The 57,139-nt window shown below is 70.1% G+C and carries 53 protein-coding genes (2 of these 53 only partly in view); 25 read left to right on the top strand and 28 right to left on the bottom strand.

All coding sequences use genetic code 11. The annotated features are described in order from the left end of the window. The 4 genes from ACIA8G_RS09055 to ACIA8G_RS09040 all read right to left on the bottom strand — a co-directional run. Positions 1-42 carry the 5' portion of an ABC transporter ATP-binding protein gene (locus ACIA8G_RS09055; RefSeq protein ID WP_396417808.1) on the bottom strand. The gene continues 702 nt to the left of window position 1, outside the view, so 42 of the gene's 744 nt are visible here — the first part of the coding sequence; it begins with the start codon at positions 40-42; the stop codon falls past the left edge of the window. A gap of 18 nt (positions 43-60) precedes the next feature. Next, entirely contained in the window at positions 61-489 is a 429-nt protein-coding gene (locus ACIA8G_RS09050; protein WP_396417807.1) for a hypothetical protein, read from the bottom strand. A gap of 155 nt (positions 490-644) precedes the next feature. Then, the gene (locus ACIA8G_RS09045; RefSeq protein ID WP_396417806.1) at positions 645-1,304 is read right to left on the bottom strand and encodes a response regulator; all 660 of its coding nucleotides are present in this window, start codon (positions 1,302-1,304) and stop codon (positions 645-647) included. Further along, positions 1,301-2,452, bottom strand: coding sequence for a sensor histidine kinase (locus ACIA8G_RS09040; protein ID WP_396417805.1), 1,152 nt, complete (start codon positions 2,450-2,452; stop codon positions 1,301-1,303). The genes ACIA8G_RS09045 and ACIA8G_RS09040 overlap by 4 nt, the downstream gene beginning before the upstream one ends. A gap of 225 nt (positions 2,453-2,677) precedes the next feature. Between ACIA8G_RS09040 and ACIA8G_RS09035 the strand changes: the two genes are divergently transcribed. Further along, positions 2,678-3,814, top strand: a complete 1,137-nt coding sequence (locus tag ACIA8G_RS09035; protein WP_396417804.1) for a sensor histidine kinase — start codon at positions 2,678-2,680, stop codon at positions 3,812-3,814. Further along, complete coding sequence (locus ACIA8G_RS09030) at positions 3,811-4,470, top strand: response regulator (protein ID WP_396417803.1); 660 nt, start codon at positions 3,811-3,813, stop codon at positions 4,468-4,470. Before ACIA8G_RS09035 ends, ACIA8G_RS09030 begins: the two co-directional genes overlap by 4 nt. Here ACIA8G_RS09030 and mpaB read toward each other — a convergent pair. Then, entirely contained in the window at positions 4,428-5,444 is a 1,017-nt protein-coding gene (gene mpaB / locus ACIA8G_RS09025; protein ID WP_396417802.1) for a daptide biosynthesis RiPP recognition protein, read from the bottom strand. The two genes, ACIA8G_RS09030 and mpaB, sit on opposite strands and share 43 nt — an antisense overlap. A 250-nt stretch (positions 5,445-5,694) precedes the next feature. Here mpaB and ACIA8G_RS09020 point away from each other — a divergent pair, with 250 nt between their 5' ends. From ACIA8G_RS09020 to ACIA8G_RS08955, 14 genes are all read left to right on the top strand, one after another. Further along, complete coding sequence (locus ACIA8G_RS09020; RefSeq protein ID WP_396417801.1) at positions 5,695-5,859, top strand: hypothetical protein; 165 nt, start codon at positions 5,695-5,697, stop codon at positions 5,857-5,859. A gap of 4 nt (positions 5,860-5,863) precedes the next feature. Then, positions 5,864-6,085 (top strand): hypothetical protein, encoded by a 222-nt coding sequence (locus tag ACIA8G_RS09015; protein WP_396417800.1) that lies wholly within the window; start codon positions 5,864-5,866, stop codon positions 6,083-6,085. A 92-nt stretch (positions 6,086-6,177) separates the two neighbouring features. Continuing rightward, entirely contained in the window at positions 6,178-6,378 is a 201-nt protein-coding gene (locus tag ACIA8G_RS09010) for a hypothetical protein (protein ID WP_396417799.1), read from the top strand. An 18-nt stretch (positions 6,379-6,396) separates the two neighbouring features. Beyond that, positions 6,397-7,452 carry a class V lanthionine synthetase subunit LxmK gene (lxmK, locus tag ACIA8G_RS09005; protein ID WP_396417798.1) on the top strand — a complete coding sequence of 352 codons (1,056 nt, stop codon included), beginning with the start codon at positions 6,397-6,399 and terminating at the stop codon, positions 7,450-7,452. Further along, complete coding sequence (locus ACIA8G_RS09000; protein WP_396417797.1) at positions 7,446-8,390, top strand: T3SS effector HopA1 family protein; 945 nt, start codon at positions 7,446-7,448, stop codon at positions 8,388-8,390. Before lxmK ends, ACIA8G_RS09000 begins: the two co-directional genes overlap by 7 nt. Further along, on the top strand, positions 8,387-9,334 hold the full coding sequence (locus ACIA8G_RS08995; protein WP_396417796.1) for an LLM class flavin-dependent oxidoreductase: 948 nt from the start codon (positions 8,387-8,389) through the stop codon (positions 9,332-9,334). Before ACIA8G_RS09000 ends, ACIA8G_RS08995 begins: the two co-directional genes overlap by 4 nt. Beyond that, positions 9,331-10,086: a daptide-type RiPP biosynthesis methyltransferase gene (gene mpaM, locus ACIA8G_RS08990; RefSeq protein ID WP_396417795.1), complete on the top strand. Its 756-nt coding sequence runs from the start codon at positions 9,331-9,333 to the stop codon at positions 10,084-10,086. The genes ACIA8G_RS08995 and mpaM overlap by 4 nt, the downstream gene beginning before the upstream one ends. Then, the gene (gene mpaD / locus ACIA8G_RS08985) at positions 10,079-11,293 is read left to right on the top strand and encodes a daptide-type RiPP biosynthesis aminotransferase (RefSeq protein WP_396417794.1); all 1,215 of its coding nucleotides are present in this window, start codon (positions 10,079-10,081) and stop codon (positions 11,291-11,293) included. Before mpaM ends, mpaD begins: the two co-directional genes overlap by 8 nt. Continuing rightward, positions 11,290-12,378, top strand: coding sequence for a daptide-type RiPP biosynthesis dehydogenase (gene mpaC, locus ACIA8G_RS08980; RefSeq protein ID WP_396417793.1), 1,089 nt, complete (start codon positions 11,290-11,292; stop codon positions 12,376-12,378). The genes mpaD and mpaC overlap by 4 nt, the downstream gene beginning before the upstream one ends. Beyond that, positions 12,366-13,559, top strand: a complete 1,194-nt coding sequence (locus ACIA8G_RS08975) for a YcaO-like family protein (protein WP_396417792.1) — start codon at positions 12,366-12,368, stop codon at positions 13,557-13,559. Before mpaC ends, ACIA8G_RS08975 begins: the two co-directional genes overlap by 13 nt. Before the next feature lie 7 nt (positions 13,560-13,566). Then, positions 13,567-15,150 (top strand): daptide biosynthesis intramembrane metalloprotease, encoded by a 1,584-nt coding sequence (mpaP, locus tag ACIA8G_RS08970; RefSeq protein ID WP_396417791.1) that lies wholly within the window; start codon positions 13,567-13,569, stop codon positions 15,148-15,150. A gap of 9 nt (positions 15,151-15,159) precedes the next feature. After that, positions 15,160-15,876 carry an ABC transporter ATP-binding protein gene (locus ACIA8G_RS08965; RefSeq protein WP_396417790.1) on the top strand — a complete coding sequence of 239 codons (717 nt, stop codon included), beginning with the start codon at positions 15,160-15,162 and terminating at the stop codon, positions 15,874-15,876. After that, positions 15,869-16,564 carry a hypothetical protein gene (locus tag ACIA8G_RS08960; RefSeq protein ID WP_396417789.1) on the top strand — a complete coding sequence of 232 codons (696 nt, stop codon included), beginning with the start codon at positions 15,869-15,871 and terminating at the stop codon, positions 16,562-16,564. The genes ACIA8G_RS08965 and ACIA8G_RS08960 overlap by 8 nt, the downstream gene beginning before the upstream one ends. Further along, positions 16,561-17,172, top strand: a complete 612-nt coding sequence (locus tag ACIA8G_RS08955) for a hypothetical protein (protein ID WP_396417788.1) — start codon at positions 16,561-16,563, stop codon at positions 17,170-17,172. Before ACIA8G_RS08960 ends, ACIA8G_RS08955 begins: the two co-directional genes overlap by 4 nt. Positions 17,173-17,174: 2 nt before the next feature. Here ACIA8G_RS08955 and ACIA8G_RS08950 read toward each other — a convergent pair whose 3' ends face one another. From ACIA8G_RS08950 to ACIA8G_RS08940, 3 genes are read right to left on the bottom strand one after another with little or no spacing between them, the layout of a single operon-like run. Beyond that, complete coding sequence (locus tag ACIA8G_RS08950) at positions 17,175-17,831, bottom strand: response regulator (protein ID WP_396417787.1); 657 nt, start codon at positions 17,829-17,831, stop codon at positions 17,175-17,177. Then, the gene (locus ACIA8G_RS08945) at positions 17,828-18,937 is read right to left on the bottom strand and encodes a sensor histidine kinase (RefSeq protein WP_396417786.1); all 1,110 of its coding nucleotides are present in this window, start codon (positions 18,935-18,937) and stop codon (positions 17,828-17,830) included. Before ACIA8G_RS08945 ends, ACIA8G_RS08950 begins: the two co-directional genes overlap by 4 nt. A 58-nt stretch (positions 18,938-18,995) precedes the next feature. Further along, a complete protein-coding gene (locus tag ACIA8G_RS08940; protein WP_396417785.1) occupies positions 18,996-19,130 on the bottom strand; it encodes a hypothetical protein in 135 nt (44 codons plus the stop codon). Here ACIA8G_RS08940 and ACIA8G_RS08935 point away from each other — a divergent pair. Continuing rightward, positions 19,129-19,461 carry a DUF6223 family protein gene (locus ACIA8G_RS08935; protein ID WP_396417784.1) on the top strand — a complete coding sequence of 111 codons (333 nt, stop codon included), beginning with the start codon at positions 19,129-19,131 and terminating at the stop codon, positions 19,459-19,461. The genes ACIA8G_RS08940 and ACIA8G_RS08935 overlap by 2 nt on opposite strands. Here the strand turns inward: ACIA8G_RS08935 and ACIA8G_RS08930 are convergent. From ACIA8G_RS08930 to ACIA8G_RS08910, 5 genes are all read right to left on the bottom strand, one after another. Then, complete coding sequence (locus tag ACIA8G_RS08930; protein ID WP_396417783.1) at positions 19,441-19,812, bottom strand: VOC family protein; 372 nt, start codon at positions 19,810-19,812, stop codon at positions 19,441-19,443. The genes ACIA8G_RS08935 and ACIA8G_RS08930 overlap by 21 nt on opposite strands. 62 nt (positions 19,813-19,874) lie before the next feature. After that, positions 19,875-20,621 (bottom strand): ArsR family transcriptional regulator, encoded by a 747-nt coding sequence (locus ACIA8G_RS08925; RefSeq protein ID WP_396417782.1) that lies wholly within the window; start codon positions 20,619-20,621, stop codon positions 19,875-19,877. A gap of 37 nt (positions 20,622-20,658) precedes the next feature. Further along, positions 20,659-21,447, bottom strand: a complete 789-nt coding sequence (locus tag ACIA8G_RS08920; protein WP_396417781.1) for an aminotransferase class IV — start codon at positions 21,445-21,447, stop codon at positions 20,659-20,661. Positions 21,448-21,472: 25 nt separating this feature from the next. After that, positions 21,473-24,460: an ATP-binding protein gene (locus ACIA8G_RS08915; RefSeq protein WP_396417780.1), complete on the bottom strand. Its 2,988-nt coding sequence runs from the start codon at positions 24,458-24,460 to the stop codon at positions 21,473-21,475. 223 nt (positions 24,461-24,683) lie between these two features. Beyond that, a complete protein-coding gene (locus ACIA8G_RS08910; protein ID WP_396417779.1) occupies positions 24,684-30,722 on the bottom strand; it encodes an RHS repeat-associated core domain-containing protein in 6,039 nt (2,012 codons plus the stop codon). Between the two features lie 246 nt (positions 30,723-30,968). Between ACIA8G_RS08910 and ACIA8G_RS08905 the strand changes: the two genes are divergently transcribed. Then, positions 30,969-31,394 carry a GNAT family N-acetyltransferase gene (locus ACIA8G_RS08905; RefSeq protein ID WP_396417778.1) on the top strand — a complete coding sequence of 142 codons (426 nt, stop codon included), beginning with the start codon at positions 30,969-30,971 and terminating at the stop codon, positions 31,392-31,394. Here ACIA8G_RS08905 and ACIA8G_RS08900 read toward each other — a convergent pair. Further along, positions 31,386-32,642, bottom strand: a complete 1,257-nt coding sequence (locus ACIA8G_RS08900; RefSeq protein ID WP_396417777.1) for a cation:proton antiporter — start codon at positions 32,640-32,642, stop codon at positions 31,386-31,388. The genes ACIA8G_RS08905 and ACIA8G_RS08900 overlap by 9 nt on opposite strands. A 140-nt stretch (positions 32,643-32,782) precedes the next feature. On the opposite strand from ACIA8G_RS08900, the gene ACIA8G_RS08895 reads away from it, so the two are divergent. Then, entirely contained in the window at positions 32,783-33,280 is a 498-nt protein-coding gene (locus ACIA8G_RS08895; protein ID WP_396417776.1) for a SigE family RNA polymerase sigma factor, read from the top strand. After that, on the top strand, positions 33,277-34,254 hold the full coding sequence (locus ACIA8G_RS08890; protein WP_396417775.1) for a hypothetical protein: 978 nt from the start codon (positions 33,277-33,279) through the stop codon (positions 34,252-34,254). Before ACIA8G_RS08895 ends, ACIA8G_RS08890 begins: the two co-directional genes overlap by 4 nt. On the opposite strand, the gene ACIA8G_RS08885 is transcribed toward ACIA8G_RS08890, so the two are convergent. Both ACIA8G_RS08885 and ACIA8G_RS08880 read right to left on the bottom strand, forming a co-directional pair. After that, positions 34,255-34,626 carry a hypothetical protein gene (locus ACIA8G_RS08885; RefSeq protein WP_396417774.1) on the bottom strand — a complete coding sequence of 124 codons (372 nt, stop codon included), beginning with the start codon at positions 34,624-34,626 and terminating at the stop codon, positions 34,255-34,257. After that, positions 34,623-35,732 (bottom strand): hypothetical protein, encoded by a 1,110-nt coding sequence (locus tag ACIA8G_RS08880; protein WP_396417773.1) that lies wholly within the window; start codon positions 35,730-35,732, stop codon positions 34,623-34,625. The genes ACIA8G_RS08885 and ACIA8G_RS08880 overlap by 4 nt, the downstream gene beginning before the upstream one ends. A 115-nt stretch (positions 35,733-35,847) precedes the next feature. Between ACIA8G_RS08880 and ACIA8G_RS08875 the strand changes: the two genes are divergently transcribed. Beyond that, positions 35,848-36,564, top strand: coding sequence for a spermidine synthase (locus tag ACIA8G_RS08875; RefSeq protein WP_396417772.1), 717 nt, complete (start codon positions 35,848-35,850; stop codon positions 36,562-36,564). Positions 36,565-36,656: 92 nt separating this feature from the next. After that, positions 36,657-37,457, top strand: a complete 801-nt coding sequence (locus ACIA8G_RS08870; RefSeq protein WP_396417771.1) for a hypothetical protein — start codon at positions 36,657-36,659, stop codon at positions 37,455-37,457. Between the two features lie 60 nt (positions 37,458-37,517). Here the strand turns inward: ACIA8G_RS08870 and ACIA8G_RS08865 are convergent, their stop codons facing one another. The 8 genes from ACIA8G_RS08865 to kdpF form a co-directional block, all read right to left on the bottom strand. After that, positions 37,518-39,044, bottom strand: coding sequence for an amidohydrolase family protein (locus ACIA8G_RS08865; RefSeq protein WP_396417770.1), 1,527 nt, complete (start codon positions 39,042-39,044; stop codon positions 37,518-37,520). Positions 39,045-39,118: 74 nt separating this feature from the next. Continuing rightward, positions 39,119-40,033, bottom strand: coding sequence for a glycoside hydrolase family 16 protein (locus ACIA8G_RS08860; RefSeq protein ID WP_396417769.1), 915 nt, complete (start codon positions 40,031-40,033; stop codon positions 39,119-39,121). Between the two features lie 145 nt (positions 40,034-40,178). Continuing rightward, positions 40,179-40,856, bottom strand: a complete 678-nt coding sequence (locus tag ACIA8G_RS08855; RefSeq protein ID WP_396417768.1) for a response regulator — start codon at positions 40,854-40,856, stop codon at positions 40,179-40,181. Further along, entirely contained in the window at positions 40,853-43,375 is a 2,523-nt protein-coding gene (locus ACIA8G_RS08850; protein WP_396417767.1) for a DUF4118 domain-containing protein, read from the bottom strand. The genes ACIA8G_RS08855 and ACIA8G_RS08850 overlap by 4 nt, the downstream gene beginning before the upstream one ends. Continuing rightward, complete coding sequence (locus ACIA8G_RS08845) at positions 43,353-43,880, bottom strand: potassium-transporting ATPase subunit C (RefSeq protein ID WP_396417766.1); 528 nt, start codon at positions 43,878-43,880, stop codon at positions 43,353-43,355. The genes ACIA8G_RS08850 and ACIA8G_RS08845 overlap by 23 nt, the downstream gene beginning before the upstream one ends. Before the next feature lie 2 nt (positions 43,881-43,882). Continuing rightward, positions 43,883-45,850 carry a potassium-transporting ATPase subunit KdpB gene (kdpB, locus tag ACIA8G_RS08840; protein WP_396418673.1) on the bottom strand — a complete coding sequence of 656 codons (1,968 nt, stop codon included), beginning with the start codon at positions 45,848-45,850 and terminating at the stop codon, positions 43,883-43,885. A 20-nt stretch (positions 45,851-45,870) separates the two neighbouring features. After that, complete coding sequence (kdpA, locus tag ACIA8G_RS08835; RefSeq protein WP_396417765.1) at positions 45,871-47,493, bottom strand: potassium-transporting ATPase subunit KdpA; 1,623 nt, start codon at positions 47,491-47,493, stop codon at positions 45,871-45,873. Further along, entirely contained in the window at positions 47,493-47,594 is a 102-nt protein-coding gene (gene kdpF / locus ACIA8G_RS08830; RefSeq protein WP_396417764.1) for a K(+)-transporting ATPase subunit F, read from the bottom strand. Before kdpF ends, kdpA begins: the two co-directional genes overlap by 1 nt. Positions 47,595-47,881: 287 nt before the next feature. On the opposite strand from kdpF, the gene ACIA8G_RS08825 reads away from it, so the two are divergent. Beyond that, complete coding sequence (locus ACIA8G_RS08825) at positions 47,882-48,466, top strand: GNAT family N-acetyltransferase (RefSeq protein ID WP_396417763.1); 585 nt, start codon at positions 47,882-47,884, stop codon at positions 48,464-48,466. Here ACIA8G_RS08825 and ACIA8G_RS08820 read toward each other — a convergent pair. Next, entirely contained in the window at positions 48,463-50,427 is a 1,965-nt protein-coding gene (locus ACIA8G_RS08820; RefSeq protein ID WP_396417762.1) for a putative bifunctional diguanylate cyclase/phosphodiesterase, read from the bottom strand. The genes ACIA8G_RS08825 and ACIA8G_RS08820 overlap by 4 nt on opposite strands. A 146-nt stretch (positions 50,428-50,573) precedes the next feature. On the opposite strand from ACIA8G_RS08820, the gene ACIA8G_RS08815 reads away from it, so the two are divergent. Both ACIA8G_RS08815 and ACIA8G_RS08810 read left to right on the top strand, forming a co-directional pair. Continuing rightward, positions 50,574-51,629 (top strand): sugar ABC transporter substrate-binding protein, encoded by a 1,056-nt coding sequence (locus tag ACIA8G_RS08815; RefSeq protein ID WP_396417761.1) that lies wholly within the window; start codon positions 50,574-50,576, stop codon positions 51,627-51,629. A 30-nt stretch (positions 51,630-51,659) separates the two neighbouring features. Next, a complete protein-coding gene (locus ACIA8G_RS08810) occupies positions 51,660-53,039 on the top strand; it encodes an amidohydrolase family protein (protein WP_396417760.1) in 1,380 nt (459 codons plus the stop codon). A 21-nt stretch (positions 53,040-53,060) separates the two neighbouring features. Here the strand turns inward: ACIA8G_RS08810 and ACIA8G_RS08805 are convergent, their stop codons facing one another. From ACIA8G_RS08805 to ACIA8G_RS08795, 3 genes are all read right to left on the bottom strand, one after another. Next, entirely contained in the window at positions 53,061-54,053 is a 993-nt protein-coding gene (locus tag ACIA8G_RS08805; RefSeq protein ID WP_396417759.1) for an alpha/beta fold hydrolase, read from the bottom strand. A gap of 294 nt (positions 54,054-54,347) precedes the next feature. After that, entirely contained in the window at positions 54,348-57,020 is a 2,673-nt protein-coding gene (locus ACIA8G_RS08800) for a LuxR C-terminal-related transcriptional regulator (RefSeq protein WP_396417758.1), read from the bottom strand. A 42-nt stretch (positions 57,021-57,062) separates the two neighbouring features. Further along, positions 57,063-57,139: the end of a DUF5829 family protein gene (locus ACIA8G_RS08795; RefSeq protein ID WP_396417757.1), read on the bottom strand. Its footprint extends 808 nt past the window's final position; the window shows 77 of its 885 coding nt (coding positions 809-885); the start codon falls outside the window, past its right edge; its stop codon occupies positions 57,063-57,065.

Raw genomic sequence — 57,139 nt, 5'->3', positions numbered from 1 at the left:
ATCGTGCGCCTCGACGGCGAAATCCGATCGCGAGAAACTCATGTCCTCGTTCCTCACGGCTCAGAAGTCGTAGGCGGGAATGTTCAGCACGCGATGGCCGCGGCAATGCCCGTTCGCGTTCTTCACCACCTCGTCGTACTGCTCCCTGGTGGGCGCTGGGGACTGCTTGGTGACCGTGTTGACCCGCCAGGCGATGTACCTGCCGACCTCGGTGCTGATGCCGCTGCTCTTCGGGTCCTCGAACTGCGTGTACCGGACGTTGCGGATCTCCACCTCGAGCGCCTTGGCCTTGTCCGGCTCGGCCGGCACCTGGACGACCTTGTCGAGCAGCTGCTGGGCGAGGTCGCAGTCGGCCTTCGACGCCTGCGTCGGGCCCCGCCAGATCTGCCAGGCGTAGGTCACGCCAAAGCCGACAGCACCGACCACCACGATCGCGGCGAACGTGAAGGCGATCAGTCGCACGGTTTTCTTCTGCTGTGGCGTGCTCATCGAGAATTGTCCTCCGGGAATGCGTTGAATTGCGATGGCCAGAATCCTGCCAACGCAATGCCACCGGCACATCGGACCCGAGTCGAAGATTCACACCGCCCTCGACCGGTACCTGGGTACTAGACGGCGGCCGGCGCCCCGGTCATCCGGCCGAGTCAGCCCGACGGGCGCACGAGCCCCGTCTCGTAGGCGAACACCACGGCGTGCACCCGGTCGCGGAGCCCGAGTTTCATCAGCACCTTGCCGAAGTGGCTCTTCACCGTCGACTCGGAGACGAACAGCCGCCCGGCGACCTCCTGGTTGGACAATCCCTCCGCGACGAGCTCCAGCACCTCTCGCTCGCGCTCGGTGAGCCCCGCGAGCCGCTCGTCCACCCTCTTCTCGGCCGAGAGCCGCCCGGCGAACCGGTCCAGCAGTTTCCGGGTGACCCGCGGCGCGACGACGGACTCGCCGGCGGCCACGATGCGGATCGCCTCGAGCAGCTGCTGGGGCGGGGAGTTCTTGAGCAGGAACGCACTCGCGCCGGCCTGCAGCGCGGCGAACGCGTCCTCGTCGGTGTCGAACGTCGTCAGTGCGAGCACCCGCGGTGGGTCCACTTTGGACTGCAGGGTGCGGGTGGCCTCGATGCCGTCCATCACCGGCATCCTGATGTCCATCACCACGACGTCGGCCTCGACCTGGTCGAGCACGGTGAGCGCCTGCCGGCCGTTGCCGGCCTCGCCGACCACCTCCATGTCGTCCTGCGCGGACACCATCATGATGAACCCGGCGCGCACCAGCTCCTGGTCGTCGACCAGGACGATCCGGATCGTCATGCGGAGTTCGCCTTCCTCGGTAGCACGGCATGCACTCGCCAGCCCGATCCCGCTCGTGGTCCCGCGGCGAATCGCCCATTGTGCAGCAACACCCGCTCGCGCATGCCCACCAACCCGTTGCCGCCGCTGGTGCCACCCACAGGTGTCCGTCCGGCGCCGTCATCGGCCACCGAGACCTCGACGGTGTCGTCCAGCAGATCCACCGCGATCTCGACCGACGCGCCAGGACCGGCGTGCCGCAGCACGTTCGTGAGCCCTTCCTGGACCAGCCGGACCACGGTCAGCTCCTCCGCCGCGTCGATCCCGGCGGAGTCGCCGGTCACCCGCAGCTCGACCGCCACATCGGCGACTCGCGCCCGTTCGGCGAGCACTTCGAGCTGGTCCAGGCCGACCCGGCGGGTAGGTGGTGGTTCGTCGGAACCGCCGCGCAGCACGGCGACGATCCGGTGCATGTCCTCCAGCGCGTCTCTGCCGACATCGGCGACCGTGCGCAACGCCTTGCGAGCACCGGCGGGATCCTTGTCCACCACGTAGGTCGCCCCATCGGCCTGCACGATCATCACGGCGAGGCTGTGCGCCACGATGTCGTGCAACTCGCGCGCGATGGCGGCCCGTTCAGCGGCGGCGGCGAGCGCGACGAGGTGGTCGCGCTCCCGTTCGGCGGTGGCCGCCCGGTCCGCGTAGGCCGCCGCCGCGTCCTTGCGCAGCCTCAGCACCACGCTCACCAGCCAGACGACCACGCACAACGCGACGACAGCGCCGAACAGCACGGCGTCCCGGATCGTGTCCCCGACGACCAGCAAGGCGAACAGGAGGCCGACCGCGACCACACCACCCGCCACGTAGGCGGACCGCATCGACTTGCCGTGTGTGACGACGGCGGCCATCGCGACGAGCACCGCGACGTCGTGCACGGACAGATCGCGCACCAGCAGCAGCTGCACCACAGACAGCGCGGACACCACGCCCATGACCAGTACCGGTCTGCGGCGCCGCTCGATGAGCACCACCGCCATGACGAGCCCGATGACCATGGCCTTCGGTTCGGACGTCGGAGCCTGGAGCGCCAGCGACGCGACGACCGCCGCGACCGCCACGTCCAGCAACGTCCACCACCACTGGGTGGGGAACAGCGGGCCATCATCCATGCCGCCCGACACTAGCGGCGTGGCTCAGAACGTGGGCTGGGGAAGTCGGGGCATCGTTCTGAGCCACGCCACTACACAGCGATTCACGTCCGCGCGGTAATCGGGCGCTTGGCCCGAACCCGCCGCTCACGGCCACAAAACGGGCGTGCCCGCGTGTGTCCGCTGTGGTGAGTGCCTCAGCGGATCCCGAGCGGCGGCGGTGCGTAACAGGAATAATCACTGGTCGTGACCGTCAAACGCCCGCTCGTCGTCGACTCGCTGATCGTGGTCGCGCTCCTAGCGGTACACCTGCTGCTGGTGCGCGAGTTCGGCGACAAGGCAACCGGGTGGCTGCCTAATTGGGCCGCGGCCGTGGTCGGGGTCGTGGGCATCTCGACGTTGCTGGTGCGCCGCCGGTGGACCCGCACGGTGTTCCTGGTCGTGCTCGTGGCGTCGTTGACGCTCGTGCTCGGCGGCTATCCCAGCGGCGGTGCCGGGCTGGGTCTGCAGGTCGCGCTGTACACGGTCGCGGTGAACTCGTCGCTGGTCAGCACGGTGGTGGCAGCGGCGCTGACGCTGGTGGCGGCCGTGACGAGCTACGTGTCGAACGCCGACTTCCACCCCGTGGTGGCGGTGCTGGACGTGGTGCTGCTCGGCGGGTCGATCGGGCTGGGCATGGTGACGCGGCGCAGCAGGCAGCGGTCGGCGCAGCTGCGCGAGGTGGTGAGTCAGCTCGAACAGGCGCGCGAGCAGCTCAAGGAGGAAGCGGCGCTGCTGGAACGCACCCGCATCGCCCGCGAGCTGCACGACATCGTGACGCACAGCCTCGGCGTGATCGCGGTGCAGGCCGGTGTCGCCAGAGCCATGCCGGACGATCAGCAGCAGGCGCGCGAGGCGTTGCAGGTGATCGAGGCGACGAGCAAGGACGCGTTGTCGGAGATGCGGCACCTGCTCGGCGCGTTGCGCGTGCCGGAGGCGCTGGACGCCGAGCTGCGGCCGCAGCCGACGCTGGGCCAGCTCGAAGATCTGTTCCAGACGATGCGCGATGTCGGGCTCTCGCTCACCGTGCAGACCGAGGGTGAGCCCTATCCGCTCACGGCCGGGCGCGAGCTGACCGTGTACCGGATCATCCAGGAAGCGCTCACGAACGTGCTGAAGCACGCCGCCCACGCCGAAGTGCAGGTGCGCCTGCGTTATCTCGACGACCACATGAGCGTCGAGGTGCTCAACGACCACGTGCTCCCCCACGCCGACGGGCACGGGCACGGTCTGGTCGGCATGCGGGAGCGGGCAGTCGTGTGTGGAGGGACGCTCGACGCGGGACCGTTGCCGGGCGGCAGGTTCCGGATGGTCGCGACGCTGCCCAGGGAGCTGGCGGCATGAGCATCGCGGTGGTGGTCGCGGACGACCAGGCACTCGTGCGGGCCGGTTTCGCCGCCTTCCTGCGGGCCCAGCCGGACATCGAGGTGGTCGCGGAGGCCGCGGACGGCATCTCCGCCGTCGCCGCCGCGACCGAACACCGGCCGGACGTCGTGCTGATGGACATCCGGATGCCCGAGGCCGACGGCATCGAGGCGACCAGGCAGATCACTGAGGCGTTCGGCGGTGAGGTGGCGGTGCTGATCCTCACCACGTTCGACCTCGACGAGTACGTCTACGCGGCACTGCGCGCGGGGGCGTCCGGCTTCCTGCTCAAGGACACCAGCCCGGAGGACCTCGTCGCGGCCGTGCGCGTGATCGCGAGCGGTGAGGCGCTGCTCGCGCCGACGGTGACCAAGCGGCTCATCCGCGAGTTCACCGGCGCGCCCGTCAGCACCGCGCACCTCGAGGAGCTGACCAAGCGCGAGAACGAGATCATGGTGCTGGTCGCGCGCGGCATGTCGAACAACCAGATCGCGGAGAAGCTGTACCTCTCCCCGACCACGGTGAAGACGCACGTGAACCGGCTGATGGCCAAGCTCGCCCTGACCTCCCGCGCCCAGGTCGTCGCGGCCGCCTACGAAGCCGGGCTCGTGATCCCCACGCGCAGCACCGACTGAAGGCTGTCGATCACCTGGCCGGCCGCGTCCCGCGCGACGTCGGCGGCGAGTCCCAAGTGGACGGTCGCCAGCTCCACGGCGTGGTCGGTGTCGTCGGCAACGAGCAGCAGCTCGATGAGCCTGGCCGCGTCCGCCCCGACCTGGAACACGCGGTCCTGCGTGGTGTCGCAGAGCAGCTGTTCGCCGTTGCCGTGCACGAGGATCGGCGCGTCCACGTGCTCGACGAGGTCCGCGGGCAGTCCTTCGACGAACCTGCCGCCGAACCCGGACACCTTCAGGCCCGTTCGCCCCTCGGCACGCAGACCGCGCAGCACGGCGAGCACGCGCAGGTAGCGGGACAACCACGGGCGAGCCGTTCGTGCCTGGTCGATCGCGTCCGCGCTCACCACGGCGTTCAGGCACACGTCACCGATGGTGCTCAGCACGGCCGCCCTCAGGGCGATCGAGTCCACGTCGGACTCGATCGAGCCGAGCACCTCACCGCCCGGCGCGGTCCGCACGTCCCCCGACGCGTCCACGTGCAGCCGGCGCGCGCCCGTGCACGGATGCGTTGAGCCCAAAGCGCACTGGTCGGCGAGGAACACGCCGGGCGTGGTGAGCTGCTCGACGAACACGCCCTTGTCCCGAGCCAGGTCGGCGTCCTGGAGGAACGCCTCGTAGTCCTGCTGGCCGCCCACGCGCACGATCGTCGGACCGGCCACCGCGAGGAACGGCGTCGCCAGGTAGTCCTGGGTGTGCACGAACAGGTCGTCCCCCACCAGGAACTCGTCCCCCGGCTCGACCAGCCCGCCCTCGTACCCCACGGCGGCCTCGGATCCGCCGGGGCTGAACACGAGCGCGTCCCACCCCAGCGCTCTGTCCTCGTGGCCGGCGGACTCCACCAGCACCACCCTGCCCGTGCCCGTGGCGTTGCCGCTGACCAGCTGCACCACCGCGGTGAACGCCTCACGTGCGCGCGAACGATCGTCCGTCACTTGAATCCCCCAGAACACACGAACTTCACATACAACGGGTTTCGACGCTACCTGCCGGGTCCCCCCGGCGGCGTCCATCCAGCGCAGTAATGCGGAAGTACAACCAGCGCAGTATTGCCGCGCCGCGTGACCGGATGTCAGAGTTGCCTCGCTTGGGGGAAAGCGTGATTCGGCGAGCCATGTCCGGCGGCGCCCGTCACCACAAGTCGCCCTCATTTTCGGCGCACACCTTCGGGGGGAGGTGAATTACATGAACGACACGACTCTGGACCTTTCGGTCACCGAGCTCGAGGACATGGTCGGCATGAGCGGCTGCTCGCAGGCCGGCATGGACCCGCGCGCCTGTGACGCGTCTCTCGGCGGTGCCGTCAGCCTCGCGGTGGCCTTCTCGGCGATCGCGATCGCCGTCACCTGATCCGGTGAACCTGCCCGCTGACCTGCTGCTGTGCCAAGGGGGTGAACACATGCAGGACATCAAGGCGCTCGACCTCGCCGTCACCGAGATGGCGCTGAAGGGCCCCGACCTGAGCTTCGTGGAGCTCGAGGTCGCGGCGACGCCGGACGTCGGCGACTTCCTCGCCAGCGTCGGTGCCGGCGCGGGCGTCAGCGCGCTCGTCATCGGCGCGATCACGATCACGTAGATCGGCCGGCCGGGTGCCTGTGGGCGGCGACACGCCAATCATCGTGGCAAACCAATCCAGGCACCCGGCAGTTCTGCTCTATCATCTCCACCATGACGAACAACAATTCCGAGACGAACAACGGCGCACTCGTGGCGTTTCTGGTCGTCGCAATCGGTTTGATTCCGGTGTCCGCCGTCGTGTCGGCGGAATGGCTGCGAATCACGCTCCTCGTGGTGGCGATTCTGGGTATTTTCACTGTCTCGTTCTTCCTGCTCCGCAACATCAAGCGTCGCCAGGCGAACGGAGACTGACTCCGTTAGGACCTCCACATGCCGGGTGTGACCGAGTCCAGCCGGATAGACGCCGTTCTGGACGATCTGGGCCTCGGCAGGCTCGACTGGGCCACCGCCACGCCGATGAGCGGCCGGAACGACAACTGGCTGGGCGACACCACCGGCGGCAGGCGGGTCTTCGTCAAACGTCTCGTCGGCACCGCCGACGAGACGGCGCACGGCTTGCGGCGCACCGAGGCGTTCTACCGCACCGAACGCCCTGGGGCGCTGCGCACCACCACCCTGATCGGGCAGGACGAGCACGCGGGCGTCCAGGTGTTCGACTGCCTGCCGCAGGCGCGCACCGGCCAGCAGGTGGTGGCGGACAAGGACTTCGGTCACGCACTGGCCGCTGAGGCGGGCGCGGCGCTCGGCGCGTTGCACTCGGTCGGGCCCGGTCGGCTGGCCGAACTGGAGCCGTCGCTACCCGCGCTGCCGCAGCACAACCCGGTGCACGGGCTCACCGAGGAGCTGTTCTACGACTCGAGCCTCGGCCAGCTCGAAGCGTGGCGCATGGTGCAGCAGGACACCGTGATCGCCGACGTGCTGGGGAAGATCGGCGACAGCACCGTCAAGGTGCCGATCCACGGCGACCTGAGGCTCGACCAGTTCCTGGTCTCGCGGGACCGCCTGTACCTCACCGACTGGGAGATGTTCCAGCTCGCCGACCCCGCGCGCGACGTCGGCGGCTTCGTCGGCGAGTGGCTCTACCACGCCGTCGTCGACCTGCTCCAGGAACGCACGCGCACCGCCGGCCGGCTTCTCCCGCCACCGACCGTGGTGCTGGCTCCCGATCGGCCGCCGTGGCGGGAGGCGCGTCCCGCGATCGCCTCGTTCTGGCAGGCGTATGCAGCGGCCCGGCCGCAGCACTCCGCCGAAGTCGCGGCGCGCACACCCCTGTACGTGGCCTGGCACCTGGTCGAGCGGATGCTCATCGACGCCCAGCCGCGCACCAGGCTCGACGGCACCGCGCTCACCCTGTTCCGGATGGCGCGCACGATCCTGCTGCGCCCCGAGCACTTCGTCTCCGTCCTCGGGTTGTCGTCGTGCTAGCCGCACAGCTGGCCGCAGCGCTCCCGGAGATCCGCGCCGGAGCGACGAAAGCGACCGTCAACGGACACCAGCTCGACGCGGACAGCCGCCCTCAGCTCGTCGCGCGGCTCACCGAGTGGCTCTACGCGGAGCTGCACGCGGGCATGGCGGATCGCAACCTCTCTCTGGCGCTGTCCAAGCGCGACCGGTGGCTGGAGCGGGCTTTCACCGAGGTGGTCCCGCATGCCGCCGCGCCGGTTCGTGCCGTGCTGCGGTCGGCCGACGAGCTGTTGCTGGTGGAGTGGGACGGCGTGCTGGTGCGGGTGCCCCGTGACCGCGCTGTTTTGATGCGCTCCTCGGGTGAGCCTGTCGGCCTGCCCGGCCAGACTGCTCAGCTTCCCTCCGTCGGTGAGCCCATCGACCTGCTCGTGCCGCCTGCCCGGCCCGCCCTGTCACCGGGTTTCCTGTTCGTCGACGGGTCCCGTCCGGTCGACCTGACATCCGGCGCGCTGCGCGTGTACGTGCACGTGTCCGATCCGGACAGCGCGGTCGGCGCGTGGCGAGCGGTGCTCCACGCGCTGGAGTCCGCATCCGTTGCATACCAAGCAAAAGTGCTGTCGCGGGCCCGCCAGTACCCACGACGGGACGCGATCGTGGTCTACCTGCCATCGGCCGAGGCCGCTCCACTGGTCGCGGACGCCGTGCGGGGACTGCGGGGGATTCCGCACGAGACCTCGGTGTTCACCGAACGGCTCGCCGCCGGGGTCGCCACGGCACACGAACCGGCCGACCCACGGCCGGGCAGGTCCGGGCTGAGCTTCGGCCAGCACCGCTGCCTCGTGCTGGCACATGCGCTGCTCGACGCCGCGAACCGCGGTGAGACGCGCGAACCCGTGATCGCACGGGCGTTCCTCGACGCGGGCATCGACCCGCTGCACCCGGCGCGGAACATCACATGACCTACTCCGTGCACATGCCTTTCATGCCGATCCGCTGCGAGCAGGTGCTGCCGGTGGGTCAGCTGGTGAGCCGCGCCGAGGACTGCCGGCTGTGGCTGGGCCAGTCGCTGACCCTCGAGCCGCACCAGTTGTTCGCCTATCTCGCGGGCAGCGGTCTGCGGGTGCCGGTCGGCACCAGCGTGACGCTGATGCCGTTGCGTCATCCACTCGAAGCCGCGTCCCAGGCCAGGTCGCTCGCGCAGATCACCGGTCATCCGCTGGTGGCGGGCTACGGTCCGGGTTCCGCCGATTTCCAACGGGCGTTGCTCGGCTCCCGCTACCCCAGTCCGCTCACGGCCGCACGGGAGTACCTCACGGCTGTTCGGTCGTTTGTGGACGGTGGTCTTCCGCCGATTCCCCATCCCCGGGTGGATCTGGGGCTGGGTGTGCTGAGGCCCGCGATGGCACGGCTGGCCGGGGAGATCGCGGACGTCGCGATCACCTGGCTGTGCCCGCCGGACTACCTGCGGGACGTGCTGGTGCCGGAGATCCGTGCGGCCGCCGCGGCCGCTGGTCGGCCGATGCCACGAGTCGTGTCGGTTGTCCATCTGGCACAACGCAAACCCCGCCGCGACCCGGTGCAGCTCGCGCTCGGTGTCAGCCGCGGGCACCTTCAGTCTCCTCACTACATCGACATGCTCGGCCGGGCGGGTGTGTCCGTGTCTGCTTCCGATCCGGAATCCGGTGCACGGGCACTCGTTGACGCCGGGGTGTTTCTGCACGGCGGTATGCCAGATCTGGTCGAGGGACTGAACGCGTACCGGGCCGCAGGGGTGGACGAGATCGTGCTCAACCTCAGCGGCGTCGCGTACGAGCGGGGTGAGCACGCCGCCGTGCGGGAGCTGGAGTTCTTGCTGATGTCGCTCGGCACCGTGCGGCACGACGTTCTGGGGGAAGTTAAGTGAACAGGAGCAACATCCCCGGCACCGCCGGGCAGGTCGCCGCGTTGTTCGGCCTGCCGGCAAAGCCGTTGTACGGCAAGGAGGGCGCGCCGGTGTACGACGCGATCGCCCGGCACGACCCGAGCGAGATCCGCGACGTGCTGCGGCTGGCCCGTGGCCCCGTGCTGGAGCTCGCGTGCGGCTCGGGGCGGCTGACGGTGCCGCTGGCCGCCCGTGGTCACGAGGTCGTCGCGCTCGACAACTCGGCCGCACTGCTCGGGATGCTCGCCGACCGGCTGCCTGCCGGCGCGGACGTCCGGCTGGTCGAGGGCGACATGACGGCGTTCGAACTCCACCGCAGGTTCGGGCTCGTCGTGCTGGGCACGTCTTCAGTGTGTTTGCTCGACACGTCCCAGCGCGCGGAGCTGTTCGCCTGCGTGCGCAGGCATCTCGCCGGCGTGTTCTACGTCAGCGTCCTCGACTTCGCCGGTCTGCTGCTCGCGCGCCAGGCCGAACGGTCGACCGTGGTCGTTCAGGACCAGTCGATGATCACGTTGTTCCAGCACTTCGACGGACGTCGCGGAGTGCGGACGACCAGCCTTCTGCAGGAGTCGGCGGACCATCGTGCGCTCTACACGAGCGAGGTGCGGATGGTCAGCTCCGAGCAGCTCGCCGAGGAGCTGGCCGCCGCGGGGTTCAAGATCCTGGAACGACGCCGCGGCCTCGATTCCGAGCAGGTGCAGGTGCAGCTGATCTGCGGGAGGCACGATGACTAGACACCCGGTGTGGGAGTCACTCGTCCCGCCCAGCCAGTACGGACTTCCGGCTCGGCAGGCCGTCGCGGCCGAGGGCACCCGCATCCGGTTCGCGGACGGGTCGTGGGCGTTGTGCGCGACGAGCGGCCTGTGGAACTGCAACCTGGGCTACGGCAACAAGAAAGTCGCCGACGCGGTCGCGGACGCGTTGACCCACTCGTCGTACCTGACGTTGTTCCGCGGCGGGCACGACCTCGCCGTGCGCGCCGCTTCGGCGTTGCTCGAGGTCTGCGGGCCACAGTTCGGGCGGGTGCTGTTCTCGACCTCGGGTGGCGCCGCGAACGACGTGATGATGAAGCTGGTCCGGCACTTCCAGGCGCTGCGCGGGGAGGAACGGCGCCGCGTCGTCGTCGGCCTGAAAGGCAGCTACCACGGCCTGACGTACGGCAGCTTCAGCCTGACCGGCGAACATCTCGGCCAGGAGCTGTACGGCGTCGACCAGCGCGCGGTCCGGCACGTCGGGATCGACGAGGCCGAGCTCGCATCCCTGCTGGCGCGCGAAGGTCACCGCGTCGCCGCGGTTGTGCTGGAGCCCGTGCTCGGGTCCGGGGCGCATCCGGTGCCGGAGAGCTTCGTCGCCGCGGTCGGCCGGTTGCGCGAGGAGCACGGGTTTCTGCTGGTGGCGGACGAGGTCGCGACCGGGTTCGGCCGCACCGGCGAGTACTTCGCCTCGCACGGCTGGCCGGTCACGCCGGACGTGCTGATCACGTCCAAGGGGCTGACGAACGGCACCTGTGCCGCGTCGGCGGTCGTGGTGTCGCACGAGATCTGCGAGGTGTTCGAGCGGGCGGACTCGGTGCTGGTGCACGGCGAGACCCAGGCGGGTGCGCCGAGCAGTTGTGCCGCGATTCTCGCCACCATCGACGAAATGCGGTCGTTGGACGCCTTGGCGTCGGCCGCGCGCAACAGCGTATTGCTGGACGGGTTGCTGGAACGGATTTCCGCGCACCCATTGGTTCGCGGGCATCGCGGTACCGGCTGCTTCCGTGCGATCACGCTGGAACCCGGTGTGTCGGCCGACGTGGTCGTCGCGGCACGGCGGGCCGGCGTGATCGTCCAGCCCGGCCCGGACTGCGTTCAGCTGGTGCCGGCATTGACCTTCGGCGCCGGGGAGTTCGCCGAGTTGGAGACCGCGTTGCTGGCCGCGCTGGACGAGGTGGCGTCATGATGTTGCGCCGCGCCTGCCCCACGACGGTGCACGCGGGTGCGCGGGCCTGGCGCTCGGTCAGCCTCGGCAAGCGGCCGCTGATCATCACCGACGCGAACCTGACGTTCGACTTCGACGCGCCGACGATCCGGCTCGACGCCGCTGACGCGGACCTCGGCACCGTGCGCACCTTGGCCGGCCAGATCGTCGAGCACGCACCGGACGTGCTGGTCGGCGTCGGCGGCGGCAGCGTGCTCGACGTGGTCAAGCTCGCCGGTGCTCCGCTGCTCGCGGACGTCGTGCAGGCGCGCGGAGAACGCGCGGGCGTGGTCGGCCTGCCGGACACGGCTCCTGGCTTCCGCCGGGTCTTCGTGCCCACCACCGTCGGCACCGGCGTCGAGGTCAGCCCGGTCGCCTGCGTGCGGGTCGGCGCGCACAGGCGGCTCGCGATCGGCAACGGGCTGGCGCCCGAGGTCGCGGTGCTCGACCCGGAGTTCACCCGCGGCCTGCCGCCGTTGCTGTTGCGCGAAGGCGTGCTGGAGGCGTTGCTGCGGATCATCGGCCCGTTCGCGGGCAGCCCACCCGTCGGCGGACTGCCCGACGCGGAGGCGGAGATGCTGGTGCGCCGGCTCGTCGCCGTCGGCGATCGGCTGGCCCGCGGTGACACCGGGTCCGAGACCCGGCTCGCCGCGGCCACGTTGAGCGCCGCGACGCACACCGGCTGGGCACTCGTCGGCAGGAGCACCTACGGCGCCAAGCACTGGTACCTGGCGAACGAACTGTCCACTGTGGCCGGTGTGCGCAAGATGGTCGCCACCGCGCACGTGCTGCCCGCGGTGTGGACGCGGATCATGGCGGGCGATCACCGGTTCGGCTCCCGCGAGCGTCTGGCCGTGGCGTGGAGCTGGATCGCGGACTCGGCGCCGGTCAGCGGACTGCATGCATTGCTGCGCAGGTGGGATCTCGAGCACGAGCTGCTGACGACGTCCGGGCAACGTGCGGAGGCGGCCCAGCGCGCGGAACGGTCGTGGGGCGGCCGGTTGCCGATGCTCGCGGGCCTGTCCGCCGACGACGTCGAGGAGGTCTACGCGTCGTGTTCGACCTGATCAAGACCCTCGATCCGGCCAACGGACTCACCCGAGGCTGGCAGATGCGGCCGCCGTCGGCCGACCATCCGATGTGGAGTGTCGCCGTCGACATCGGCGGGCTCTCCGCACGGGGCGCCTCGGTCGGCGACTACCCGCTGCACCTGGTCGGCGCGTACGGCACCAGCCGTACCGACACCATGGCCAGGGCCGCCGGGGAAGCCGTCGAACGGTTCGCCCTGTTCCCCGGCGACCGGGGTCCGCGCGCGATCACCGCACCGGGTTCCGCCGCACTGGACTACGTGGCGGCCGGGCTCGGTGCCCCCGTCACGGCTCCGATGCGCTGGTACGAGGGAACGTGGCTGCACTCCGGTGCGCCGGTGTGGGTGCCGGCCGGGCTGGTCGACTACCCGGTCGACGTCCCGGGGTTCGACCCGTCGCCGTCCGGTGCGGCGGCGGGGCCGGACCTCGAGTTCGCGGTGCGCGGAGCGTTGCTGGAACTGGTCGAACGGGACGCCGTCGGTGTCTCATGGGCGGCCGGTGCCTTCGCGGCCGAGATCGACGTCGAGGTCGAGATCGCGCTGGCACCCCCGACCGCGCAGTGGCGGCGGCTGGCCGCGTTGTACCGCAAGGCGCAGGGCCTGCGAGTGCGGATGGTGCGCGTGCCCGTGCTGCCCGGTCTGCACTGCGTGCTCTCGACCGTCGTGGACGGGGACCTGGCGGCGTGCGGCGCGAAGGCGCACGAGGAGTGGGATCGCGCCCTGCTGATCGCGCTCCAGGAGTCCTTGCAGGTTCACGAGATGCTGACGGTGCTGCGCGGCCAGTGGGGTTCGGTCGCGGCACCCGATGTCGTGCGCGACGACATCGACCGGGCCCGGCTCTGGCTGACCTCCGGGGCGGTGGCGGAGCTGGAACGACGTCTGCACGGTCTGCCACTCGAACCTCCGGGGTCTCCGAGCTTCACCCGGCGCTCGGCCGCCGACCTGGTGGCGGCGGTGCGGGCGGACGGCGGCGAGCCGCTCGTGGTCGACCTGACCCCGCGGCTGCCCGACACCCATCGCGCCATGGGGTGGCGCGCGGTCAAGGTCGTTGTGCCCGGCTACCAGCCGTTGCGGATGGACGAACGACATGAGTTCGGCTGGCAGAGTGACCGCATCGAGGCCGCAGGTCCTGTTTCCCACTTCCCGCACCCGTTGATCTGAGGTGACCATGATCGTCGCAGCACCCCGCCGCGCGCCGTGGATCACGGTGCACGAGCCGATGACCGAGGACGCGCACTGGATCGTCGAACGCCCGGACGCCAACCCGTTGCGGGTGAGCGCCGACATCGGCACACTCCTGTCCACATTGGATGGACGTGACGCGGCTTCGCTGGCGTCGTCGCTGGGTCAGCCCTGGACACCCGAGCTCGTCGCGCACGCCGTCGAACGTCTCGACCGGCTCGGCCTGATCGCCGGCCCGAACGCCACCGAGCCGCAGCCCGAACGCCGTTTCGTCGTCGTCTCCCCCACCACCTGGCAGCTGCGGATCGTGCGGGCGGATCGCCTGCTGGCGCCGTTGCGCCCGCTGCTCGTCCGGCTGTCCGGCAACGCCGTCCTGGCCGTGGCGCTCGTGCTTTCGATCGGCGGCTTGGTCGCGCTGGCGGTCCAGCACTCCGCTGTCGGCACCGCGCTCGGTTCACCGCTGCCGTTTTCGACGTTCGCTCTCATCTGGGCGGGCATCGCCGTCACCACCGTGTTCCACGAGTTCGGTCACGGCGCGACGCTGACGCATTTCCGCGGCCGTCCCGGCTGGTTCGGCGTGATGCTCTTCTACCTCACCCCGGCGTGCTTCTGCGAGGTCACCGACGGCTGGCGGCTGGCGAAGCCCCGGCAGCGCGTGAGCGTGGCGATGGCCGGGGTGGCGACGCAGGCGGCGATCGCGGGCTGCGCAGCGACGGCGGCGTTGCTGGTACCTGACGAGGCTCTGCTCGGGTTCGCGGTCGTCTGCTACCTCAGCGCGCTGGTGAACCTCATCCCGTTCGTGAAGCTCGACGGCTATCTGGCCCTGATGGCGTACGTCGACATCCCGCACCTGCGCGACCGGTCCATGGCCGAGGCACGTGGCTGGCTCGTCCGGTGGCTGTTCGGCGTTCGCTTCACGCGCTCGCTGCCCACGTGGACCGTGCCGTTCGGCCTGGCGTGCCTGGGTTTCCCGGTGGTGGTGCTCACGATCGCGGCCAGCCGGTGGAGCCACGTCCTGCTCGGCATGGGCCTACTGGGCGGCCTGCTGGTGCTAGTGCTGTTCGGCTACCTCGCCTACCTGCTGGTCCGCGGCGTGTGGTCGTTGCTGCGCAACGCACATCGCCTCGGTGTCAGCTCGCTGCGCCTAGCGCTCACGGCCTGCGTGGCCCTGGCCACTCTCGGTGCGCTGCTGACGTTCCTGAAGGTGGACAACGACATCCGCGGCGGCTACGTGCGTGACGCCACGGGCGTCCACTTCGTGCTCCCACCTGGCATGCAGGTGGCCGCGAACTCCCATGTCGTGCTCCAACGCGGCGGCCTGGTGTTCAGCACAGAGCTCGGCAGTGCCCGGATCGGCTCGTCTTCACCCTCGGCGGCAACGGTTCCGCTCAGTGCGCTGACGCCGTTCCGCACCGACCTCACCACCTCTGGGATGACCGTGCCGCTGACCGGCGTCACGGGCTCGCTCGACAACAGCGGAGTCGCGCGCGTCGAGGGGGCGCCGATGCCCGCCGGGCAGTGGCTGGCGCACAACTACCTGATGCCCGTGTGGCAGCAGATCTTCGGATAGGAGGACCACATGACCCCAGTGATCGAATTCGACGGGTTCACCAAGCACTACCGCGACCTCGTCGCCGTGGAGGACCTCAGCTTCTCCGTGCAGGCAGGCCGAATCGTCGGCCTGCTCGGCCCCAACGGTGCCGGCAAGAGCACGTCCCTGCGCGGCCTGCTGGGCCTGCTGCGCCCGACCTCCGGCCACGCGGCCGTGTTCGGTGTGCCCTACGACCGGCTGGACCGGCCCGCGCAGGCCGTCGGCGTGCACATGGACGGCCTCGGCTTCGAGACGGGCATCACCGGCAGGCGCCACCTGGAGATCTGCGCCGTCGCGGCAGGTGTGTCTCGCAGCCGGGTGGACTCGGTCCTCGCCGAAGTGGGCCTCGCCGACGCCGCGCATCGGCGCCTCGGCAAGTACTCCACCGGCATGAAGCAACGCCTGGGCCTCGCCACCGCCCTGATCGGCGACCCCGATCTGCTCGTGCTCGACGAACCCGCCAACGGCCTCGATCCGGAAGGAATCCGCTGGCTGCGCCACTTCCTGCGCGCGTTCGCCGACGAGGGCGGCACCGTCCTGCTCTCCAGCCACCAGCTGGCCGAGCTCGCGCAGACCGTCGACGAGGTGGTCGTGATCAACCGCGGCACCCTGTTCGCCGGCCCGCTCACCGACCTGGTCTCCGGCGGCCGCAGCCTGGAAGACAGCTACTTCGACCTCGTCTCCGGGGAGGCCGTCCGTGCGTGACGCGATCCGAGCCGAGATCCTCAAGGCGCGCAGCGGTTTCTGGCTGCTGGCCGTGCTGGCCTACGCCGTCCTGCTGCCGTTGGGCGTCTGGCGCTTCTCCGGTGTCGAGCTCTCCGACACCCGTTTGATGCTGGGATGTCTGGCCGCGTGCCCGGTGGCCGCGACGTTCCTGGGCGGCTACCTGGTCACCCGCGACTACTACTACCGCTCCATCGAACGAGGTGTGCTGCTGCACCGCAAGTCGCACCTCTACCTCGCGAAGCTCATCGCCGGAGCGGTGAGCGGACTGGTCACGGGCCTGGTGGGCGCGCTGGGCTGGTCACTGGTGACGTGGCTGGTGCTGCGCTCCGGTTTCGACACCGGCTGGTCGACCTGGGCAACGTTGCTCGGCTGCCTGCTCGCCTGCACGCTCGCCGGCGTCTTCGGCGTGGCGATCGGCTGGATCCTGCGCGACTACTACTTCGCCGCGGGAGTCTCGTTCCTGCTGCCGTTCGCGATCGAGCTGCCGCTGCTGTTCCTGCGCCCCTCGATCGGCCGGTTCCTGCCGAACGACGTCTTCGCCGGACTGATCCAGGCGCCGCTGCCCTCACTTCTTCCGGTGTGGCTCAGCCTGCTGATCGCGGTGGCGTGGGTCGGTGTGACGTCGTTCGCCGGGCTGCGCCTCTTCCTCCGCCGGGAGGTGCTGTGACCGCCTTGCGCGCCGAGCTGATGCGGGTCCGGTCCGACCTGGTTCTGCTCGGCCTCGTGGTCCTCACCGCCGCGGCCTCCGTTGCCCTGGTGTGGCAACGATCCTCGCCCGACGCGGTGCTGATCCAGGTCAGCCTGTTGTCCAGTCTGTACGGCACCATCAGGCACGTTCTCGCGCACCGCAACGGTGTCGTGACCCGGTCGATCCTGTTCGGGCACCGGGTTCCGGTGTTGTTGTCGTCCGCGGCCGTCACGGCGCTGGGCGGCGCGGTGATCGGCGCCGGTGCCGCCGCGGTGTTGTGGACGCCGGTCGACCTGACGGCCGTGCCGCTGGGGGCTGCGGGGGCGGTGTGGGGGTTGTTCGTCGGAGTCGTTGTGCGCAACTACTTCCTGGCGCCCACGGTGCTGTTCGCCGTCCACATAGGATCCGCGCTGGTGCTCTCGTCCTGGCCCGACGTCGGTCAGCTGCTGCCGTTCGGCGCGACGATGTCGGTCGTGTCGGCCGAGCCCGGACTGCTGCCCGCGGACCTCGGTGCGGTGCTGCTGGCGGTCTGGCTGGTGGTGGCGGGGACGGCGGCCTGGGCGGTCACCGCGCTGCGCGACGTCTGATTTCACGGCTCGCGCGGGGTGACCAGCCCGGATTCGTAGGCGAGGACGACGAGCTGGGCGCGGTCGCGAGCGTGCAGCTTGGTCATGGCGCGGTTGACGTGGGTCTTCGCGGTGAGCGGGCTGATCACCATGCGATCGGCGATCTCGTCGTTGGAAAGGCCCTGCGCGACCAGAGCGACGGCCTCTCGCTCGCGGTTGGTCAGGTCGGTCAGCCCGACGCCGGTGCTGAGCGGCTGGGTGACGTACCGGTCGATCAGCTTGCGCGTGATCGAGGGCGCGAGGAGGGCGTCGCCACGTGCGGCCACGCGCATGGCGTGCAGGAAGTCTTCCGGCTCGATGTCCTTGACCAGGAACCCCGCCGCGCCCGCGCGCAGTGCGTTGAAGACGTGCTCGTCCAGGCCGTAGTTGGTGAGGATGACGACGTGCACCGAGGCCAGCGCCGGGTCCGCGGCGATGCGCCGGGTCGCCTCGATCCCGTCCAGGACCGGCATCTGGATGTCGATGACGGCGATGTCGGGCAGGTGCTGCCGGGCCAGCGCCACGGCTTCCTCGCCGTTGGCTGCCTCGGCCACCACCTCGATGTCGTCCTCGACGTCGAGGAGTGCGCGGAATCCGCTGCGGATCAACGGCTGGTCGTCGGCCAGCAGGACGCGGATCACGACGTGCGATCCACGGGAAGTTCGGCGTGGACGGTGAACCCGCCCTCGCTGCGCGGTGCGGCCAGCAGGTGCCCGCCGAGAGCCGTAACCCGTTCGCGCATCCCGATCAGCCCGACGCCCGGAACCGGTGACGCGCCGGAGGTGGCCTTGCCGTCGTCGTCGACGTTGATGACCAACGCGTCAGTGCGGTAGTCGATCCGGATCGACGCGCTGGCGGCTGCGGCGTGCCGGGCGATGTTGGTCAGCGACTCCTGCACGATCCGGTAGGCGGTGCGATCCACTGTGGACGGAACGCCGGTCCTGTCCCCCTCGATCGTCAGCGTCGCGTCCAGGCCGGCCGTCCTGGCCCGCTGCACCAGTTCCGGGATCTGCTCGAGTCCGTGCGGCGGGTTCTCGTGATCGTCGCGCAGCGCCTCCAGCGTCGCGCGCAGTTCCCTGGCCGCCTCACGACCGGCCTCCCGGATCGCCAGCAGGGCATCCGGCACCTGCTCGCCCCGCTTCTGGGCCAGGTGAACCGCGACCTCGGCCTGCACCTTGATGACGGAGATCTGGTGGGTGAGCGAGTCGTGCAGTTCCCGCGCGATGTGCAGGCGTTCCTCGTCGGCGCGGCGGCGCGCGGTCTCCTCACGGGTGCGCTCGGCCTCGTCCGCTCGCCGCTCGGCCTGCCGCAGCGCCTCACCCGCCGCACCCGCGGCGATCAGCCAGGCCAGTTGCAGGACGTCCCGCGACCTCGTGAACACCTCGCTCACCGGCCAGTCGAGGTGCAAGGCGAGGATCACCAGCGGAAGGGCGATCAGCATGAGCACCGAACCCGCCACCGCCACCACGCGGTGTCCCGCCCGGACGGTGGCGTACACCGCGAAGAGGAACGCCACGACCGGCACGTCGAATCCGGCGGCCTGATAACCCAGCGCGCACAACCCGGTCACGGCCAGGACGACGACCGGTGCCCGGCGGCGCGCGACCAGCGCCAGACCGCCCACCACCAGCAACGGGTAGCCCAGCAGGTCGAAACCCGTGGCCTGAGACAGGCCGGCGACCAGCAGGGCGGCCGCCACACCGACGGCGATCACCCAGTCCCAGACACCGATCCGTTCCCTGCTCACACGCGCACCCTAACCAGATATCCGCGCGGGCGACTCCTACGCGCAGACGATCATCCGACTACCGCGCTCGTAGTAGTTGGACGGCTTCTGCGGCTCCTGCGGCAGCGCGAAGTGTCCACGCCGGCACGACGACCGGAACGGCTCCGGCGAACAGGATCAGCTTTGTCCCGTTGCCGGAGAAGGAGATCGTCATGTCCAACCACTACGTGCTCGCCGTCGATGCTTATGCCCTCACCACCGGGCGACTTCTGGGCAGTGTGGCCGCCCTGGTGGCGCTGGCCGGCGTGGTCCTCGGCGGTCTCGCGCTCGCCCGCCGCCTGGGCAGGCGCGGATCCGTCGCCGGGCTTGTGGCAGGGCTGATCGGCGTGGCCGTCGGCGGGTTGGTGGTGGCCGCCGCCGAGGGTGGCCCCGGCACCGGCTACGGCATCGTCGGCGGCTTCGTGGCCGTCGTGATCGGACTCATCGCCGCGGCGCTCGGCGGGCTGGGGCTGGCCCGCGCCCGCTCAACCGGCGGGTTGAAATAGTTCGACGAGGTTGCCGGCCGGGTCGGCGAGCAGGATCTGCCGGCCGCCGGGGCCGGCCACCGGTCCGCTGCGCAGGGGCAGGCCCGCGCCGTTCAGCCGGGTGATCTCGGTGTCGAGATCGGCGACGACGAGGTGGATCCGGTTGCGGCCGGCGGCAGTCGCGTCGTCAGGGGTCGCGCGGGCACCCGAGCTGGCCGGGCCGGACAGCAGGAGTCGCAGCGGGCCGCGCACGACGTCGGCGAACGCGGGGGCGGCGTTCGTGTTCAGGGTGAAGCCCAGGTGGGTGGTGTAGAAGTCGACGGCGGCCTGCACGTCGTCGACGAGGTAGCGGACGCTGGCGTACTCGGTCATGACAGAACCTCCTCGTGCTTGGTGAGGGGCGGGCAGCAAGTAGCGGACGCTGGCGTAGTCGGTCATGCCGGAGCCTCCTCGTGCCGAGTGAGGGTGGGCAGCAGGTAGCGGACGCGGGTGTCGAGCTCTGCCGCGATGCGCTGGAACGCGAGATCGCCACCCCCTGCCGGTTCGGGAATGCTCCAATGCGCGCGCCGCGGAGGCCGGGCGAACTCGAACCGAACCTCACGAGCCTTGTCGCACAACGTGATCAGATGGTCGAACCGACGCCCGGCCATCGTGCCGACCTGCCGCGGCCGCCGGTCTGCTACGTCGATGCCGTACGACTCCTTCAACACCCGCACGGCGTCCGGGTGGAACTGCGACTGGGGCCGAGTCCCAGCACTGGCCGCCTCCACGCGGCCACCGGCGTGGTGGCGCAGCAGCGCTTCGGCGATGGGCGACCGAGCGCTGTTGCCGGTGCACACGAACAACACGGTGATCCGCGAGCCGGACGGACGGGCCGGCACTCCGAGCGCCGGGTGCAACGCGGCGCCTGCCGCGGCCAAAGCCTCGGCGCAGCGACCGAGATCCAGGTGGTAGTAGGTGTCGCGCCCGTCGAACGTGCTGCGCGTGGTGGTGACCAGACCGGCGTCGCGCAGCAGCCGCAGGTGGTAGGAGACCAGGTTCTGCGGCTGGCCGACCAGCGCCACCAGTTCGCGGACCCGCCGGTCGCTCCCGGACAGCGCGGTGAGCAGCTGCCAGCGCAGCGGGTGGCCGGCCAGCCGGACGAACGCCGGCGGGGCCACGACCTCACCCGAAGCCACCATGTCCAGCAGAATACATCAAACCAGTTTGATGGACTAGCTAGACGGCGTCCCAGGCGACGGACTCGTAGGCCCGTACCAGCACGGTCATGAGGTCCGCGTCGACGGAGAACGTGTGGCCGTCGATCTGACCGACCGGGGTGATCCCGATGGAACTGGACACGAAGGCGGCGCTGAAGGAAGCCAGATCGTCGAGCCGCACCGGCCGGCGCTGTGACAGCACGCCGACGTCCGCCAGCGTCGACTCCAGGATCTGCATGGTGATCCCGTGCAACGCCGGTGCGCTCGGCCACACCACGGAGACTCCGTCGAAGAAGCCGATGTTGGCCGCGGCGGCCTCGGACACTGCGCCGTCGGGCCCGGTGAGGAGTGCCTCGTCGAAACCGTTGCGTCGCGCGACCGCTCCGTAGTGGGTCTGCGCGAAAGTGCCGACGTGCTTGATGTGCGCGAGAGGGCGTTGGTATCCGACGGACTGGAGCCGTTGCGGAGCGGCCGAGACCTCTGATGGCCTGCCGACGGTGACCATGATGGACGGATCGGCGTGCGCACCCTGCCGAAAGACGGTCACGAACACCGACGCTTCCCCGGTGTCGTCGCCGAGAGCGTGCCGGATGTACGCGCGGACCCGATCGTCGTCCAGGTCGGCATCGAAGAGCTCGCGCGTGGCCGCCCTCAGACGGTCGAGATGGAGTTCGAGACCACGGGTCCTGCCGTTTCGGATCTGCATCGCGGTGTAGTGGCCGTAGTTGGACAACGCGGGGAACCACAGCGTGTCAACGCCGGCCGCCCGGCCGTTGATTTCAAGGCGCGGCATCGCGGGGCTGCTCATGATCTCCACCGTAGCCAGGCGGCCGTCAGCGCAAGGCTTGAAGGCCGACGGACCACCGGTGGGCCCGATCGATGACCTGCTGCAGTTCCGCCGCACACCAGACCCAGGACGGATCCGGCGTGCCCGCAAGGCCGGGCTCGAACCCGAGGATCGCGGGCGCGTCGGCGAACCCCAGCGGCACGGGCAGCCCGATCCGGTGGCGCAGCGCGTTCCAGCCGCGCAGAAGGTCACGGCTCGCCTCGGTCTCGCCGAGGTCGGCCGCGATGAGCGCCGCGGCCAGCACGCCGGTGAACCCGACCCGCAGATGCGTCCGGCGCACGGCCTGGGACAGGGAGTGCGCGAGCGCCTCGCGTGCCTGCTTCGGGTCGCCGGACCGGCGCAGTGCCTGCGCCAGCAGGACGCCGAGGTGGGCGCTGCCCCGCGAGAACTCGACGGGGTACGAGTCGTCCAGTTCGGCGACCGACTCGGTGAGGAAGCAGGTCGCGGCCTCGTCTTGCCCGGTGGTGAGCAGGACCAGGGCGATGGCACGGCGTGCGGGCTCCTGCTCGAGCGGGCTGCCCGCGGCGGTGAGCTGCTCGGTCAGCAAGCGTGACCACGAGATCGCCTCGTCGAGGGCACCAGTGCCCATCGCGACCTCGGCCCGCACCACCTGGTGGCTGACCGAGAACGCGGTGCCGCGTCGTGCCGCGCGTGCCGCGTACCGGGCGCACAGTTCGACCGCGTCGTCGAAACGGCCCCAGGTGCCGTACGCGCCCGCGCACGCGGTCAGCGCGGTCGACGGCTCGTCGCCCTCGTCGTGTTCGGGCACTGCGGCGAGGGTCTGGGGAATTTGGCCGAGCACAACGGGGTTCAGCACGAACCGGCCGTTCGTCACCAGCGACACGACACCTTCGCGGTACTCGCGCCGGCGGTGGCCCGCGATCCGCGGCAGGACCACGGCCATCTCGTCGCGTGCCCCGACGTAGTCCTCCCGCAACGCCCGCCGCACCGCTGACTGGAAGAGCAGCAGGGTGCGCACCTCCGGCGTGCACAGCTCGACGTGTTGCGCCGCCTGACGCATCCGCAGCTCGCTGCTGCCCAGGTAGGAGCGGTTGGCCAGCCAGAACGACGCGAGCCGGACCACGATCTCCGCCGCGTCGCCCGCACGTGCGCCGCCGAACCCGTGGTCCAGCGCGGCCCTGATGTTCTCCCCGTCGGGAACCAGGTCCCGCGCCCTCGCCATGCGGTCGCGGTAATGCGGCACCGCGTCGATCTCCCGCCCCACCGCGAGCCAGTGGTCGAGCAGCCGGTCCCGCACGAGATCGGGGTCGGCCAGCCTCTCGGCCGCGAACTCGCGCACGGTGGCGAGCAGCGCGTAACGACGTTCCGCCCCGATGTCCTGCGCCAGCACCAGCGACTGCTCCACCAACGAGATGAGGGCAGGCAGCACGTCCTCCGCAGAGGCACCGCAGACCGATTCCACCGTCTCCAGCGAGAAGGTCCCGCGGAACACCGACAGCCGGCTGAGCAACCGCCGCTCGGTCTCGGTCAACAACCGGTAGGACCAGTCGATGGTCGCGCTCAGAGTCCCCTTAGGACTGTCCAGAATGGATAGATCGGCCGCCAGCCGGTGGTCCAGCTGAGCGATCGACAACGCCCGCAGCTTGGCGGCCGCGAGCTCGATGGCCAGCGGCAGACCGTCCAGCCTGCGGCACAGCCGGTCGGCCAGGCCGGCGTCGACGCGGGTGGCGTCCAGCGTGGGCCGTGCCTCGACGGCACGCCGCAGGAAGAGCTCCACCGCGGGCGCCGGCTCCAGCGTGCCGAGCGGCCACACCCACTCCTCCACCACGCCCAGCGGCATGCGGGACGTGGCGAGCACGACGACCTGCGGCGCGTGCTCGATGATCGTCCGCACCAGCCGCGCGCACTCTTCGGCCAGGTGCTCGCAGTTGTCCAGCACCACCAGGAGGTGGAGCTCGGCGAACGCGTGGGTCAACGCCACCAGCGTCTGGTCGATCGTCGGCGCGGACACCTCCAGCAGCGCTGCGAGCGCGGTGACCATCTCGCCGAACGAGGCGAGCGAGGCGAGGCCGACGACCACCACACCGTCGCCGAACCGAGGTTCGATCTTTCTCGCCACGTGCAGGGCCAGCGTCGTCTTGCCGCATCCGCCCGCGCCGACGATCGTGACCAGGCCCCGGCCGCCGAGCGCGTCTTCCAGCGCCACCCGGTCGCGATCCCGCCCGATCAGCACCGCGGTGCCGGGCTGCGGACCGCGCCACCGCACCGGAGGCGGCACCTCGGCCTCGGCCCGCGCGGCGGGCATCGCCTGCTGCCGGAGCACACGCAGTTGCGCGTCCCGCAGGTGCTCGCCAAGATCGACGCCCAGTTCGTCGACGAGCCGCGCGCGAACGCTTTCGATCAGCCGCAGCGCCTCGCTCTGCCGTCCGCTGCCGGCCAGCAGCAACGCGCACACCGCGTGCAGCCGCTCGTGCAACGGGTACAGCTGAATCATCTCGGTCAGGCACGCCAACGCTCGTTGTGGCACCCCGGCCGCGAGCGCGGCCTCGGCGAACCCGAGTGCGGCGATCACCCGCAGCTCCTCGATCCGCACGACGAGCGTGTGGTCGCTCAGGGCTGCCGTCACGTCGGCCACCACGGGCCCCCGCCACAGGCCCAGCGCCTCGTCCCAGAGGTCGACCCGCCGGTGCGGCTCAGCCACGACCGCCGCCGCGTGCAGCCTGCGGAACCTGCCCAGGTCGACGCACTCCCCCGGTACCTCGAGCAGATAGCCGTCGGTGCGCCGCACCACGGTGACCTCCCCGCCGGTGGCAGCGGCGAGCCAGGTCCGCAGCCGTGACACCACGACCTGCCCCCACGCCCTGGTGTCGCTGACCGCGTCGTCCGGTCGCAGCAGGGCGGCCATGCGTTCGGCGGACAGCGGCCGGTTCTCCGCCAGCAGCAGCACGGCGAGCAAGGCGCGCTGTGTCAACGATGTCGGCGTCACGATCTCGTCGTTCCGCCAGACGGTCACCGGGCCAAGCACCCCGAAACGAGCCCCGCTCACCGCTCCCCCTCGCCAGATGTCACGCCCCCTGAACGTCCGGCTTCGAGCGGCGGTTGCGTTTTGCGGAGGCCTTTGCATCTGTGATGTTCGGGGCACGGTAGCGGGTTTTGCCCGGTAGCGGCGGTGAGTGTCGTCACGTGCGCCGGTGCCCGGCCCCGCCGAGCGGGACCGGGCACCGATGCTCACTTCATCAAACGCACCCGAACCGGCCCCAGGACACGTTCGTCCAGATGCCGCTCCTCCAGCGGCGGATGGTCGACCAGTAGTAGATGTACACGCCCTTCTGCCTCGAGCAGTTCCACTTGTAAGAGTCATCGATCTTGAACGCGATGGCGGCGAACACGAGTGTCACAGTCGCCGCGAGGATGATCCCGAGTCCCGCGGTCAAGACCGTGGAGACGAATCCGGCCACCGCCCCCATGAACGCCACCGACCTGCTGATCCGCTCCACGAGGCGGTGAGTGAGCTTGCAGGTGATCTTGCTCTTCCACTGGCGGTACAGCCACGTCTTCTTGTAATAGCGGTAGTTCCGCCAGCAGCTGAAGTCATTCGCCTCACCGGACAGGTCGGTGCAGTTCACACCGTCGCCCGCGCAGTACTCGTAATCGTTGGCGTTGCCGCCGTAAACGGGATCGACCTGCAGGAACCGCGCAGTGGCCGGGTTGTAGAGCCGAACGCCCATCAAACTCACCCCACCAGGGGTGTCAGACGCCCGCTGGTGCCCGCCCAGCCAGCCGTACCGCTGCCCGTTCTGCTCCCGCTCCACGCCGTACTCGGTGTAATCCTGGGTGGACAGCAGCCCGGGCTCCGCGGTCATGTTCGCCGCGGCGGTCGCCACGACGTCACCGTGCAGGTTGGCCAGCTGGAACACCGCCTGGGCGACCTCGCTGCGGTAGACCGCACCCAGCGTGCCGTCGATGCCGGCGATGTTGCGGGTGTGCAGGCCGCCGCCCTCGTCGGTCCACGACGGGTTGTCGGTGTCGCCCGAGTAGTGGTGCCTGCGCACGGTGCCGGTCCCGCCGGTCCACGACCGCACGCGGCGTGGGTTGACGTCGAGCGTGTACGTCGTGGTCTGGCCGCCCTGGCTGAGCGAACGGACCAGGTCGCTGACGTGGTAGGTCGCGGTCAGGTCGCCTGCCGCCGGAGAGTCCGTGTCGGCGGCGGGCACGGTGGTGGCCCGGCCGAGCACGTCGTGCACGTAGCCCGCGGTGGTGACGCGGTCGGCGGCGTCGTAGGTCCAGTTCTTCGTCGACGCACCGGACGTGGCCTGGCAGGCCCCTTCATCGCCCGGCGCGAAACTGCTGAGCCCGGTCCTGTTGGTGGCGGCCGAGAACGCGTACTGCCGCGTGGTGCACTGGCCCTCCACCTCGTCCTGGACCGACGTCAGCCGGCCCGCACCGTCGTAGGTGTAGTCCTGGGCGGACAACGACGAGTCGCGTTCCGCCACCTGACCGTGCACGGTCCGCACAGCTACGTCGGACAGCAGCGTGCAGTCGTCCTGGCCGCACCCCGGCTTGAGGTAGGTCAGGCCGGTGGGTGTGCCGCCGGCGTCGACGGACGTCAGCGCCTCGATCCCGTTCGGCAGCGTCTGCTTCACCAGTTCGCCGTCGGGATCGTAGGCGGCGGTGAACGTGCCCGCCTGCGAGTCGACCACCTTGGTGAGCAGGCCGCGGGCGTCGTAGGTGTTGGTGCGGTTGCCCTTTCCGTCGTCGGTGGTCGCGGGCCGCGAGAGCAGGTCGTAGGTGGCGGTCGCGACGACGCCGTCCGCGTCGGTGTACGAGGTCAGCCTGCCCAGCTGGTCGAAGGTGCGCTTGATCCGTGCCGTCACCGAGCCGTCCGCGGCCAGGCTCTGGGTCTCCACCGGATTCCCGGAGTCCTTGTCGTAGACGAACTTCGTGACAGGAACCGGCTCACCGGACGCACCGGTGACGGTCACGGTCTCCGGACGTCCCGCCGAGTCGTAGTTGACCGTCCGCGTGCGCTGCACCGCGCCCGCCGGGTTCTTCTCCACGGCCGTCCGGGCCCGGTGGTGGATGTCGTAGGTCATCACCGTCGCGAGCAGGGGCTGCCCTGCCGCGGGCTGACCGCCGTGACCGGTCCGGCAGGGCAGGTTCGCCCACTCCGGGCGGTTGCCGCACTCCGCGAACGTGGCGTGCGCGCCGGCCGAGTAGTAGGCCGTCGTCCTCGTCGACGGGGTGTTGTCGGCTGAGCCACCACCAGGAGTCGTTGTGGCGACCACCAGTCCCGTGGCCGGGTCGTACCCGGTGCGGGTGGTCAGGTTCAGCCCGCCCGCGTCCTCGGTGACCGTGAGCGGCGCGCGCAACGTCCAGTCGTAGGTCGTCTTGGTGGTTCGCGCGTCGGTGTCGGTGCCATCGGTCAGCCGCACCGACTCGATCTGGGTGGTCACCAGGCCGAACGGCTCGGCCGATGCCGGAGCGCCCTCGTCGTAGGTGAACCTGGTGTGCGCACGGCCGGTGACGTGGGAACCGTCCCGCAGCGCGATCTCCTGCTCGGGACCGAACGTCTCCAGCGCGGTGGAGCCGTCCGCGGACGCGACGTCCACAGTGGACAACGCCCGGGCGAGACCCGCCTCGGTGGCGGCGTCGTCGCTGTCACCGGAGTCCAGGGCCCGCACCCTGTTCGACGCGGTCAGGGTTCGGACGGTGTTGCCGAACCGGTCGTACTCCGTCGCGTCGATCGCACCGCCCGGCTCGGCGTTGTTCACCGCACGGCCGTTGGCGTCGAAGTAGATCACCGACGCATGGCCCCAGCCGGACGGCAGCGTGCCAGTGGCCTGGTTGCCGTCCGGCACCTGGCTCGCCGGGAACACCGCCGTGGCACCGACCGGCGCCTCGTTCTGCGCCCAGCGCCTGGTCTGCCCGTCCGACAGGTCGTACGGGGCACCGTTGCCCGAGGCCGGCACGCGGTAGACCACGGTGGTCCGGGCCGTGCCCGCGGCCAGCGCGGAGCGGCTCACCTGCGCGAGCCTGCCCGTGCCGGAGTCACCGGGCACGGTCGTGTACGACAGCTGCCACGGTTCCTGCCCGCCGGGCCGGATCTCGCTGACGATCCCGTCGCCGTTGTACTGGTAGGCGACGCCGAAGTGCTTGACCACGCCGTTCTCGGTGCGGTCCAGTCGCGGCTCCCACGCCTCGCGGAGCCTGCCGTCGCGGTCGTAGGCGTATCGCGCGAGCTCGATCGTCCGCATCGCCGGCGGCGTCGCGTCGGGATCCCACGCGGTGAACGAGACGGACCTGACCCGGTTCGGGTAGTCCCCGGTCGCACCCTCACCGGGCAGGGTCGTGCCGGCACCGGCGTACTGGATAGTCAGCGCACGGCAACCACGCACCAGCGCGGTGCACGTGACGCCCGCCGGGACCGGGGCGAGCACCCTGGTCGGCCGGGTGACCTGCTTGCCGTTCACCACAACGGTTTCCCACGCGTACGTGGTCGCCTGGTCGTTGCCGGGCGTCGTCACCGAGGCGGGCCGGAACACCGCCGAACCCGTCGACTTGGCGAAGGTCACCACCGTGCCCTCGTCGTCGGCGAGCGCATAGGTGGACGAACTCGCCTGGTACGTCAGCTTCAGGTCCTCGGCGCCCGGTTCGGGCGTATAGCTCCCGTTGGCGTTCTTGGTGAACCCGATCGTCCCAGCGTCGACGGTGGCGACCTGCACCAGGGAACCGGTGGCGGTCAGTCCTGTGTAGACACCGCCGACGTCCTCGACCGTGATGCCCGACGTCCAGCCGGCACCGAACATGCCGGTGCCGTCGGACCGTCCCGCGTCACGGGTGGCAAAGGAGCGCGACACCGTCAGATCCGACCCGTAGGCCTTGGCCGAGACGTCGGTGTTCGACAGGGACAGGTTGCCGGTGACGAGGTTGACCGAACCCGGTCCGACACCCTCGTCCGCGGCCGAGCCCAGATCGCGGTCCAGGGTGAACCGCACCGGTCCGGAGAAGCCGCCCTGCCCGCCGCTGAACGCCGCACGGAACTGCGTGGGCCCGTCCAGCGGTTCGTCGCCCTCCTCGGCGTTGTTCAGGGTCTTCGCGAGGTCCCAGTTGAGCTTCGGGAAGTCCGCGCCCGAACGCGCCACCGGCCAGGTGACGGTGCCGCCACCTTCCGCCCGTGACACGTCGCCCGCGGGAATGTCGGTCCAGGTGTCGGCGTCACCCCGGCGCCACTGCGGCGTGACACCCGTGATGTCCGTCGGTGCACTCAGTTCGACGCCGGTACCGCCCGCGGTCACGTCGCCGGGCGACGGGTTGGTGACGGCACCCTTGCCGACCGAGAACTTGTACTCGGTCACGACGGCGCTGGCGTTGCCCGCCTTGTCTTTCGCGCGCACGTAGAGCGTGTGCGGTCCCTCTGCGGGCGACAGGCTCACCGAGGCGGAGCCGTTCGCCGACTTCACGTCACCGGTCGGCACCGGCTGGTCGAGCCCGTACGCGAACCCGCCCAGATCGGCGGAGGGTGCGGTGAACGTGAACGTGCCCGCCTCACCACCGGACTTCGACCACTGGCCCGCCGGGTAGTCGGTCGAGGACACCACCGCGTTGGCGGGTTTCGCGGTGTCGATGACGAAGGTCGGAGCCGAGGACCAGGGGCCGTAGCTCGTGCCGTCGAACGCACGCACGTGCACGCCGTAGGTGGCGCCCGCCGTCAGGCCGGCATTCGCCCGCCAGGACAGGATCTGGCCCGTCGTACCCCAGCCCGTCGAGCCGCGCTGCACGACCGTCGAGCCCGAGAGGACCTCGAAGTCCAGCCGGAGCTTCTGCCCCGCGTCAGGATCGACGGAACGCGCCTTGAAGGTCGGGCGCGCGTCCCCGATCGGGGACGGGTGCACCCCGCACGCCGTGTAGCACGGGTTGATCGAGAAGTAGTTGGGCTGGCTGGGGATCGTGTTGTAGGTGACCGACATGGTCGGGTTGTTGGCGAACGTCTTCCACTGCGGCGTAAGCGTTTCGTTCTGCGCCTTCAGGCCGAGGTAGAACACGGACGCGTTGCCGTTGACCGCGGTCTGCAGTGCCGTGGTCACCGGGAACGAGACGGCGCCCGCCGGGCAGGCGGAGGAGAACCCCTTCGCCGTGTTCTGCGTGGTGATCAGCGTCTGCATGAAGGGCGAGTTGTTCCACGTCGTGCCGGGCCCGACGCCGCCGGTGGCCCACAGCTCGACCGGGGTGGGCGTGCACGAGGTGGCGCTCAGCTGCTGCGCGGTGAAGGTCGCCGACAGGATCTGCTTGCGCTGCAACCCGTTCGTGTTCATCAGGAAGAACGAGCGCATCTTGTAGGTGCCGGCGTTGGGCGTACCGACCTTCGCCACGTCCGCGGAGTTCCAGTACGACTGGTCGGCGTTGCCGTTCCAGATCAGCGTCCAGCCCGCCTTCGACGAGGTGAACCCAGGGTCGATGAAGAGCGGGAACTCCGTGGCCGGATCAGCGATCACACCGGCGTCCGGCACGACCTCCAGCGCGTCCTTCGTCACGGTCGTGCGCATCTTCGCCTGCTTGCGCGCGGTCCCCGGCCCCTTCGACCGCGTGGCGACCGACCGGTCCTCGGTGGCCGCGGTGGCCGACGAGTCCCACATCGACGGCGCGGCGCCGGTGAACACTGCAGTGCCCTGCGCGTCCACCGCCTGGAGATTGCCCTGCTCGTCCGCCTTCGTCGTCACACCCTTCTGCGCGACGGCGAACCGCAACGCCGCCAGCTTCGGGTTCTTCGCGGCGTCCCTGGTCTTGACGACGAGCACCTGCGAGTACCCGTCCACGTCGGCGAGGACGCGCAGGTCGACCCCTGGCAGCACCTCCGGGTAGGTCGCGGTGTTGCCGTCGATCTTCGGCTTCGGCAACGCGTGCGGCCAGGACACCGACACCGACCGGTCGCCGTCGCTGATCGTGGCCAGTGGCCCGGTCCCGGTGGAGAACCGCATTCCCACCGTGGTCGCGCGCGGCGCCAGCACGCCGTCGTCGCCTACCTCCAGCCCGGGATCGGCCACCACCCACGAGCCGTCCGGCCTGCGCACCCGTGCGGGCCGCGCGGACACCTCGTTCGTCAGCGTGCCGTCCGGGTTCGCGAACGTCTGCGACGTCTCCTCCCGCGCGTTCACGACCTCGACCCGCTTGCCGGTCACGCGCGCCGTGATCCGCGCGGCCGCCTCGTCCGGGCGCATCAGCGCCGTCTCACCGCTGCCCGCCGGCGCTGCCCCCGCCGCCGCCGCGAGGGCCGTCATCGGCTCCGCGAGCGACACGGCGAGTGTCAGCGCCAATGCCCCGGCCAGATGCCGGGACCAGCCAGAACGTTTCCCCCAGTGTTGCGATCTCCGCCCAGACACTTACCCCTCCAAGGTGCTGGCGACCATTGGGCGGAAGCTAGCCAGGAGGCCTTTCAATGCGCTTGCAGCGGCCGCAAGTGGCCTCTTGGATTAGGCGTGAACTGGGCCTTCTTAGAGGCCACTTGGTCGTCGAACATCATCGGCATGACCATCACCGAACTGGACGACGAGAACACCGCGCTGGCCTACGACGCGGTCCGCGAACTCCGCCCGCACCTCACCTCGGAGCAGGCCTTCGTCGAGGCGGTGCGCACCCAGCGCAAGGAGGGCTACCGCCTGGTCGCCTCCTTCGACGCGACCGGACGAGTCGCCGCGGTGGCGGGATTCCGCCACATCACGAACCTCTACACCGGGCCGCACCTCTACATCGACGACCTGAGCACGCTCCCGTCGGCGCGTCAGCAGGGCCACGCCGGTGCCCTGCTGAAGTGGGTCGACGAGGAAGCCCGCCGGCTCGGCTGCGGGGAGGTCCACCTGGACTCCGGCACGCACCGGCACGACGCGCACCGGCTCTACCTGAGCTCCGGCTACGTCATCCCCGCGTTCCACTTCGGCAAGCGGCTACCGTGACGCCTCGTTCCGCCTGCTCAGCAGCGTCGCCACCGGGCCGGCGCCTACGCCGTGCAACGCCACGCTGCCCAGCACGCAGACCACGGTGATGGTCAGGATCGTGTCGGCGGCGGTCCCTTCCGGCAGCCGGTTGAAGGCCAGCAGCCCGAACACGATCGTGGTCGTGCCCCGCGGTCCCAGCGCGCCGACGAGCAGGCGTTCACGGCCCGACGTCCTGGAGCCGAGCAGGGCGAGCAGCACCGGCACGAGCCGGACGACGGTGAGGACCGCGGCGCAGAAGAGCACCTCCTGCCAGGAGACGCCCAGGTAGAAGATGAGGACGGCGGCGATGCCGACGACGAACCACATGGTCATCGTCAGCAGGCCGGTGACGTCCTCCAGCAGGTGAAGATCCGTGTTCAACGCGTCGGTGCGCGCCTCGGCCCGTCCCTTGTGGACCCGGCGGGCCTTGAGAAGCCGGTGCACGTAGCGGAACGCGATGCCGCAGACGAAGGAGGCGACGAAGCCGTTGCCGTCGATGGCGACGGTCGCCGTGTAGGTCAGCAGTGGCGCCAGCAGCACGGCGACGCGGGCGGACTGGTCGGTCACCCAGCCCGCCTGGTGCGCGCGGTCCATCAGCCACCCGAGCAGGGTGCCGATCACGACGCCGGCGACGAGGGCCTTGACCGCGAACGGCAGCACCGTCCCCAGCGCCTCGAGCGGCGTGCGGTCCTGGGAGTGGTCACCGGCCAGGATCAGCGCGAAGAGGAACAGTGGCGAGACGAGTCCGTCGTTGTAGCCGCTCTCGACGTTCAGCGTGCCGCGCACCCGCACCGACAGCACCGGGTCGCGGACCACCCGTTCCGCCGGGGCGAAGTCGGTCGGCACGGTCACGCACGCGACCAGCACCAGCACCGCCCACGGCAGGGTGGGGAACAGCAGCCAGCCCAGCACCGCGGCCAGCCCGAGACTCAGCGGCATGGCGATGAGCAGCACCCTGGCGACGAGACCGGGGTAGGCACCCCACAGCCGGCCCGCGCGCACCTCGGTGGCGTCGACGAACAGCAGGACCGCGAGGATGATCTCCGCGGCGAGCTGCACCGACTCGGTGTTCAGGCCTTCGGCGATGGCGTTCTCGTTGAACAGCCCGACCACGACGCCCGCCAGCACCATCACCAGCGGCGCGCCGAGGAGCCACCGGTCCAGCCTGGCCGCACCCAGCGAGCGGACGAGCATGGCGAACGCGGCGGCCAGCAGCAGCGAGTTCATCCGCTCATCCTGCCAAGGGGTCCAAAGAGGACGTGCGGAGGTCCGGTTTTCCCGGTCGGCGAATTTCCGCGGACAGGCAACCATTCGTGCACCCCGACTGGTAGATGCAGTGACGGACTGAGTCGAAAGGCCGTGAAGTGGTGCGTTCACCTGAGGGGTTCGAGGAGTTCGTGGCGGAGGCGTCGCCACGGCTGCTGCGGACGGCTTTTCTGCTCACGCGGGACGCGGGGCACGCGGAAGACCTGCTGCAAACGGCCTTGGCGCGGGCCTGGCGGGCCTGGCATCGCGTCGTGGGCGATCCGGAACCGTACGTGCGGCGGATCATCGTGAACACCCACGCCACCTGGTGGCGGCGCCGGTGGAGAGGTGAGGAACAGACCGGTGAGCTGCCGGAACGACCGGGCGAGTCCCCGCAGAACGCGGTGGACGAGCGCGAGTGGCTCTGGCAGGCGCTCGGCCGGTTGCCGCGCAAGCAGCGCACCGTGCTGGTGCTGCGGTTCTACGAGGACCTCACCGAGCCACAGGTGGCCGAGCTGCTCGGCTGTTCCGTTGGCACGGTCAAGAGCCAGGCGAGCAAGGCGCTCGCCAAGCTGCGGCTCGACGACACGATCACCACGTTCGAAGGGGTGCGGCGATGAACCTGACCGACCTCACCGAGGTGCTGCGCGACCGCGCCGAGCTCGCCGATTCCTCCCACGAGGCACGGATGGCGGGCGTGCGGGCGAGGGTGTCGGCCGTCCGGCGGCGGCGTGCGGTCGTAGGCGCCGCCTGCGTGGTGCTCGCGCTCGTCGGCATCGTCTACGCGGTGCTCCCCCGCCCGGACCGGCTGCCCGAACCCGCGGTGCCGACGCGCAGCCTGCCGGAGTACCAGCAGGGCACCCGGCTCATCACCCAGGCCTGGGGCGATCTGCCGTCGACCAGCGTCACCGTGCGGTTCGTGCCGAAGTCGTTGGACCTCGTGCTGTTCACCAAGTGCGACGTCACAGTGCCGGGGAAGTACCGGCAGCTGCTCATGACCATCACGGTCAACGGCAAGCCGTTCGTGGAGAACAACACCTGCGGCGGCGGTGGTGGCGGGACCAGCACGGACTGGCACGCGTACGACATCGTGCCGGGACAGCTGTCCGTCATCACGCTGACCGTGCCCGGCGAGCAGGGCGAGTCCCAGTCCGGCCCCCCGTCCGTGCTTCCGCTGCCAGCGAGCGGCACGTTCGCCCTTGGTGTCGGCGAGGCGGTGCCGGTGAGCGAGTACCCGTTCCCGCCGCGCCCGCAGACGCTGGCTCCGTTGCCCCCGAACATGGGGGACCCGGTGATCGAACTGCGGTCCGAACCCTCGGACCCGGCCGGGAAGAAGGAGATCACCGCGGAGTGGCCTGGCACCAACTGGATGCTGGCGCACATGAACACGCCCGGCAGGCTACGAGTTCTCGTCAACGACGTCGTGGTCATCGACGTGACGCACTGGGGCTACAACGTGCTCGGTGGGCAGGTCGGGCGCTACGAGTGGGAGAAGGGCATCGACGGGCTCCAGCTCTCGAAGGGACAGCTCGTCAAGATCACCGTGATCCCCGAACGCACCACGGGTGACTGGAACATGGTGATTTACGCGTGATCACCAGGCGTCGGAGAGGAAGGGACCGCGCTCGTCATCGCCATTGTCATCTGATGGCCGCGAGCGCGGTTCCGGCGTCGTGTCCTCAGCCGCGTTGATCCGGGCGAAGAGGGCTTCCAGCTGCGCCATCGCCTCGTCGTAGGTGACCGTCCGCTCCTCCTCGGGCAGCGCGTGGAACCGGTCGATCTCGGCGGACAGCGCGTCCACGTCCTGCTCGAGGATCCAGTTCTCCTTCAGGACGTCCGCCGGTCGGCGGCGCCCGGCCACGACCTCCTTGGCGAAGTCGGCCAGCGGGCCGGTGCCGTGCGTGGCCAGGTGCTCGTACATCCGCAGCCGTGCCTGCTGCGCCGCGGGGGTGTCGTAGGGGTTCATGACGCCTGCGGGTGGTCGTAGGCGAGGCTCGGCCATGAGCCGGCCACCAGGGAGCCCTGGCCCATGAGGACCGCCATGGTGGCGGAGAACTCGTGGGCCAGCGCCCAGAACAGGTCGATCAGGCCGGTGAGCTCGTTGATCACCGCGAGGATCGCCCGGAAGATGTCGCCTGCGCCTTCGGCACTGTCGAACAGGTTGCCGAAGAGCGGCAGCTGCAGCACGACCGGCGCGTCCGCGAGCGAGTCGATCAACGTGTCGAGCACCGTGTCGATCACGGAGAACTGGTGGTAGGCCGCCTTCGCCAGCCGCTCGGTCTTCCGCGCCACGTCCTCGAGGAACTCGCTGTGCGCGGCGCAGGACTTTGCGTACGCCTCCAGCCAGTTCTTCGCTCCGGCCGCCGCGTTGCCCTCCCACTCGTCCTGGATCGCGAACCGGCCGCGGCGGATGTTGAGGTTGATGTGCTCGAACGCCTTCGCGGTGTGCGTGAACACCAAGCTTTCCCGGTAGATCCCCGGCCAGTCGCCGCTGATGAGCAGCCCCAGCTTCGCCAGCAGGTCGAACCCGGCCAGCTTGTTCATGATGGCCCGCGCGATGCCGCTGATCGCGATCTTGTCGCCCATCTCGCCGAGCTTGTTCTCCCAGTCCACCGGCCACTGGTCACGACGCAGTGCCTCGTCGAAGTCCGGAGACCCCGGACCTCGGTACAGGTTCCCGGTGCCGAGCGGGTCGGAGGCGTCCTGCACGTCGTCGTAGCTCTCGGTGGCGATCCGGTCGGGCAGTCCGTACTCGTCCTGGTACTTCGCGACGACCTCCGGGAGCTTGCTGTCCAGGTCGGCCAGCACCTCCTGCTCCTTGCCGCGGTACCAGTGGTAGGTCGCGAACAGCTCCAGCGACGAGGAGTGCGCGAGGTCCCGTGCCTTCGTGGTGTTCGTGAGAGCCTGCTCGCGCAGCTTCCCGAGCGGCTCGCTGATCAGGCCGAACGCGCCCCCGCCGGACTTCAGGTCGTGGTTGAACTGCCCTATGAAGAGGTCGGCCGCCTTGTCCGCCCGCCCCACCAGCAGGGCCAGGCTGAGTATCGAGTCGGGGACCACTTGGAAGCCGTTCACGCCGCCATCATGGTGCATGGCTCACGGACGTGTGATGCGTTTGCAGCAGCGGCGCGCCAACACGGGCACACTGTGACCTCGCCGTCCCCACCACCGCCGCGGAGCTGACCAACACATGAGTGCCCGTTTCCAGGAGCTCGACTGGCGTCAGACGCCGCTGGGTGAACTCACCCTGCGCCGGCGGCTCGATCCCAGCAGCGGCAAGGAAATCCACGAGATCAAGCTCAACGACGAGTTCCTGATGTCGAGCATGTTCACCGTCGCCGAGGTCGAACTGGCCCGCCTCGCGCTCGCGGAGGTGCCGCGGGGCCCTCTGCACGTGGTCGTCGGCGGCCTCGGGCTCGGGTACACGGCGCACACCGTGCTGGAGGACCCGGACATCGAGTCGTTGCTGGTCGTGGACGCCCTCGGCGAGGTGATCGAGTGGCACCAGCAGGGCCTCATCCCCGCGGGGAAGGCACTGGCGGCCGACCCGCGGTGCCGCCTGGTCCACGGTGACTTCTTCGCCATGGTCCGCTCCGGGCAGGGCTTCGACGCGGAGACCCCTGGCAGGCACTTCGACGCCATCATCGTCGACATCGACCACTCGCCGAGGCACCTGCTGCACCCCACGAACGCCGACTTCTACGAGCTCGAGGGGCTGCAGCGGCTGGCCGGGCTGCTGAGTCCGGGCGGCGTGTTCGCACTGTGGTCCAACGACCCGCCGGACGAGGAGTTCACCGCCACGCTCGCGTCGGTCTTCGCCGACGTCAGGGCCGAAGTGGTCAGCTTTGCCAACCCCCTGCAGGACATCGACTCCACCAACACGGTCTATCTCGCCAAGCGCCGCTGAACAACACAATTCGTTCGTACCCGTAACATCGATCCACGGCCCGCCGATCTGCCACGTACCAACACACCGCAGCCGGCAAACAGGGGCCAGTCTTGAAGCACTCGGATCGCACCGCCGTGCCGTCTGGAGAGGACCAGACGACCGACAACGACATCGACGGCGACGTCAGCGGCACCTCGATCCAGGCGGGATCGATCGGCGAGTTCCACCTGAACCCGCCCCGGAAGCCCTTGTCGCGCAAGGTGTATCTGGCCATCTCCGCGGCTGCCGTGGTCGGCGCCCTGACGCCGGCCGCGGTGGTGCTGATGTCACCGTCACCGGACGAGCCGGTGAACCAGACGCCCGCGGCGGTGGCCTCGTCGGCACCCGCGGAGACCGGCACACCGTCGTCACCCGTCTCCTCGGCCGGCACACCGATCCGGCCGGCGGTCCCCGGTGTCACCCGTCCGGTGCCGGGCGCCCCGACCCCGCGCCCGTCCGGCAATGCCACGGTCGTGATCCCTCCCCCGCCTCCGCAGCCGACGACGGTCCGCGCCGCGGCCACTCCCCCGCCCTCGGGCGCCGGTGTCCGGTTCAGCGGTGCGTTGCAGTTCGGCAGCTTTCACCTGGATCTCGCGCAGCCACGCGACATGCCCGGCATGAACGTCTGGCGGATGCCCCAGAACCGCCTGCACGGCGACGACACCTACGAGCTGGCGGAGTGGATCGGTGACGGCGCGCCGGGACAGGCCGAGTGCGCCGCCGACCTCGTGAAGCGGGCGACGAGGGACGCGGAGCACCTGATCATCGGCAGCCGGGTGTGCGGGAAGACGCCCGGCGGCCGGATCTTCCTGATCGAGGTCGTCGCGCTGGACGGCACCACGATCACGGGCCAGGTCACCGTGTGGGAGTAGAACCTCCGTGCTGGACGGCACCACCATCACCGTTCAGGTCACCCGTCTGGGAGTAGAACCTCAGTGCGCGCAACACCCCAGCGGGGTCGCCGGTGCCTCGACCGGTTCCTGTGCGGCCTCCTCGATCTCCGCGAGCACCCTGGTCCGGTCGGCGGGCCCGAGATAACGGCCGCGGGTGACGACGGCGTGGATGCGGCTGACGTTCCTGATGTCCGCCAACGGGTCCGCGTCCAGCACGACCAGGTCCGCCTGCTTGCCCGGCGTGACCGTGCCCGACTCGTGGGCGAGACCGACGCACCGCGCCGCCTCGATGGTCGCCGACCGCAGGGCCGCCATCGGTGACAACCCGGCGCGCACGAGCAGTGCGAGCTCGTCGTGCAGCGAAAAGCCCGGGAACACGTAAGCGAAACCCGCGTCGGTTCCCGCCACGATGCCGACGCCCGCCTCGTGCATCTCGCGGAGCAAACGCATGCGCGCGTCGCCGAACTTCAGCGCCTCTGCCACTTCCTCCGGTGTGCGTGCCGGTCGGCCCGACATGATCGCCTGCCACTGCTCGCGCAGGTCGACCGGGATGTAGCGGAGCCGGTCGAGCGCCACCGGGTCGTTCTGGACGTCCACGGGCGAGCGGGACAGGTTCCGTTCGACGAACAGCGTCGGCGACTGCCACGTCCCGCGCTTGACCATCTCGGCGAACAACGCCTCGGCACGAGCCGGTGAGTGCGTGGCGACGGCGGCTCGTTCGATGCGACCGGCGTGCCTGCCCCACCAGTTCGGGTCGGCCGGGTCGTCGGGCAGGCTCCGCAGCCGCGCGTACAGCTCGTCGGCGTTGTCCGAAGTGGACGTGAAGATGTTGTAGAGGTGTTCGTGGGTGTGCTGCGCCAGTGCGTCCTGCAGCGGCACCCGCGCGGGAACGTGTCCGGCGAACGGGATCCGCAGCCGGCGTGACTCGTCGGCGATGGCCGCGTGGCACTCCGGTGACAGGAACGAGTAGACCTTGACGAAGTCCGCACCCTCGTCCCTGGCTCTGCGGACCGCGGCACGGGCCTCCGCGGGCGAGCGCACGATGTCCGCGCCGGGCCAGATCGCGGCGGGCCCGTCGACGACCGCGCTCGCGATCACCATCCGCGGGCCCAGCACCTCGCCGGACTCGATGCGCCGCCGCGTGTCGTGCGTCTCGGGCAGGCCCCACATCTCGCGGATGCCGGTGACGCCCTGCACGACGTGCAACGCCGGCATGGTCGACTCGAAGAAAGTCGAGTGGGTGTGCAGGTCCCACAGGCCCGGGATCACGTACTTCCCGGCGACGTCGATCACGCGCACGCCTCGCGGAATCTCGCGGTGGCGGCCGGCGGCGATGATGCGGTCACCGGCGAGGACCACCGTGGCGTTGTGAACAGGCGGCCTGCCCGTGCCGTCGATGAGCGTCGCGCCCACCAACGCCGTGATGCCGGCCGCAGGGGCTGGTTGCTCCGCGGCCACCTCCCCCGCAGCCTCTGCGGCGGTCGGCCCGGCGGCACCCAGCGCGACCGCCCCGAGAGCACCTTTCCCCAGCCAGGACAACACGTCCCGGCGCGCCAGATCCCCCACTGCTCCACCTTCCCCCGAAGTGTGTCTGATCTCGACACTAACGACTTGGGAGAGGTGAAGCAGTGGGGACAGCCTCAGGGCCGGGTCCACACCGCCACGTAGTCGACGGCCATCGACCGGCCCGGCGTCGTCTCCGGCACCGGAGTGCCCCGACCGGCCAGCGCGTTGGGGAACGCGCCACCCATCGCCACGTTCAGCAGGATGAAGTAGCCCTGGTGCGACGTCATGTTGTTCCAGCTCGTCGCGTCCATCTGGTTCTGCCGCACCGTGTGGTACTGCTGGCCGTCGACGTACCAGCGCAGCTGGTTCGGGCTGACCGAGCGGTCCCACTCGAAGCGGTAGGTGTGGAAGTTGCCGGGGCACTGGCTGCCGGGACACGCCCGCGAGGCGCCGATGCCGTTCGTCTCGTTGCACGGGCCGCCGGGGTTCACGCCGCAGTGCAGCACACCCCAGACGCTGTTGATGCCGTTGACGTTCTCCATGATGTCGAACTCACCGATGCTCGGCCAGTTCCAGTAGTTGCCGCGGTAGGGCGAGCCCAGCGCCCAGAACGCCGGCCAGTAGCCCAGCGCGCCGGAGCCGGTGATGTTCGGCATCTGGATGCGGCCCTCGATGCGCAGCACGCCGCCCGCGGGTGCCTTGAAGTTCGACCGGCGGGTCTCGATGCGACCCGACGTCCACTCGCCGTTGGCCGCGCGCCACGGGATGATCCGCAGGTTGCCGGTGCCGTCGAGGCGCAGGTTGTTGCGGTCGTTGGTGTAGCGCTGGATCTCGCCCGTGCCCCAGTTGCCGGGGCCGCCGGGGTAGCTGTGGCCGGTGTCGACGATCCAGTTGTTCGCGTTGGGCGCGGTGTTGTTGGCGCCGTTGAAGTCGTCCGACCAGGCGAGCGTCCAGCCTGGCGGGGTCGGCGGCACCGCGGCCTGCGCGACGCCGGACAGTGGGATGACCAGCAACAATCCCAGCAGGGCATACCGGAGTTTTCGAGCCACGATGTTGACCTCTCTGTCAGTGTCGTGAGCGCGCAAACGGTTCATGCAGGGCGTTCCGCCGGAGGCACCAGGGCGTGTGCTCGGCCAGGTCCAGTGCGGCGACAGAGGTCTATGGAAGCGCTCTCATGGCACTTTCGTCAACGCCTCAGAGCTCCAGGCGGTACCCCATGCCGGGCTCGGTGATCAGGTGCCGGGGGTGTGCGGGGTCGTCCTCCAGCTTGCGCCGCAGCTGCGCGAAGTACACCCGCAGGTACTGCGACTCGTTGACGTGCATCGGCCCCCACACCTCCTGGAGCAGCTGTTTCTGCGACACGAGCCGCCCAGGATTGCGCGCCAGGATCTCCACCAGACCCCACTCGGTCGGCGTCAGGTGGACCTCCCCCAGCCCGCGCCGCACCTTCTTCGTCGCCAGATCCACGACGAACGACGACGTCTCGACGATCGGATCGCCCACGTCCCGCGTCAGGCCCCGCCGCACCGCCGCGCGCAGCCGGGCCAGCAGCTCGTCCATGCCGAACGGTTTGGTCACGTAGTCGTCGGCGCCCGCGTCGAGCGCCTCGACCTTCGCGGCCGAGTCGGTGCGGGCGGACAGCACGATGATCGGGATCGTCGACCAGCCGCGCAGGCCGGCGATCACGTCCACGCCGTCGATGTCGGGCAGCCCGAGGTCCAGCACGACCACGTCCGGCTTGCCCTCGACCGCCACGCCCAGCGCGGATCTGCCGTCGTAGGCCGTCATCACGTCGTATCCCCGCGCGCTGAGGTTGATCCTCAACGCGCGGACGATCTGCGGTTCGTCATCGACCACCAGGACTGACGTCATCGGGTGCTCTCTTCGTATGCGGGCAGCGAAATGACAACGGTGAGTCCGCCGCCCGGGGTGTCCTCCGCGCTGATCTCACCGCCCATCGCGGCGGTGAAACCCTTCGCGACGCTCAGCCCCAGCCCGACGCCGGGAGTGGCGTCGCGGTCACCAAGTCGTTGGAAGGGCGTGAAAACCTTGCTCCCGGACTTCTTCGGCAGGCCGCGGCCGTGATCGACGATCCGCAGCTCGACCTGCGATCCGTACGCGCTGGCCCGGATCGCGACCTGCTCATCGGATCTGCCGTGCCGCAACGCGTTGTCCACGACGTTGGCCACGACCCGTTCCAGCAGACCCAGATCGGCCAGCACCGGTGGCAGGTGTTCGTCGACCGCCACCGAGACGGCGTGCCGTTCGTCCAGTCCTGCCAACGCTTTCGCGACGGCCTCGTAGTAGCTGACCGGCCGCAGCACGGGTTCCACCGAACCGGTGGCGAGCCGCGAGGAGTCCAGCAGGTTGTCGACCAGCCCGGTCAGCCGGTCCGCCGATTCCTCCACCGTCGCCATGAGCTCGGCAACGTCCTGAGAGGACAGCGGCAGCGAAGCATCCCGCAGGCTGCCGATCGCGGCCTTGATCGAGGTCAACGGCGTCCGCAGGTCGTGCCCCACCGCGGACAGCAGCGCCGTCCGCAGCTCGGTCGTCTCCACCTTGCGCTGGGCCGACCGCGCCTCGTCGGCCATTCGCTGCTGCCGCAACGCCATCAGCGCCTGCCCGGCAGCCGCCTCCAGCACCCGCTGGTCGCTCGCGGGCAGCACCCGGCCGCGCAGGGCCAGGTGGATGTCGGACGTGACCGGCACGTCCGCGTCGGCCTCGTCCGGTTCGTCGCACGGCCGCGGCCCGACGCAGGCGACGCGTTCCCAGGCCCCGCCCCGGCGTTCCAGCAGCGCCACGGACTCCAGGCCGAAGTTCTCCCGGATCTTCTCCAGCAACCGCGCCAGCGGGTACGGCGAGGTCAGCACCGTCCGCGCGTACGAGGCCAGCAACGCCGCCTCCGTGCGGGCCCGTGCGCCCTGCTCGCCCAGCCGCGCCGCCCGGTCGACCGTCAGCGCCACCGCGGTCGCGACCACCACCATTGCCGCCAGCGTGATCACGTTCTCCGGGCTGTTCACGGCCAGGCTGTAGTACGGCTCGGTGAAGAAGTAGTTCAGCAGCCCCGCACCGAAGAACGCGCAGACCAACGCCGGCCCCAGCCCGCCCGCGATCGCCACCACGCACGTCACCAGCAGGAACGCGACCAGGTCCGTCGAGTAGTCGACCTCGTCCCGCCACAGCATGCCCAGCGCCGTCACGACCACCGGCAGCACCAGCGCGAGCCCCCAGCCGGTCAGCCTGCGCCGCAACGACAACGGGTCGGTGCCGACCTTCCACCGCAGGCCGCGCCGCGCCTCGTCGTGCGTGACCATGTGCACGTCGATCGCACCGGACTCCTGCACCACGGCCGCGCCGATGCCCTCGTCGAACGCCCGGGCCATCCGCGACCTGCGCGACGTGCCCAGGACCAGCTGGGTCGCGTTCACCCCGCGGGCGAACTCCAGCAACGCCGTCGGCACGTCGTCTCCGACGACCGAATGGAAGGAGGCACCGACGTCCTCGGTGGTCTTGCGCGACCGCGCGATGTGCTCGGGTGTCACACCGGTCAGCCCGTCGCCGCGCATCACGTGCACGACGAGGAGCTCCGCACCGGCCCGCACCGCGATCCGACGGGCCCTGCGGATCAACGTCTCGCTCTCCGGTCCGCCGGTGATCGCGGCGACGACCCGTTCCCTGGTCTCCCAGGTGTCGGTGATCTCCTTCTCACTGCGGTACCGCTGCAACGCCACGTCGACCTGGTCCGCCACCCACAGCAGCGCCAGCTCGCGCAACGCCGTCAGGTTGCCGAGCCGGAAGTAGTTGCCCAGCGCGGCATCGATGCGGTGCGCCTGGTAGACGTTGCCGTGCGCCAGCCTCCGTCGCAGTGCCTCGGGCGTGAGGTCGACCAGCTCGACCTGCTCGGCGCGGCGGACCACCTCGTCCGGCACGGTTTCCCGTTGCCGCACACCGGTGATCCGTTCCACCACGTCGTTCAGCGACTCGAGGTGCTGGACGTTCACGGTGGACAGGACGTCGATGCCCGCGTCGAGCAGCTCCTCGACGTCCTGCCAGCGCTTCTCGTTGCGCGAGCCCGGCACGTTGGTGTGCGCGAGCTCGTCGATCACCGCGACCTCGGGTTCACGCGCGAGGATCGCGTCCACGTCCATCTCGGTGACGTCGAGGTCGCGGTGCCGCATCACCTTGCGCGGCACCACTTCCAGGCCTTCGAGCAGGGCGGCCGTCTTCTCCCGGCCGTGGGTCTCGACGAGGCCCGCGACCACGTCGGTGCCGCGCTCCCGGCGCCGGCGAGCCTCGCCCAGCATGGCGAAGGTCTTGCCGACGCCGGGAGCGGCGCCGAGGTAGATCCTCAGCTCACCCCGGCGACCGTCAACTGGAGGCGTCGATGGCACGGTTCAACGCCGTCACGTTGACGGTGGTGGTGAAGGTGCCACCGGTGTTCGCCGCGACCAGTTCGCGCACCTTCTCCACGGAAAGCCCGGACGCGCGCGCCACACGGGGCACCTGCAACGCCGCGTACTCCGGGCTGATGTGCGGGTCGAGACCGGACGCCGACGCGGTGACGGCGTCCTCTGGCACCTGGTTCTCCGGCACGCCCTCGCGTTGCGCCACGGCGGTGCGGCGCTCGTCGATCACCTTGGTGTAGTCCTCGTTGCGCTCGCCCTTGTTCGAGCCACCGGACGCGGGCAGCGTCGCGGCGGACGGCCGCGGCACGAAGTACTTGTCACCTTCCCTCGTCACAGCAACGAGAGTGGTGTCCTGGGCCTCGGCGTTGGCGTGCAACCCAGGCAGGCGGGACACACCCCACACCGCCAGCGGGTACAGCACGCCCAGCAACACCGTCAGCGCCAGCAGGATGCGAAGTCCTGCCCACGACTGCTTCAGAAAGTTCGCCATTGTCAGCCGATCCCGGGGATGAGTCGCACGAGCAGGTCGATCAGCCAGATCCCGGCGAACGGCGTCACGATGCCGCCGAGGCCGTAGATCAGCAGGTTGCGCCGCAGCAGCGCCGAGGCGCTGGACGGCCGGTAGCGGACACCCTTCAACGCCAGCGGGATCAGCGCCACGATGATCAGCGCGTTGAAGATCACCGCCGACAGGATCGCCGACTGCGGGGTGGCCAGCCGCATGATGTTGAGCTGGTTCAGCGCCGGGTAGATGGCCGCGAACATGGCGGGCAGGATCGCGAAGTACTTCGCCAGGTCGTTCGCGACGCTGAAGGTGGTGAGCGCGCCACGGGTGATCAGCAGCTGCTTGCCGATCTCCACGATCTCGATGAGCTTGGTCGGGTCCGAGTCGAGGTCGACCATGTTGCCGGCCTCCTTCGCGGCCGACGTGCCGGTGTTCATCGCGACACCGACGTCCGACTGCGCCAGCGCGGGCGCGTCGTTCGTGCCGTCACCGGTCATCGCGACCAGCCTGCCGCCCTCCTGTTCCTTGCGGATGAGGGCCATCTTGTCCTCTGGCTTGGCCTCGGCGAGGAAGTCGTCGACGCCGGCCTCGGCCGCGATCGCCTTGGCGGTCAACGGGTTGTCGCCGGTGACCATGACCGTGCGGATGCCCATCGCGCGCAGCTCGGCGAAGCGTTCCTTCATGCCGGGCTTCACCACGTCGGAAAGCCGGATGATGCCGAGCACCTTGCCGTTCTCCGCCACGACCAGTGGCGTGCCGCCCTGGGCGCTGATCTCGTCCACGACCTCGCGGGCCGTGTCGCTCAGCTCGAACGCGCTGGCCGCACCCTTGCGGATGCTGCGGTCACCGAGGTCGATGCCGCTCATCCTGGTCTGCGCGGTGAAGGGCACGAAGTCGCCGGTCTTCTCGTGGTCGGTCGCGGGTGCGCCTCCGGCCAGTTCGAGGATGCTGCGCCCTTCCGGGGTGCCGTCGGCGAGGCTCGCCAGCCGCGCGGCCGCCACCAGCTCGTCGTGGGACGTGCCGTTGACCGCGATGAACTCGGTGGCACGGCGGTTGCCCCAGGTGATGGTGCCGGTCTTGTCCAGCAGCAAGGTGTCGATGTCGCCGGCGGCCTCGACCGCCTTGCCGGACAGGGCGAGCACGTTGCGCTGCACCAGCCGGTCCATACCGGCGATGCCGATGGCGCTGAGGAGTGCGCCGATCGTGGTGGGGATCAGGCACACCAGCAGCGCGGTCAGCACGACGACCGACTGCTCGCCGCCCGAGTAGATCGCGAAGGGCTGCAACGCCACCACTGCCAGCAGGAAGATGATCGTGAGCGTGGCCAGCAGGATCGTCAGCGCGACCTCGTTCGGCGTCTTGCGCCGTTCCGCGCCCTCGACCAGCGCGATCATCCGGTCCACGAAGGACTCGCCGGGCCTGGTGGTGATGCGGACGACGATCCGGTCGGACAGCACGGTCGTACCGCCTGTCACCGCGCTCCGGTCACCGCCGGACTCGCGGATGACCGGCGCCGACTCGCCGGTGATGGCCGACTCGTCGACGGTCGCGATGCCTTCGACGACGTCACCGTCGCCGGGGATGATCTCGCCCGCCTCGACGACCACCAGGTCGCCGATCTTGAGGTCGGTACCGGCGACGACGTCACCGCTGACCAGCCGCGCCACGGCATCGGTCTTGGTCTTGCGCAACGAGTCGGCCTGCGCCTTGCCCCTGCCCTCGGCGACCGCCTCGGCGAAGTTCGCGAAGAGCGCGGTGAACCAGAGCCACAGCGCCACCGCGATGGTGAACACGCTCGGGTCGGTGACGGCGAAGACCGTGACCAGCACGGAACCGGCCCAGACGACGAACATGACCGGGTTGCGCAGCTGGTGCCGCGGGTGGAGCTTGCGGAACGCCTCCGGCACGGCGTCGGCCAGATGTGCCGTGACGGCCGCCTTCGGCTTCTGCTGCACGGGTTGCTGAAGTGTGGTGGTCACAGCAAAGCCTCCGCGATGGGACCAAGTGCGAGTGCGGGAACGAACGTCAGCGCGGCGACCAGGACGATGGCGCCGGTCAGCAACGTGGCGAACAACGGTCCGGTGGTGGGCAGCGTGCCCGCCGTGACGGGCACCTTCTTCTGCGCCGCAAGGGATCCGGCCAGCGACAGCACCGCGATGATCGGGATGAACCGGCCGAACAGCATGCACAGCCCGAGCGAGGACTGGAACCAGTCGTTCGTCACCGTGATGCCGGCGAAGGCCGACCCGTTGTTGTTGGAGGCCGACGCGTACGCGTAAAGGATCTCCGACAGGCCGTGCTCGCCGGGGTTGTTCAGCGCCCCCTGGGTGCCCGGCAGGACCGCGGCGATGCCCGCGCCGATCAGCAGCACGGTCGGCATCGCGAGGATCGTCACCGCGGCGGCGGTGACCTCGCGGCGGCCGAGCTTCTTGCCCAGGTACTCCGGCGTGCGGCCGACCATCAGGCCCGCCAGGAACATCGCGATGATCGCCATCACCAGGATGCTGTAGATGCCGGTGCCGACACCGCCCGGCGTCATCTCACCGAACAGCATGTTCAGCAGCGTGCCGCCGCCACCGAGCCCGGTGTAGCTGTCGTGCAGCGAGTTGATCGCGCCGGTCGACGTGCCGGTGGTGGAGTCCGCGAAGAGGGCGCTGCCGGGGATGCCGAACCGGAGTTCCTTGCCTTCCAACGGCCTGAGGCCACCGGCTTCGGCACCCCAGATCACCGCGAGCATCGCGGTCCAGATGCCGGCCATCACGCTCAGCAGCACGTACCCCTGCTTCTTCTCCCCCACCAGCTGACCGAACGTGCGGGTCAGCGCGACCGGGATCACCAGGAGGAGGAAGATCTCCAGCAGGTTCGACCACTCACTCGGGTTCTCGAACGGGTGCGCCGAGTTCGCATTGAGGATGCCGCCGCCGTTGGTGCCCAGCTCCTTGATGGCCTCCTGCGCCGCGACCGGCGCGTTCGCCACCGTCTGGCCGTCAACGTCCACACCGGACTTGAGGCTCATCGTGACGCCGAGCGCGATCAGCACGATCGCCGCCACGAACGCGATCGGCAGCAGAATCCGCAGCGTGCCGCGGACGAGGTCGACCCAGAAGTTGCCGAGCCGGTCGGTCTGGTGCCGCACGAAACCGCGGATCAGCGCGACGGCAACGGCAAGGCCCACCGCCGCCGACACGAAGTTCTGCACGGTCAGGCCGATCATCTGGACCGTGTGGCCCATGACGGCTTCCGGCACGTACGACTGCCAGTTCGTGTTGGTCACGAAGCTGATGGCGGTGTTGAACGCCATGCCGGGCGGAACGTTGCCGCGGTCGAAGTTGAACGGCAGGACGGACTGGATCCGTTGGACCGCGTAGAGGAACACGATGCCGACGAACGAGAAGCCCAGCACACCGTAGGCGTAGGTGCTCCACTTCTGCTCGGCGTTCGGGTCGATCCTGGCGAAGCGGTAGATCGCGAGTTCCAACCGGGAGTGCTTCCCTCCCTTGAACACGCGCGCCATGTAGTCGCCGAGGGGCCGATACGCGACCGCGAGGACTGCGACGAGGATGCCGACCTGGATCAGGCCGGACACGAGAGGTGACATCAGAACTTCTCCGGCCTGATGAGTGCGACGAACAGGTAGACGATCAGTGAGAGCGCGAGCACGCCCGCGACGGCGTTCGCGACGAGACCCGTGCCGCTCACAACTTCTCCAGTCCGCGCACCGTCAGGCCGAGCACGACGAAACTCCCGATCAGCAGCAACGCGTAGGCCAGGTCGGCCATGGCGCGCTCCCTTCACACGACAAGGTTTCTTGATGACACTCGGCAGCGTGCATCACGAAATGCCTGATCAGGGGGTGCCTGACAACCTCCTTACGGGGTTGGGGGCAGCCCTTACGCGTTCTTGACGCCGGAGAGATCTGGGTCTCATCCGATAGGACCGTTCGCGATCACGTTCGGTGAGCGGGCGCCCGGTGCGATCATGAACGGGTGCCTCTCCTCGTCGGCCCGTGCCAGCCCGCCGGTTCGCTGCGAGCCCTCCGGCAACCGCACCTCGGCGTTGACGATCGTCTGGCGTTGCGGCCGTGGCGGGAGAGTGACGCCAAGACCGTGATGGCGGCGTTCGAGTGCCCCGACATCCAGCGGTGGCACCTGCGGCGCATGGACACCCCGGCTGAAGCCCTTGCCTGGATCGCGGGCTGGGCGACGCGCTGGGACGACGAGTCAGACGCCAGCTGGGCGGTCGTCGACCCTCGCGATGATCAACCGATCGGCCAGGTCGGGCTGCGCGCCATCTCGCTGTTCGAGGCCTCGGCGAACCTGTCCTACTGGGTGCTGCCCGCCGCCCGCGGAACAGGGGTCGCAGTGCGCGCCGCGCAGGCCCTGACGCGGTGGACCTTCGATGTTCTCGGCCTGCACAGGGTTTCGCTGGATCACTCGACGGCCAACGTGGCGTCGTGCCGGGTCGCAGCCAAGCTCGGGTTCGATCTCGAAGGCACCCTGCGGGGCGCCGCGCGCCATGCGGATGGCTGGCACGACATGCACAAGCACGCGCGTTTGCGGACCGACGACTAGGCCTTGGGCGCGGTCAGTACGTTGAGCGCGCGGTCCCGCACCCACGCAGCGAACTCGTCCGCGGGCAACGGTTTGCTCAACGCGTACCCCTGCACGATGTCGCACCCGAGTGCGGCCAGCGCCGTCCAGGTCTCCTCGTCCTCCACGCCCTCGGCCACGACCTCCAGCTCGAGGTTGTGCGCCAGCCCCAGCAACGACCGCGTGATCGCGCCGCTCGACGAGTCCGTCCGCATGTTGGTCGTGAAGGAGCGGTCGATCTTCATCTCGTGCACGGGCATGGTGCGCAGGTAGGCGATGGACGAGTACCCGGTGCCGAAGTCGTCGATGGACAGCCGGACGCCGAGCTCGCGGAGCCGGACCAGCACGTCGGTCGCCCGGTGCGGGTCGGCGATGATCGCCGACTCGGTGATCTCCAGCGTCAGCACGTCGGCGGGGCGGCCGTGCTTGCGCAGGACCCGGTCGACCTGTTCGGGGAAGGTCGGGTCGTGCAGGCACTGGGCGCCGACGTTGACCGAGATCGGCATGTCCCAGCCGTGGGTGTGCCAGGCGAGGCATTGCGCCAGCGCGTGGTCGAGGACGTACTGGGTGAGCGGTTCGATCAGGCCGGTCTCCTCGGCGGCCGGGATGAACCGGTCGGGGCCTAGCAGGCCAAGGCGGGGATGCTGCCAGCGGCACAGGACCTCGGCGCCACAGACCTTGCCGCTGCGGACGTCGGCCTTGGGCTGGTAGTGCAGGACGAGTTCGCCGTGGTCGATGGCATGGCGCAGGTCGCTGATCACGGTGAGCTGCGCGGCGCTGTGCTCGTCGAGACCGGGCTCGTACACGGAGGTGCCGAGGCGGGCGCGTTTCGCCGCGTACATCGCGATGTCGGCGTGCTTGAGCAGCTCGTGGGCATCCGCGGAGTCGGTGGGATAGAGCGCGACGCCGATGCTGCAGCCGACGTCGACGGCCAGCCCCTCGAGGTCCACGGCCTCTTCGAGCGCTCGATGCACGCGGTTGGCGACGACGAGGGCGTTCGCCGCGGTGCCGACCGCGGGCAGCAGCACGGCGAACTCGTCGCCACCGAGCCTGGCCACGGTGTCGAGGTCGCGGACGGCGCCGGTCAGGCGGTGCGCGACGTGTTGCAGCAGCCGATCGCCGAACGCGTGGCCGAGCGTGTCGTTGATAGGCTTGAAGCGGTTGAGGTCGATCAGGAACAGGCCGAGCGGCTCGCCGGAGTTGTTGGCGCGCTTGATGGCCTGCTCGGTGCGCTGGGTGAGCAGCGTGCGGTTCGCGAGGCCCGTCAACGCGTCGTGCGACGCCTCGTGCTCGCTCTTGGCTGCCTGGCGCAGGATCTTGCGGCGGTGCCCGAGCAGCACGACGCCGCACAGAGCGACGAGGCCCAGGTCGATCCCGAACGCCACGGCCGCGGCCAGGCGCAGCCGTGCGTTCTTCTGCTCGGCCGACTTCAGGTAGTCGGTGGTCTCCAGCCGTTTGAGCTGCACGACCGTGGACAACTGCTTGCGCATCGACACCAGGGTCAGCTCGGCCTGGTCCGCCTTCTGCGAGGAGGTCTTGGTGTCACCGCGGTCGCCGGCCGCGACGGTCTCGCGCAGCAGCGTCGTGAAGTCGCCGTAGAGGTCGCTGACGATCGTCGCGGCCCGGACGTCGGCCGGGCCGCCGTTCTCGCGCAGCCACCGCAGGCTCTCGTCAGCCGGGCCCGCCGCGTTCGCGACCGGCTGGCCCATCACGGCGGTGCCGGAGCGCAGGTAGTCGGCGAGGGCGTGGTCGGCGACGTCGGCGTTCTGCACGACCAGACCCCAGTGGTCGCTGATCTCGTTGAGCTCGTGCAGGTGGGTGGCGGCGCGCTGCATGCTGCGGCTGGTCCACATCGCGACGCCCGCCAGCACGGCAAGGCCGATCGTCAGGCTGACGACGACCGTGCGCGCGGTGACGCGAGCCTCGACCCAATTGGACAGCATCAAGCGTCTCCAGCCTCACAACGTGGATATCGCTTTCCAGCGAAGTGCCTATTGGTACGCAGCCAAAGGATGGCACGCAAGCCGACACATCGCGTGCTGTCGGCTAGCCTGTGGCACTGCTGAACATCAACTTGGATGGGCAGGCCATGATTCCCCTCTCGCGCGCGGTCCTACCTGCTGTTTTGCTGCTGTTGGCAGGAGTGAGCGGATGCGACGTCGGAAATTCGTCCGATGACCCGCTCACGATTGGTTTCGTCGCCCAGAACAACAGCCGCGACTTCTCCAGGGAGATGAGCGAGGGCTTCCGGGCGGGCGCGGCCATCGCGGGCGGGGTGAAGGCCGAGGTCGTCGGCCCGGACACGCACGACGGACTCAAGCAGGTCGAACTGCTGCGCGACCTCGCCACGCGGGCCAAGGGCGGGATCGGGCTGTCCGCGGTGGCACCGGAGCTGGTGGCCGAGCCGATGGCCCAGGTCGTCGGGCAGGGCATCCCGCTGATCGCGGTCGCGGGCGGCCAGGTCGCGCCGGGCACCGGGGTCAAGCTGATGATCGAGAACGACACCTGGGAGATGGGCAGGCTCCTCGCGGACGCCGCCGCCGACCGGTTGCCGCCCGACGCCGCCGGCAAGATCGTCATCGGCAGCAACTCGCCCGGCATGCCCGCGCTCGACCAGCGCGGCGCCGGACTGCGGGCGCGGCTGGTCGAACGACTGCCGAAGCTGCAGGTCATCGGCCCGCTCGACACCGGCCGGGACGCGACGGCGAACCTCGCGACCTGGCAGCGGCTAGCGGACGCGAACGCCGACGCGCTGGCGTTGCTCGGCACCGGTGACATCGACGCGATCAACCTTGCCGCAGTGCACGCGGCGAAGGGCGGCAAGTGGCTGGCGGCGGGGTTCAGCCTGGACCCCAAGGCGTTGCAGGGCGTAAAGGAGGGCCACCTGTTCGCCACGGTGTCGGCGGAACACTTCCTGAAGGGCGCGGTGGCCGGGTGGTTCCTCGCCGAACACGCCAAGCACGGCAGGAAGCTGCCGGAGGGCTGGTTCGTCGCGCCGAGCCTCGTCGTCGAATCGTCCAACGTGGACGACATCATCCGTCGCCAATCGAGTGAGGCGAACCGGCTCGACGCCGCGCGTCCGGGAATGGACGAACTGACCTCGGCCCCTGAGCGGTACCTGCGTCCGCTGGACCAGGCAAGGTAGGAGGCGTCCTGTCCCTGCCTTGGAGGACGCATGATCAACCGACGAACACTCACAAAATCCTTAGGCGCCGCAATAGCTTTGTCGGCCACGTCCGGTGTCACCGCCGCCGCCGAACCCGACCAGCGTCGCGGCCGCTACCTGATCCGGGGTGGCGCGGTCGTCACCGTCGACCAGACGCTCGGGGTGCTGCCCCGCGCGGACGTCCTCGTCGACAACGGCAAGATCGAGGCTGTCGGGCGTGACCTGAACGCCCGCGGCGCGAAGATCGTCGACGCGACCGACATGATCGTCATGCCCGGCTTCGTCAACACCCACCACCACATGTGGAGTGCGCTGGGCCGCAACTTCGTGGCCGACGGCTTCCCGTACTTCGCGGCCAAGCGGGCGACGTCCACGCTGTACGACGCGAAGGACGTCTACCGCAGTGTGCTGCTGGGGTTGGCGGAACTGGCGAACGCAGGTGTGACCACGGTGCACAACTGGTCGAACAACACCCGCTCACCCGCCCACGCCGACGCTGAGCTGCGCGCCCACCGCGACGGCCTGCTGCGTGCCCGGTTCTCCTACGGTCACGTGGACCAGATGCCGCGCGACGTACCGATGGACCTGACGGACGTGGATCGCGTGCGGCAGCAGTACTTCGCGGGCGGCACGGCGTTCGACGGGCTGGTGCACCTCGGCATCAACCTGCGCGGGTTGTCGCAGAGCGCCGAGCCGGCGTTCGTCGCGGACATGGAGGCCGCCCTGCAGCGCGGCCTGCCGGTCGCGATCCACGCGGGTCAGGCGCCACCGCGGATCGTGGACGCCGCCGACTACGAACGACGCGGGTGGCTCGGGCCGAAAACGTTGCTGTGCCACTACATGACCGCACTGGACAGCGACATGGAGATCCTGGCGCGGACCGGCACGCCGTTGAGCTGGTCGCCGCATTCGGAATTCCGGCTGGGCGTGGGAGACAAGCAGGACACCTTGCTGCGGTTCCGCAGAGCCGGCGTGCTGGTGTCGCTGTCCTCGGACGCCACGTCCATCGCGCCGTCGGACATGTTCGAGACGATGCGGCTGGTGCCGGAGGCCGGTTTCCAGGGCGCGCTGGCGATGGCGACCATCAACGGCGCCCACGCCCTGGGGCTCGGCGCACTCACCGGGTCGATCACCCCCGGCAAGCGCGCGGACCTGATCCTGGTGCGCACCAACGACATCAACCTCGCGCCGGGCGGCCTGTTCGAGACCACGCTCGTGCAAGCGGCCACTCCGGCCAACGTCGACACGGTGTTCTCGGACGGCCGGATCATCAAGCGCGGCGGCCGGTTGGCGGGGTTCGACGTCGACCGGATCGTGCGTGATGCGAAGACTTCCTCACTGCGCATCCGCACCGCGGCAGGCGGGATCCTGACGCCACCCGCGAACTGAGACCGGTGCGGTGCTCGGCGTTCAGCGACCGACGTCGAGCACCGCTCGGGCGAACGCCTCCGGCGCCTCCTGCGGCACGTTGTGCCCGATGTCCTTGAGGATCCGGTGCTCGTACGGCCCGCTGAACTGCTTGCGGTAGCCCGCGCCGTCCGCGTTCGGCCCGTCGAAGTCGCTGGCGATCGTGATCGTCGGAACGCTGATCACCGGCTTGGCCTGCAGCTTGCGCTCGAGCGCGTCGTACCGGTGCTCACCCTTTGCGAGCTGGAGCCGCCAGCGGTAGTTGTGGATGACGATCGCGACGTGGTCGGGGTTGTTCCAGGCCGTGGCGCTCTGGCCGTACGTCTTCTCGTCGAAGTCCCACTTGGGCGAGGCGATCTTCCAGATCAGCTTGTTGAACTCGTAGGCGTTCTGCGTGTAGCCCTTCACGCCGCGCTCGGTGGCGAAGTAGTACTGGTACCACCAGCCGAGCTCGGCCTGCGGGCTCAGCGGCTCCTGGTTCGCCTTGAGGTTGACGATCAGGTACCCACTCACCGATACAAGGGCTTTGACCCGCTCCGGCCAGAGCGCCGCGGTGATGCACGCCGTCCGCGCGCCCCAGTCGAACCCCGCGATGGTGGCCTTGCGGATCTTGAGGGCGTCCATGAACGCGATCACGTCCGCGGCGATCGCGGACTGCTGGCCGTTGCGCATCGTGTGCGCGTGCAGGAACCGCGTGGAGCCGTAGCCGCGCAGGTACGGGACGAGCACGCGGTGGCCCTTGGCGGCGAGGGCGGGGGCGACGTCGACGTAGCTGTGGATGTCGTACGGCCAGCCGTGCAGCAGGATCGTGACCGGGCCGTCGGCGGGGCCTAGCTCGGCGTATCCGATGTTCAGCAGTCCGGCCCTGACCTGCTTGATCGGGCCCCAGGCCGGTGCGGTGGCCGCTGTGGCGGTCGCTGTCGAGGTCGCGGTGACGAGCGGGGTCGCCAGGCCGGCCGCCGCCAGTACCTGCGAGAACTGTCGCCTGCTGATCATTCTTCGGACCGTAGGGGTTGGCGGTTGGGGCTCGCGAGCGTCAGGTGACGGCGTTGACGTACGTCATTGCTCGCCGTGGTGCCTGCGCCCGCCACCCGGCCGCGGCGGCGTACGTCACTGCTCGCTGTGGTGCCCGCCCCGTCACTCGGCTGCGGCGGCGTACCTCATTGCTCGCCGCCGTGCCCGCTCCCGTCACCCGGCCGCGGCGGCATACGTCATCGCTCGCCGCCGTGCCCGCGCCCGTCACCCGGCCGCGGCGGCATACGTCATCGCTCGCCGCCGTGCCCCGCCCCGTCACCCGGCCGCGTACTCCACGAGTGCCTGCTTGAGCTCGGCCCGCGCCGTCACCCCGAGCTTCGGGAAGATCCGGTGCAGGTGCGTGCTGACCGTCCGGTGCGACAGGTGCAGCCGCTCCCCGATCTCCCGGTTCGTCAGCCCGTCCGCCGCCATCCGCGCGATGGTCAGCTCGTGCTCGGTCAGCTCCCCGTTGCCGCCGCGCGACTCCCCCGACGCCCGCAACTCCTCGCGAGCCCGTTCCGCCCAGTCCTTCGTGCCGAACGCCTCGAACGCCTCCGCCGCAGCCTTGAGATGGGGCCGCGCATGCGTGGCCCGCCGCTGCCGGCGCAACCACGCCCCGAACGCCACCTGCACCCGCGCCCGTTCCCACGGCGAACTCTCGGCATCGAGCGCGGCCAGGAACAACGCCTCGGCCTGGTCATCCCTGGCCAGCAACGCCCGCGCGTACCTCAGTCCCGTGGCGAGCGCCGGCGAATCGGTGGCGGCGTTCAGTTCCTCCACGATCTTGCCTGCCTCGTCGGCGTTGCCGCTGCGGGTCGCCGCCTCGACCAGCTCCGGCAGCACGTACCGGCGCAGCGCGAGCTGGTACGCCGGGTCTGCCGGGTCGTGGATGCGCCTGATGGCCGCGTAGGCGTCCGCGTACCGGCCTTCGCCGAGTGCGGCGAGCCCGCGCGCGAGCTGGACGGTGGCCAGCACGGGCCGGGCCCCTGCGGCTAGGCCGATCCGTTCGGCCTCGGCGGCCAGTTCGGCGGCGTTGTCGTGGTCGCCGCGCAGGGCCGCGATCTCGGCGAGTACGGCCGCGGCCAGGCCGTGCATGAAGGGCTGCCGGGTTTCTTCGGCCAGCCTGGCGGCTTCCTGGGCGGCGGGTTCGGCGGTGGCGATGTCACCGAGGCGGGTGCGGCTCCAGCCCTCGACGGCGAGGGCTCTGGCGAGGAGACCGAACTGGCCTTGGGCGCGGAAACTTCGTTGCGCGGCAACGGAGAACCGCACGGACTCGGCGAAGGCGCCCACCTGGAGGGCGGCGCTGCCGAGCAGGCGAAGGGTGGCGGGGTCGCAAGCGGGATTGCTGGCGGGGCCGCTGGCGGAGTCGCCGTCGGGATCGCTGGCGGGGCCGCTGGCGGAGTCGCTGGCGGGATCGCTGGCGGAGTCGCCGTCGGGGCCGCTGGCGGGCGGCCCAGCCGGGGCGTCGAGCGGGCAGGAGGCAGGGCCGGTCCCGCCGGCAGCACCGGCCAGGCCGCCGCGCTCACCCAGACCGGTCCGCGCCGCGCGCAGCCCGGCCACCACCGCGTTCCCCTGCTCCACCGGACTCACGTACGCGGCCATCGCGAGCATCCGCGGGTCACCGGCGTCGATCGGCAACCGGCGCGCGACCGAGCTGATCCGCTCCCGGACCGCGGCTCCCGGCTCCACCCAGAAGCACCTCATCGCGACGCTCCAGAAGATCCGCATCCCGAGCTCGACCTCGCCGTCGGCCACCACGGCCTCGGCCAGCGCCGCCAGTTCACCGGGTCCCGCGGCGCCCTCGCTGACCCCGTCGTCGAACGCAGTCGGCAGCCACGTCACCAACGCCTGTTCGCGCCGCGTGAGGTCCAACCCGCGGACCTCCAGCAGGATCCGCTCCACCTCGGCGCGCCGCCCGGCTTCCGCCGCCAGCTCGGCCGCCCGCAGCAACCTCCGCGCCCGCTGTGAACCGGCGCCCAGGCACGCGGCCCGTTCCAGCGCGCTCACCGCGGCCGCCGCACCGCCACGACGCAAAGCGCGCGAGGCCGTCTGTTCCAGCAGCGCGGCTACGTCCTCGTCGGTACCGGCAGCGGCACCGGCCAGGTGCCAGGCCCGCCGATCGGGCTCCTCCGACACCTCAGCCAGCCGAAGGTGGGCATCCCGGCGTTCCGCAGCCTCCGCGGCCCGCACCAGAGCCGACCTGATCAACGGATGCCGGAACCCGCCGTTCCCGTCGACCAGCCTGGCCTCGACGGCGGGCGCCAGATCCACGTCGGCCGCCCCGCCGAGGGCAAGGTCCAGGAGCGCCGTCCGCACCTCGGCGGGCAACGCAGCAGCCCGCGCCGCGAACGTCTCCACCAAGGACCCGCCGCCGAACGGTAGTTCGGTGAGCGCCAACGGGTTCCCGGCCGCCTCGGCCAGCACCCACTCGCGGCGTTCGCGGGACAACGATGGCGCGACCTCGGACAGCAGCACCGCGGCGGCGGACGGCCCCAGAGGTTCCAGGCACAGCACGGGCACGCCCGCGAACACCGGAGTTCGCGCGGTCACCACGACCGGGGCCCGGCGCGCCACGAACCCGAGGACGTCCTGGCTCGCCTGGTCCAGCCAGTGCGCGTCGTCCACCAGGACCACTGCACCGCGCAGCAGCTCCAAAGCAGCCAACCCGACGAGCTGCAACGGCGGCGCGGGCCCGTCGGACAGTCCGAAGACGACCGACAGCGCCTCGCGCCGCACAGAAGACAACCCGGGCAGATCAGCGAGCAACGGGTGCAGGACCTGGTGCAGGCCCGCGTACGGCAGGTGTTGCTCCGCCTCCACGCCCACGACCAGCGGCCCGGACAGGGACCGGAGCAGCGCGGACTTGCCCACGCCGGGCTCGCCCACGATCTGCAGCGAACCGGCCGCGGCCAGCCGTTCCAGTTCTCGCTCCCGCCCGACCAGCTGCACCCGCGCGACACCCCGCTCGTTGATCCGGATGGACCAAGAGTGTCAGAAAGTCCAGACCGCCCGCTTGCCCGGACCCACGACCAGCGTGGAGTTGCCGAGCCGTTCCACGTGCTTGGCGA

The organism is Lentzea sp. NPDC051213 (genome assembly GCF_044455585.1).
Lineage (GTDB): Bacteria > Actinomycetota > Actinomycetes > Mycobacteriales > Pseudonocardiaceae > Lentzea.
This window is presented reverse-complemented; position numbering and strand designations above follow the sequence as displayed.

Coding starts and splice junctions, on each gene's coding strand:
- ACIA8G_RS09045 (WP_396417806.1), bottom strand. CDS start 1,304: ATGACGATCCGGATCGTCCTGGTCGACGACCAGGAGCTGGTGCGCGCC.
- ACIA8G_RS08910 (WP_396417779.1), bottom strand. CDS start 30,722: ATGACGGCCCTCGCGGCGGCGGCGGGGGCAGCGCCGGCGGGCAGCGGT.
- ACIA8G_RS08890 (WP_396417775.1), top strand. CDS start 33,277: ATGAACCTGACCGACCTCACCGAGGTGCTGCGCGACCGCGCCGAGCTC.
- ACIA8G_RS08995 (WP_396417796.1), top strand. CDS start 8,387: ATGACCTACTCCGTGCACATGCCTTTCATGCCGATCCGCTGCGAGCAG.
- mpaP (WP_396417791.1), top strand. CDS start 13,567: ATGATCGTCGCAGCACCCCGCCGCGCGCCGTGGATCACGGTGCACGAG.
- ACIA8G_RS08810 (WP_396417760.1), top strand. CDS start 51,660: ATGATCAACCGACGAACACTCACAAAATCCTTAGGCGCCGCAATAGCT.
- ACIA8G_RS09020 (WP_396417801.1), top strand. CDS start 5,695: ATGAACGACACGACTCTGGACCTTTCGGTCACCGAGCTCGAGGACATG.
- ACIA8G_RS08965 (WP_396417790.1), top strand. CDS start 15,160: ATGACCCCAGTGATCGAATTCGACGGGTTCACCAAGCACTACCGCGAC.
- ACIA8G_RS08885 (WP_396417774.1), bottom strand. CDS start 34,626: ATGAACCCCTACGACACCCCCGCGGCGCAGCAGGCACGGCTGCGGATG.
- ACIA8G_RS08930 (WP_396417783.1), bottom strand. CDS start 19,812: ATGACCGAGTACGCCAGCGTCCGCTACCTCGTCGACGACGTGCAGGCC.
- mpaD (WP_396417794.1), top strand. CDS start 10,079: ATGACTAGACACCCGGTGTGGGAGTCACTCGTCCCGCCCAGCCAGTAC.
- ACIA8G_RS09030 (WP_396417803.1), top strand. CDS start 3,811: ATGAGCATCGCGGTGGTGGTCGCGGACGACCAGGCACTCGTGCGGGCC.
- ACIA8G_RS08935 (WP_396417784.1), top strand. CDS start 19,129: ATGTCCAACCACTACGTGCTCGCCGTCGATGCTTATGCCCTCACCACC.
- ACIA8G_RS08940 (WP_396417785.1), bottom strand. CDS start 19,130: ATGACGATCTCCTTCTCCGGCAACGGGACAAAGCTGATCCTGTTCGCC.
- ACIA8G_RS08845 (WP_396417766.1), bottom strand. CDS start 43,880: ATGGCGAACTTTCTGAAGCAGTCGTGGGCAGGACTTCGCATCCTGCTG.
- ACIA8G_RS08920 (WP_396417781.1), bottom strand. CDS start 21,447: ATGAGCAGCCCCGCGATGCCGCGCCTTGAAATCAACGGCCGGGCGGCC.
- ACIA8G_RS08805 (WP_396417759.1), bottom strand. CDS start 54,053: ATGATCAGCAGGCGACAGTTCTCGCAGGTACTGGCGGCGGCCGGCCTG.
- ACIA8G_RS08855 (WP_396417768.1), bottom strand. CDS start 40,856: ATGACGTCAGTCCTGGTGGTCGATGACGAACCGCAGATCGTCCGCGCG.
- ACIA8G_RS09040 (WP_396417805.1), bottom strand. CDS start 2,452: ATGGATGATGGCCCGCTGTTCCCCACCCAGTGGTGGTGGACGTTGCTG.
- mpaC (WP_396417793.1), top strand. CDS start 11,290: ATGATGTTGCGCCGCGCCTGCCCCACGACGGTGCACGCGGGTGCGCGG.
- lxmK (WP_396417798.1), top strand. CDS start 6,397: ATGCCGGGTGTGACCGAGTCCAGCCGGATAGACGCCGTTCTGGACGAT.
- ACIA8G_RS08925 (WP_396417782.1), bottom strand. CDS start 20,621: ATGGTGGCTTCGGGTGAGGTCGTGGCCCCGCCGGCGTTCGTCCGGCTG.
- ACIA8G_RS08875 (WP_396417772.1), top strand. CDS start 35,848: ATGAGTGCCCGTTTCCAGGAGCTCGACTGGCGTCAGACGCCGCTGGGT.
- kdpA (WP_396417765.1), bottom strand. CDS start 47,493: ATGTCACCTCTCGTGTCCGGCCTGATCCAGGTCGGCATCCTCGTCGCA.
- ACIA8G_RS08905 (WP_396417778.1), top strand. CDS start 30,969: ATGACCATCACCGAACTGGACGACGAGAACACCGCGCTGGCCTACGAC.
- ACIA8G_RS09050 (WP_396417807.1), bottom strand. CDS start 489: ATGAGCACGCCACAGCAGAAGAAAACCGTGCGACTGATCGCCTTCACG.
- ACIA8G_RS08815 (WP_396417761.1), top strand. CDS start 50,574: ATGATTCCCCTCTCGCGCGCGGTCCTACCTGCTGTTTTGCTGCTGTTG.
- ACIA8G_RS08820 (WP_396417762.1), bottom strand. CDS start 50,427: ATGCTGTCCAATTGGGTCGAGGCTCGCGTCACCGCGCGCACGGTCGTC.
- ACIA8G_RS09010 (WP_396417799.1), top strand. CDS start 6,178: ATGACGAACAACAATTCCGAGACGAACAACGGCGCACTCGTGGCGTTT.
- ACIA8G_RS08900 (WP_396417777.1), bottom strand. CDS start 32,642: ATGAACTCGCTGCTGCTGGCCGCCGCGTTCGCCATGCTCGTCCGCTCG.